The 57041-nt window shown below is 55.4% G+C and carries 57 protein-coding genes and 2 tRNA genes (1 of these 59 running past the window's edge); 39 read left to right on the top strand and 20 right to left on the bottom strand.

Features of this window, described 5'->3' with window-relative positions; genetic code table 11:
* The 12 genes from QZ177_RS06150 to QZ177_RS06095 form a co-directional block, all read left to right on the top strand.
* On the top strand, nt 1–211 hold the end of the coding sequence (locus QZ177_RS06150) for an MraY family glycosyltransferase (protein WP_009647185.1). Its footprint begins 839 nt before the window's first position; the window shows 211 of its 1050 coding nt (coding positions 840–1050); its start codon lies beyond the left edge, outside the window; its stop codon occupies nt 209–211.
* A 67-nt stretch (nt 212–278) separates the two neighbouring features.
* On the top strand, nt 279–1436 hold the full coding sequence (wecB, locus tag QZ177_RS06145) for a UDP-N-acetylglucosamine 2-epimerase (non-hydrolyzing) (protein WP_294176056.1): 1158 nt from the start codon (nt 279–281) through the stop codon (nt 1434–1436).
* A complete protein-coding gene (locus QZ177_RS06140) occupies nt 1436–1672 on the top strand; it encodes an AtpZ/AtpI family protein (RefSeq protein ID WP_294176055.1) in 237 nt (78 codons plus the stop codon). Before wecB ends, QZ177_RS06140 begins: the two co-directional genes overlap by 1 nt.
* Nucleotides 1673–2326: 654 nt before the next feature.
* A complete protein-coding gene (locus tag QZ177_RS06135; protein WP_294176054.1) occupies nt 2327–2704 on the top strand; it encodes an ATP synthase subunit I in 378 nt (125 codons plus the stop codon).
* 84 nt (nt 2705–2788) lie between these two features.
* A complete protein-coding gene (gene atpB, locus QZ177_RS06130) occupies nt 2789–3547 on the top strand; it encodes a F0F1 ATP synthase subunit A (RefSeq protein ID WP_009647180.1) in 759 nt (252 codons plus the stop codon).
* A gap of 58 nt (nt 3548–3605) precedes the next feature.
* Nucleotides 3606–3860 carry a F0F1 ATP synthase subunit C gene (atpE, locus tag QZ177_RS06125; RefSeq protein WP_009647169.1) on the top strand — a complete coding sequence of 85 codons (255 nt, stop codon included), beginning with the start codon at nt 3606–3608 and terminating at the stop codon, nt 3858–3860.
* A gap of 45 nt (nt 3861–3905) precedes the next feature.
* Nucleotides 3906–4409, top strand: a complete 504-nt coding sequence (gene atpF, locus QZ177_RS06120; protein WP_006191016.1) for a F0F1 ATP synthase subunit B — start codon at nt 3906–3908, stop codon at nt 4407–4409.
* Entirely contained in the window at nt 4403–4945 is a 543-nt protein-coding gene (atpH, locus tag QZ177_RS06115) for an ATP synthase F1 subunit delta (protein ID WP_294176050.1), read from the top strand. The genes atpF and atpH overlap by 7 nt, the downstream gene beginning before the upstream one ends.
* A 22-nt stretch (nt 4946–4967) precedes the next feature.
* A complete protein-coding gene (gene atpA, locus QZ177_RS06110; RefSeq protein ID WP_009647174.1) occupies nt 4968–6488 on the top strand; it encodes a F0F1 ATP synthase subunit alpha in 1521 nt (506 codons plus the stop codon).
* A 17-nt stretch (nt 6489–6505) separates the two neighbouring features.
* Nucleotides 6506–7357: an ATP synthase F1 subunit gamma gene (gene atpG, locus QZ177_RS06105; RefSeq protein WP_294176048.1), complete on the top strand. Its 852-nt coding sequence runs from the start codon at nt 6506–6508 to the stop codon at nt 7355–7357.
* Between the two features lie 12 nt (nt 7358–7369).
* Nucleotides 7370–8782, top strand: a complete 1413-nt coding sequence (gene atpD, locus QZ177_RS06100) for a F0F1 ATP synthase subunit beta (protein WP_009647171.1) — start codon at nt 7370–7372, stop codon at nt 8780–8782.
* Between the two features lie 3 nt (nt 8783–8785).
* Nucleotides 8786–9211 (top strand): F0F1 ATP synthase subunit epsilon, encoded by a 426-nt coding sequence (locus QZ177_RS06095; protein WP_265070246.1) that lies wholly within the window; start codon nt 8786–8788, stop codon nt 9209–9211.
* A 77-nt stretch (nt 9212–9288) separates the two neighbouring features.
* Here QZ177_RS06095 and QZ177_RS06090 read toward each other — a convergent pair.
* The 3 genes from QZ177_RS06090 to QZ177_RS06080 all read right to left on the bottom strand — a co-directional run bounded on the left by QZ177_RS06090 (nt 9289) and on the right by QZ177_RS06080 (nt 11064).
* A tRNA-Ser gene (locus QZ177_RS06090) sits at nt 9289–9377 on the bottom strand.
* A gap of 40 nt (nt 9378–9417) precedes the next feature.
* Nucleotides 9418–10332, bottom strand: a complete 915-nt coding sequence (locus QZ177_RS06085; protein ID WP_294176149.1) for a nuclease — start codon at nt 10330–10332, stop codon at nt 9418–9420.
* 171 nt (nt 10333–10503) lie between these two features.
* The gene (locus QZ177_RS06080) at nt 10504–11064 is read right to left on the bottom strand and encodes a TetR/AcrR family transcriptional regulator (protein WP_294176042.1); all 561 of its coding nucleotides are present in this window, start codon (nt 11062–11064) and stop codon (nt 10504–10506) included.
* 174 nt (nt 11065–11238) lie between these two features.
* Here QZ177_RS06080 and QZ177_RS06075 point away from each other — a divergent pair, with 174 nt between their 5' ends.
* Nucleotides 11239–13218 carry a cation-translocating P-type ATPase gene (locus QZ177_RS06075; RefSeq protein WP_294176040.1) on the top strand — a complete coding sequence of 660 codons (1980 nt, stop codon included), beginning with the start codon at nt 11239–11241 and terminating at the stop codon, nt 13216–13218.
* Between the two features lie 63 nt (nt 13219–13281).
* Here the strand turns inward: QZ177_RS06075 and QZ177_RS06070 are convergent, their stop codons facing one another.
* From QZ177_RS06070 to QZ177_RS06055, 4 genes are all read right to left on the bottom strand, one after another.
* Nucleotides 13282–13854 (bottom strand): chromate transporter, encoded by a 573-nt coding sequence (locus QZ177_RS06070; protein WP_265070242.1) that lies wholly within the window; start codon nt 13852–13854, stop codon nt 13282–13284.
* A 12-nt stretch (nt 13855–13866) separates the two neighbouring features.
* Nucleotides 13867–14451, bottom strand: coding sequence for a chromate transporter (locus QZ177_RS06065; RefSeq protein ID WP_294176039.1), 585 nt, complete (start codon nt 14449–14451; stop codon nt 13867–13869).
* Between the two features lie 130 nt (nt 14452–14581).
* A tRNA-Gly gene (locus QZ177_RS06060) sits at nt 14582–14655 on the bottom strand.
* Nucleotides 14656–14745: 90 nt separating this feature from the next.
* Entirely contained in the window at nt 14746–17346 is a 2601-nt protein-coding gene (locus tag QZ177_RS06055) for a cell division FtsA domain-containing protein (RefSeq protein ID WP_294176038.1), read from the bottom strand.
* A gap of 483 nt (nt 17347–17829) precedes the next feature.
* Between QZ177_RS06055 and QZ177_RS06050 the strand changes: the two genes are divergently transcribed.
* Complete coding sequence (locus QZ177_RS06050) at nt 17830–19095, top strand: DAK2 domain-containing protein (RefSeq protein WP_294176037.1); 1266 nt, start codon at nt 17830–17832, stop codon at nt 19093–19095.
* Nucleotides 19096–19155: 60 nt separating this feature from the next.
* Here the strand turns inward: QZ177_RS06050 and QZ177_RS06045 are convergent, their stop codons facing one another.
* Entirely contained in the window at nt 19156–19611 is a 456-nt protein-coding gene (locus QZ177_RS06045) for a DUF441 domain-containing protein (protein ID WP_009647197.1), read from the bottom strand.
* A gap of 110 nt (nt 19612–19721) precedes the next feature.
* Between QZ177_RS06045 and QZ177_RS06040 the strand changes: the two genes are divergently transcribed.
* Both QZ177_RS06040 and QZ177_RS06035 read left to right on the top strand, forming a co-directional pair.
* Nucleotides 19722–20036: a hypothetical protein gene (locus QZ177_RS06040; RefSeq protein WP_264919716.1), complete on the top strand. Its 315-nt coding sequence runs from the start codon at nt 19722–19724 to the stop codon at nt 20034–20036.
* Between the two features lie 196 nt (nt 20037–20232).
* Complete coding sequence (locus tag QZ177_RS06035; RefSeq protein WP_294176032.1) at nt 20233–21573, top strand: anaerobic C4-dicarboxylate transporter; 1341 nt, start codon at nt 20233–20235, stop codon at nt 21571–21573.
* A gap of 79 nt (nt 21574–21652) precedes the next feature.
* Here the strand turns inward: QZ177_RS06035 and QZ177_RS06030 are convergent, their stop codons facing one another.
* The 4 genes from QZ177_RS06030 to QZ177_RS06015 form a co-directional block, all read right to left on the bottom strand.
* A complete protein-coding gene (locus tag QZ177_RS06030) occupies nt 21653–23017 on the bottom strand; it encodes a sodium:alanine symporter family protein (protein ID WP_294176029.1) in 1365 nt (454 codons plus the stop codon).
* A 170-nt stretch (nt 23018–23187) separates the two neighbouring features.
* Nucleotides 23188–23571, bottom strand: coding sequence for an aspartate 1-decarboxylase (gene panD, locus QZ177_RS06025; RefSeq protein ID WP_294176027.1), 384 nt, complete (start codon nt 23569–23571; stop codon nt 23188–23190).
* A complete protein-coding gene (gene panC / locus QZ177_RS06020) occupies nt 23562–24422 on the bottom strand; it encodes a pantoate--beta-alanine ligase (RefSeq protein WP_294176025.1) in 861 nt (286 codons plus the stop codon). The genes panD and panC overlap by 10 nt, the downstream gene beginning before the upstream one ends.
* 21 nt (nt 24423–24443) lie before the next feature.
* Nucleotides 24444–25409 carry a bile acid:sodium symporter family protein gene (locus QZ177_RS06015; protein ID WP_294176146.1) on the bottom strand — a complete coding sequence of 322 codons (966 nt, stop codon included), beginning with the start codon at nt 25407–25409 and terminating at the stop codon, nt 24444–24446.
* 427 nt (nt 25410–25836) lie between these two features.
* Here QZ177_RS06015 and QZ177_RS06010 point away from each other — a divergent pair, with 427 nt between their 5' ends.
* The 10 genes from QZ177_RS06010 (at nt 25837) to QZ177_RS05965 (ending at nt 36150) form a co-directional block, all read left to right on the top strand.
* The gene (locus QZ177_RS06010; protein WP_294176023.1) at nt 25837–26757 is read left to right on the top strand and encodes a hypothetical protein; all 921 of its coding nucleotides are present in this window, start codon (nt 25837–25839) and stop codon (nt 26755–26757) included.
* Between the two features lie 11 nt (nt 26758–26768).
* A complete protein-coding gene (locus tag QZ177_RS06005) occupies nt 26769–28322 on the top strand; it encodes a Tat pathway protein (protein WP_294176021.1) in 1554 nt (517 codons plus the stop codon).
* 16 nt (nt 28323–28338) lie between these two features.
* A complete protein-coding gene (locus tag QZ177_RS06000) occupies nt 28339–29346 on the top strand; it encodes a PfkB family carbohydrate kinase (protein ID WP_294176020.1) in 1008 nt (335 codons plus the stop codon).
* Between the two features lie 18 nt (nt 29347–29364).
* On the top strand, nt 29365–29829 hold the full coding sequence (gene rfaE2 / locus QZ177_RS05995; protein ID WP_294176017.1) for a D-glycero-beta-D-manno-heptose 1-phosphate adenylyltransferase: 465 nt from the start codon (nt 29365–29367) through the stop codon (nt 29827–29829).
* Between the two features lie 33 nt (nt 29830–29862).
* Entirely contained in the window at nt 29863–30885 is a 1023-nt protein-coding gene (locus QZ177_RS05990; protein WP_294176016.1) for a glycosyltransferase family 9 protein, read from the top strand.
* A 64-nt stretch (nt 30886–30949) separates the two neighbouring features.
* Entirely contained in the window at nt 30950–32065 is a 1116-nt protein-coding gene (locus QZ177_RS05985) for a glycosyltransferase family 9 protein (protein ID WP_294176015.1), read from the top strand.
* A 31-nt stretch (nt 32066–32096) separates the two neighbouring features.
* A complete protein-coding gene (gene rfaE1 / locus QZ177_RS05980) occupies nt 32097–33095 on the top strand; it encodes a D-glycero-beta-D-manno-heptose-7-phosphate kinase (RefSeq protein ID WP_294176013.1) in 999 nt (332 codons plus the stop codon).
* 54 nt (nt 33096–33149) lie between these two features.
* Entirely contained in the window at nt 33150–34121 is a 972-nt protein-coding gene (rfaD, locus tag QZ177_RS05975) for an ADP-glyceromanno-heptose 6-epimerase (protein WP_294176012.1), read from the top strand.
* Nucleotides 34111–34629, top strand: coding sequence for an HAD family hydrolase (locus QZ177_RS05970; protein WP_294176010.1), 519 nt, complete (start codon nt 34111–34113; stop codon nt 34627–34629). Before rfaD ends, QZ177_RS05970 begins: the two co-directional genes overlap by 11 nt.
* Before the next feature lie 345 nt (nt 34630–34974).
* Nucleotides 34975–36150, top strand: coding sequence for a glycosyltransferase (locus tag QZ177_RS05965; protein ID WP_294176008.1), 1176 nt, complete (start codon nt 34975–34977; stop codon nt 36148–36150).
* Nucleotides 36151–36228: 78 nt separating this feature from the next.
* Here QZ177_RS05965 and QZ177_RS05960 read toward each other — a convergent pair whose 3' ends face one another.
* From QZ177_RS05960 to QZ177_RS05950, 3 genes are read right to left on the bottom strand one after another with little or no spacing between them, the layout of a single operon-like run.
* Nucleotides 36229–37302, bottom strand: a complete 1074-nt coding sequence (locus QZ177_RS05960) for a glycosyltransferase (protein WP_294176006.1) — start codon at nt 37300–37302, stop codon at nt 36229–36231.
* Nucleotides 37262–38317 (bottom strand): glycosyltransferase family 9 protein, encoded by a 1056-nt coding sequence (locus QZ177_RS05955; RefSeq protein WP_294176005.1) that lies wholly within the window; start codon nt 38315–38317, stop codon nt 37262–37264. Before QZ177_RS05955 ends, QZ177_RS05960 begins: the two co-directional genes overlap by 41 nt.
* A 22-nt stretch (nt 38318–38339) precedes the next feature.
* Nucleotides 38340–39302: a hypothetical protein gene (locus QZ177_RS05950; protein WP_294176004.1), complete on the bottom strand. Its 963-nt coding sequence runs from the start codon at nt 39300–39302 to the stop codon at nt 38340–38342.
* A gap of 1092 nt (nt 39303–40394) precedes the next feature.
* On the opposite strand from QZ177_RS05950, the gene QZ177_RS05945 reads away from it, so the two are divergent.
* The 9 genes from QZ177_RS05945 (at nt 40395) to QZ177_RS05905 (ending at nt 47909) form a co-directional block, all read left to right on the top strand.
* On the top strand, nt 40395–41525 hold the full coding sequence (locus QZ177_RS05945) for an LTA synthase family protein (RefSeq protein WP_294176002.1): 1131 nt from the start codon (nt 40395–40397) through the stop codon (nt 41523–41525).
* A 12-nt stretch (nt 41526–41537) separates the two neighbouring features.
* A complete protein-coding gene (locus tag QZ177_RS05940) occupies nt 41538–42443 on the top strand; it encodes a beta-1,4-N-acetylgalactosaminyltransferase (RefSeq protein ID WP_294176000.1) in 906 nt (301 codons plus the stop codon).
* An 88-nt stretch (nt 42444–42531) separates the two neighbouring features.
* Entirely contained in the window at nt 42532–43434 is a 903-nt protein-coding gene (locus tag QZ177_RS05935) for a VirK/YbjX family protein (RefSeq protein WP_294175998.1), read from the top strand.
* A gap of 479 nt (nt 43435–43913) precedes the next feature.
* A complete protein-coding gene (locus QZ177_RS05930; RefSeq protein ID WP_294175996.1) occupies nt 43914–45140 on the top strand; it encodes an AAA family ATPase in 1227 nt (408 codons plus the stop codon).
* A 12-nt stretch (nt 45141–45152) separates the two neighbouring features.
* Entirely contained in the window at nt 45153–45809 is a 657-nt protein-coding gene (locus QZ177_RS05925) for a hypothetical protein (RefSeq protein WP_294175994.1), read from the top strand.
* A gap of 87 nt (nt 45810–45896) precedes the next feature.
* Complete coding sequence (locus tag QZ177_RS05920) at nt 45897–46211, top strand: nucleotidyltransferase domain-containing protein (protein ID WP_294175992.1); 315 nt, start codon at nt 45897–45899, stop codon at nt 46209–46211.
* Complete coding sequence (locus QZ177_RS05915) at nt 46168–46557, top strand: HI0074 family nucleotidyltransferase substrate-binding subunit (protein ID WP_294175991.1); 390 nt, start codon at nt 46168–46170, stop codon at nt 46555–46557. The genes QZ177_RS05920 and QZ177_RS05915 overlap by 44 nt, the downstream gene beginning before the upstream one ends.
* 98 nt (nt 46558–46655) lie before the next feature.
* Nucleotides 46656–47162, top strand: coding sequence for a flavin reductase family protein (locus QZ177_RS05910; protein ID WP_294175990.1), 507 nt, complete (start codon nt 46656–46658; stop codon nt 47160–47162).
* Between the two features lie 18 nt (nt 47163–47180).
* Nucleotides 47181–47909 (top strand): Crp/Fnr family transcriptional regulator, encoded by a 729-nt coding sequence (locus tag QZ177_RS05905; RefSeq protein ID WP_294175988.1) that lies wholly within the window; start codon nt 47181–47183, stop codon nt 47907–47909.
* Nucleotides 47910–47976: 67 nt separating this feature from the next.
* Here the strand turns inward: QZ177_RS05905 and QZ177_RS05900 are convergent, their stop codons facing one another.
* The 5 genes from QZ177_RS05900 to QZ177_RS05880 form a co-directional block, all read right to left on the bottom strand.
* Nucleotides 47977–49677 (bottom strand): ribonuclease J, encoded by a 1701-nt coding sequence (locus QZ177_RS05900; RefSeq protein WP_265070218.1) that lies wholly within the window; start codon nt 49675–49677, stop codon nt 47977–47979.
* Nucleotides 49678–49882: 205 nt separating this feature from the next.
* On the bottom strand, nt 49883–50152 hold the full coding sequence (locus QZ177_RS05895) for a helix-turn-helix transcriptional regulator (protein ID WP_006193394.1): 270 nt from the start codon (nt 50150–50152) through the stop codon (nt 49883–49885).
* 28 nt (nt 50153–50180) lie between these two features.
* Nucleotides 50181–50537, bottom strand: a complete 357-nt coding sequence (locus tag QZ177_RS05890; RefSeq protein WP_009644905.1) for a type II toxin-antitoxin system RelE/ParE family toxin — start codon at nt 50535–50537, stop codon at nt 50181–50183.
* A gap of 154 nt (nt 50538–50691) precedes the next feature.
* Nucleotides 50692–52689, bottom strand: a complete 1998-nt coding sequence (locus QZ177_RS05885) for a molybdopterin-dependent oxidoreductase (protein WP_294175978.1) — start codon at nt 52687–52689, stop codon at nt 50692–50694.
* Between the two features lie 123 nt (nt 52690–52812).
* Nucleotides 52813–54588, bottom strand: a complete 1776-nt coding sequence (locus tag QZ177_RS05880; RefSeq protein ID WP_294175976.1) for a DNA mismatch repair protein MutS — start codon at nt 54586–54588, stop codon at nt 52813–52815.
* Between the two features lie 170 nt (nt 54589–54758).
* Here QZ177_RS05880 and QZ177_RS05875 point away from each other — a divergent pair, with 170 nt between their 5' ends.
* From QZ177_RS05875 to QZ177_RS05860, 4 genes are all read left to right on the top strand, one after another.
* Nucleotides 54759–55034 (top strand): type II toxin-antitoxin system RelB/DinJ family antitoxin, encoded by a 276-nt coding sequence (locus QZ177_RS05875; RefSeq protein ID WP_009644895.1) that lies wholly within the window; start codon nt 54759–54761, stop codon nt 55032–55034.
* Nucleotides 55027–55266, top strand: a complete 240-nt coding sequence (locus QZ177_RS05870; protein WP_294175972.1) for a Txe/YoeB family addiction module toxin — start codon at nt 55027–55029, stop codon at nt 55264–55266. Before QZ177_RS05875 ends, QZ177_RS05870 begins: the two co-directional genes overlap by 8 nt.
* A 393-nt stretch (nt 55267–55659) precedes the next feature.
* Entirely contained in the window at nt 55660–56313 is a 654-nt protein-coding gene (gene ccmA / locus QZ177_RS05865) for a heme ABC exporter ATP-binding protein CcmA (RefSeq protein ID WP_366461752.1), read from the top strand.
* Nucleotides 56270–56950 (top strand): heme exporter protein CcmB, encoded by a 681-nt coding sequence (locus QZ177_RS05860; protein ID WP_294175968.1) that lies wholly within the window; start codon nt 56270–56272, stop codon nt 56948–56950. The genes ccmA and QZ177_RS05860 overlap by 44 nt, the downstream gene beginning before the upstream one ends.
* The last annotated feature ends 91 nt before the right edge of the window (nt 56951–57041 follow it).

Raw genomic sequence — 57041 nt, 5'->3', positions numbered from 1 at the left:
TCATCGCCTGCTCGACCTCGGCTTTACGCAGCGTCAGGCGGTGCTCTTAATGTACATTATAAGCGCCCTCTTGGGTCTCAGCGCCGTCGCTTTGACGGAGGTTTCGGGCGGCATCGCGCTCCTCATCTTCGCCGGCGTCGTCGTCTCCGTGCTCTTCGGCGCGAAGAAGCTCGGCATCTTCCGCATGAACGATTCCGCCCAGACGCATTGATGCGGGGCGGAGTTTTTGCCATACTTTCCACGCGTTCGTTCCAGTGAGGGAAAAGGAGAACAAACCTATGAAGAAGATCAAGGTCATGACGGTTTTCGGCACGCGCCCCGAGGCGATCAAGATGGCGCCGATCGTGCTCGAACTCAAGAAACATGAGGCAGAGATAACGCCGCTCGTCGCCGTGACGGCGCAGCATCGCGAGATGCTCGACCAGGTGCTTTCGCTCTTTTCCATCACGCCCGACTACGATCTCGACATCATGGCGCAGGGACAGACGCTCTTCGACATCACGTCGAAGGCTCTCCTTGGACTCGATGGCGTTCTCACGAAGGAGAAGCCCGACATCGTACTCGTGCATGGCGACACGACGACGACGTTTGCAGGAGCGTTGGCTTCTTACTATCATCAGACGGCAGTCGGACATGTGGAGGCAGGGCTTCGTACACAGGACAAGTATTCGCCGTTTCCCGAGGAGATGAACCGCAAGCTCACGGGAGCGATCGCCGACCTCCATTTTGCGCCGACGATGACGGCAAAGGCGAATCTTCTGCGCGAGGGCGTGAATGAAAACCGCATCTTCGTCACGGGCAATACGGTCATCGACGCCCTGCAGCAGACGGTGCGTGAGGATTTTTCCTTCGACGATGCGCTGCTCGACGGCCTCGGCGGCGGAGGGCGTCGCGTCGTGCTCGTGACGACGCATCGGCGTGAGAATCTCGGCGAGCCGATGCGCCACGTCTATAAGGCGCTCAAGGAGCTTGTCGAGGAATTTTCCGACATTGAAGCGGTATTCCCTATGCACAAGAATCCTAAGGTGCGCGAAGTCGCACGGGAAGAGCTCGGCGGCCTCGATCGCGTCCACCTCATCGATCCATTGGACTACGAGCCGTTCGCAAACCTTATGGCGCGGTCGCACCTCATTCTTACGGATTCAGGGGGGGTGCAGGAGGAGGCGCCGGCGCTCGGCAAGCCAGTGCTCGTGCTGCGCAATACGACGGAGCGGCCCGAAGCCGTGGAAGCGGGGACGGTGCGTCTCGTCGGTACGGATAAGGAGCACGTCTATCGAGAAGCGAAAGAACTTCTGACTGACGACGTTGCTTACCAGCGCATGAGCGGCGCCTGCAATCCTTACGGAGACGGTGAGGCCGCGCACCGTATCATTCAGGCGATTCTCTACCATGCGGGGCTTTCCCATGAAAAGCCCGACATCTTCTCTGCTTGCTGATGGAACGGCAAACATCGCCGAAGGAAAAAGGTGCGCTCCGTCAAGCGCTCGATGCCTACCTCTTTTTGAGTGGCATCGGTATCTTCTTCTGCGCCGTTCTCGGCGTTTGCATGTACGTGGGGAGCCTGGTGGATGAGGCCTTCTCTTTGGGACACAAGGGAATCTTTGCGGGAATCCTCGTGGGGTTTCCGCTCGCCCTCTTTTCCGTCTATCGGCGCGTGCGCCGTATGCGCTGACGATGTCGCGGGCAGTTTTCGCGCGGTGCATGAAGGAATACAGAAATAAGAAAATTTTTCAAGAAAACTTAAAAGATGCTTAAGTGTATCTCTCTTTTCTGCGATACATAGGTATAACGTCGTGCTTTCGTATAGCGGAAAATGCTTGCCATTTCGTCGCTGCAAAGAGAGAAGCCAAGGCGAGTCTCTGCCGCGAATATTGACAAGATGAATTTATGAACTTTTCTATAATTTATATTGATTATTTATTTATAAAAAGATAGATATTGTTTATATAATTGTTGTCTATTTTTAGTTATTTTATCATTCTTTAATTTTATGGCGATTTCCGCTTGTTTTCGGCAGGGGAATGGCTTCTTTTGTCGAAACAGTAAAATAGCTGCAAAGGTTTCTTCAGGAATCACTGATAAATTCAGCCGCCCATCTTAACACATCTGTGCTGTCCTCTCATCGTCGACAAATCCTCGACGTAGCACCGCTACGCCTGCGGTTTGTCTCCTCGATAGATACAGCACATCTGTGCAAATCTGGGCGACCTCATTTTATCCGCGCTTCCTTAAAAAAGTGATGCGGCGGTTTGGGAATGCTGAGATGTTCAGCGATTTCTTACAATGATATTCGCACCACGGCGCTTTTTTGCCGAAGGAGGAATATGTGAGGGAAGTCTTATCGGTATATGCGAAGCGGCTCGCTGCATGGCTTCTTGGCTTTGCACTCATGGCGCTCGTTTCGTTCGCCGCCGGCGGACGCGCGGGTCTCATTGGCGCATGGCTCATCGGCTATTTGGCGGCGGCAGTCTGTCTGTGGAATCTCGTATGGCGCACATGGCGGAGCACGACGCTGACCGCCGAACGCGCCAAGCGCGAGATGCGGCAGGGATTCGTTCTGCGGCTCGTCACGATTTTTATCGTGTTCTGGGCTGCTGTGCAGATCTCGACCGAGGTGTTCTTCACTGTGGTTTCGGGCTTTGCCCTATGCTACGTCGTGACGATGCTCCACATCATGCTGCTCGCGCTCGAAAAAGACCGATAAGGGAAAGGCGGACTGAATCCGCGCTTTCCGGGGAGATGCTTTTCGGCCCTCTCCGAGATTTATCCGAAAGGGAGGTAGTTAAACATGCATGAAATCGGTGTTCGCGAAGTTATTCAGTTCGCCGGCATGACCTTCAATGAGGAAACCTTGATCATGACATGGATCACCATGGCGGTCGTCCTTCTCATCGCGATTCTCGCGACGCGCAATTTGCAGCTCATTCCCTCGGGCTGGCAGAATGTGCTGGAGATGGTCGTCGTGTGGCTGCATGAGCAGATGGATGCGACGCTCGGACCGAAAGGTCGCTGGCTCGCGCCAATGATCATCACCTTGTTCATGTTTCTCTTGGTTTCCAACTGGATCGGCCTCGTGCCGAAGATGGCGTCGCCGACGAATGACTTGAACACCACGTTGGGGCTTGCGCTCTTTGTCGTCGCCTTGGTGCATGGCCTGGGCCTCTATATGGGAGGCATGAAGTACATCAAGCACTTCTTTCAGCCAACGCCCGTCTTCGTCATCCTTAATATCATTGAGGAATTAGCGAAGCCCATTACTCTGGCCTTTCGTCTATTCGGCAACATCCTTGCAGGCGAGATACTCATCATCATCCTGCTGAAGCTCTTGCCGATTTGGATGCCTGTGCCGTCCGTCCTCTGGCTTGCTTTCAGTATCTTCATCGGTATGGTGCAGGCCGTCATTTTTACAATGCTTTCGATAGCGTACCTGTCAAATTCTTTCCATGCAAGTGAGGGAGAAGATCATGGACACGGCGTCAACGCCATGAGCGAGGGCGGTGCTCTGCTTGATGCGGCGGAAGCCATCCGCGCAGGCGGGGAGCATTGAAAGTGACGGGGATGGTTCCTTTCTGTTTTTGTATTGTACTTTAAGGAGGAAATTTTTCATGGAAAACGCGATTATGGTAGCAGCCGCTTTGATTGGCGCAGGTATTACGATGGGTCTTGCCGCGATCGGCGCCGGCATCGGCGACGGTCTTGTCACGGCTCGTTTCATCGAAGGCATCACGCGTCAGCCAGAGGCGAAGAATACCCTCTTCACGAACACGCTGATTTCCGTCGGTCTGATCGAGGCTATGGCGATCATCGCGACGGTTGTTGCCCTGATCATGCTCTATGCGAACCCGCTTCTGACGAAATAAGGAGAGCATAAATTCTCTCTATCACAGAAAAGGGGGTACAGCAAATTGATCGATATAAATTGGACCCTTGCGGCTCAGATCCTGAACTTCCTGATTCTTGTCGTGCTGCTTCGCGCCTTTGCCTATAAGCCGATCGTCAACATGCTCCAGGAGCGTCAGAAGAAGATCGAAATGAGCCTCGCCAAAGCGGACGAGGACGTGGAAAAGGCCGAAGCCCTCAAGAAGGAATACGAGGATCAGCTCGCGAGCGCCCGCGTCAAGGCGCAAAGCATCATCGACTCCGCTTCGCGTCAGGCGGCGGAAGAGCGCGATGAGAGCGTCGTGAAGACGAAGCGCGATATTGAGCAGATGAAGAAGTCTGCGGCGGAGGAGATCGAGCGCGAGCGCCGCGCGGCAGCGGAGACGCTTCGCGCCGAGGTCGTTGCCCTTTCGATGGCGGCGGCGAGCAAGGTCATCGCGAAGAACCTCGACGAGAAGGCGAACGAGAGCCTCATCGCCGAGTTCGCCGATCGACTCGGCAACGAAAAGCTTGGTGATCTCTCATGCTGAATCTGCAACTGGCGAAAAAGTATTCGCGCGCCATTTTCGAGATTGCCGCGGATGAGAAGAAACTCAAAGAGTACGGCGAAGAACTCACGGGCGTGACGCGCGCCGTATTCGATGAGCCGATGCTCCGAGGCTTCGCAACGAATCCGCAGGTGCCGCCTGAAGCAAAGAAATCGCTGTTCAAGAAGATTTTCTCGGGCGAACTCTCCTCGGATATTGAGAACTTCATCATGCTCTTGATCGACAAGCATCGCATGGACCTTCTGGAGGTCATAGATGCCCAGTATCAAGATTTTTCCAACGAGGCGCAGGGCATCGTCGTCGCGGACATCACGACAGCGCATCCGTTGACGGGAGAGCTGGAAAAGCTTCTTGCCGAAAAGCTCGAAAAGGCGACGGGGCGCAGCGTGAAGCTCAGGAAGCACATCGACGCCGCCATCATCGGCGGTGCGATCGCCCAGATCGGCGACAAGCGCATCGACGGCAGCGTACAGGGCAGACTTGCAGCACTGCGCGCCGAGATACTGGCGAACAAGTGAGAAATTGGGGTGACAGCATAAGATGAAAATGAATCCGGAAGAAATAACGGCCATCATCAAAGACCAGATCAAGAACTACAACGTCGATCTGAACGTCGATGATGTCGGCACTGTTATCGAGATCGGTGACGGCATCGCCCATATCCACGGCCTCACGAAAGCCATGGCAGGCGAGCTGCTCGATTTCGGCAATGATGTATACGGTCTTGCCCTGAACCTCGATCAGGACGACGTCGGCGCCGTTATCTTGGGTGGCGACACGGAAATCAAAGAAGGTGCGACGGTCAAGCGCACGAAGAAGATCATGCAGGTGCCGGTTGGCGAGAACATGGTCGGTCGCGTCGTCGACGCTCTTGGGCGTCCGATCGACGGCAAGGGCCCCATTCAGGCGGCAGAGCATCGCGCCGTCGAGTTCCCCGCGCCGGGCATCGCGGACAGAAAGTCCGTCCATGAGCCGCTGCAGACAGGTCTCAAGGCGATCGACGGCCTCGTGCCGATCGGCCGTGGCCAGCGCGAGCTCATCATCGGCGACCGCGGCACGGGCAAGACGGCGATCGCCGTCGATACGATCCTCAACCAGAAGGGGCAGAACTGCATCTGCGTCTATGTCGCCATCGGCCAGAAAGCGTCGACGGTTGCACGCGTCGTCAAGACGCTCGAAGACGCCGGCGCGATGGAATATTCCATCGTCGTCGCTGCGACGGCAGCGGACAGCGCTCCCTTGCAGTACCTTGCGCCGTACGCGGGCGTCGCCATGGCGGAGTACTTCATGTACAAGGGCGGTCATGCCCTTTGCGTTTACGACGATCTGACGAAGCATGCCGCCGCTTACCGCGCGATGTCGCTTCTCCTGCGCCGTCCGCCGGGGCGTGAAGCCTATCCGGGCGACGTGTTCTACCTGCACTCGCGCCTTCTAGAGCGCGCGGCGAAGCTCTCCGATGAGCTTGGCGCAGGCTCCATCACGGCTCTGCCTGTCATTGAGACGCTGGCGGGCGATCTCTCGGCGTACATCCCGACAAATGTCATCTCCATTACCGACGGTCAGATCATGCTCGAAACCGACGCGTTCTACTCGGGCATCCGCCCGGCGATCAACGTCGGCCTCTCCGTCTCGCGCGTCGGCGGCTCGGCGCAGATCAAGGCGATGAAGCAGGTCGCGGGCACCTTGCGCCTCGACCTTGCACAGTACCGTGAGCTCGCTGCTTTCGCGCAGTTCGGCTCCGACCTCGACAAGGCGACGAAGGAGCAGCTCGATCGCGGCGCACGCATGGTCGAGACTTTGAAGCAGCCGCAGTACACGCCGCTCGCCGTCGAGGATCAGGTGCTCGTGCTCTTCACAGCCGTGCGCGGCTTCCTCGCGGACATCCCCGTCGAGAAAGTCGTCAAGTTCCAGGAGGACTTCATCAAGTTCATGCACGCAAGCCATGCCGATGTCGGCAAGAAAGTCGCTGAGCAGAAGAAGCTCGACGATGCTTTGGAAGCCGAGATCAAGAAGTGCATCGAGGAGTTCAAGGAGACGATTTCTTACAGGGTCAAAGAATAATAGCGAGGTGATTCATTTTGGCTAGCTTGCAGGATATACGCCGAAGGATCAAGAGCGTAAAAAGCATCCAGCAGATCACGAACGCTATGAATATGATCGCGACCTCAAGGCTGCGCCGTGCCAAGGATGCGGCGACGAACAACCGCCCCTACGCAGAGAAGATGGCCCAGGTGGTCAAGGACATCGCGGCGAATGCCGGCGATTTCAGCCATCCGCTGTTGGAGACGCATCCGGACGGCAAGACGCTCTATCTCGTCTGCGCCGCTGACAAAGGGCTTGCGGGTGCTTATTCGAGCAACGTATTCAAGCTCGTCGCGAGTCTCGTTGAAGACAAGTCGAAGACGACGCTTGTGACCGTGGGCCGCAAGGCGCGCGATCATTTCAAGCACAGAGGCTTCGATGTCGCGGAATCCTACATCGGCATCAGCGAGCGTCCGACTTACGAAGAAGCGCGCACGATCGCCCAAGATCTTACGAATCGCTTCACCGAAGGCGGCATCAAGGAGATCCACATGGTCTACACGCGCTTCATCTCGTCGATCAGCTGTGTGCCGGAAACGATGCAGCTCCTGCCCTTCGCAGGGCTCGGCGAGGCGAAGGAAGGCCCTCATGCGGAGTACATCTACGAGCCGTCGGCAGAGGAAGTCCTGGGCTTCCTGTTGCCGCAGTACCTCGTGACGACGGTGTACGCGGCGCTCTTGCAGTCCGCCGCGAGCGAACTCAGCTCCCGCATGAACGCGATGAGCAACGCGACGGACAACGCCGAGGAACTCATCCGTAAGCTCGACCTGCACTACAACAAAGTGCGTCAGGCTGGCATAACCCGCGAGATCACCGAGATCGTGGGCGGTGCGGAAGCCTTGAAGTAAGGAGGTTTAGCATTGGCTAAAGGTAAAGTGGTACAGGTCATCGGACCTGTCGTAGATATCGAATTTCCAGCGGGAGAGCTGCCGGCCATCCTCAATGCCATTACGATCCAGGGTAAGGTGGAAGACCTCGACATCGACCTCGTCGTCGAAGTCATGCAGCATCTCGGCGACAGCGTCACACGCTGCATCGCCATGAGCTCGACGGACGGTCTCATGCGCGGCATGGAAGCCGAAGACACGGGCGCGCCGATCAAGGTGCCCGTCGGCGATGCGTGCCTCGGGCGCGTCTTCAACGTGCTCGGCCGCACGGTCGACCACAATCCCGCTCCCGTCGGCAACAAGGAGTCGTGGCCGATCCATCGTCCGGCGCCGAAATTCGATGAGCAGGAGACGTCGACGCAGATCCTTGAGACGGGTATCAAAGTCGTCGACCTCATCGCCCCGTACTCGCGCGGCGGGAAGATCGGTCTCTTCGGCGGCGCGGGCGTCGGCAAGACGGTTCTCATCATGGAGCTTATCCATAACATCGCGACCGAGCACGGCGGCTACTCCGTATTCGCCGGCGTCGGCGAGCGTACGCGTGAAGGCAATGACCTCTGGTCAGAAATGACGGAGTCGGGCGTCATCGACAAGACGGCACTCGTCTACGGTCAGATGAACGAGCCGCCGGGAGCGCGTATGCGCGTCGCTTTGACGGGGCTTACCATGGCGGAATACTTCCGCGATGTGCAGGGGCAGGACGTGCTGCTCTTCATCGACAACATTTTCCGTTTCATTCAGGCGGGTTCCGAGGTTTCGGCTCTTCTCGGCCGCATGCCTTCCGCCGTCGGCTATCAGCCAACATTGACGACAGACGTCGGCGCTCTGCAGGAGCGCATCACCTCGACGAAGAAAGGCTCGATCACGTCCGTGCAAGCGGTCTATGTGCCTGCCGACGACTTGACGGACCCGGCGCCTGCAGCGACGTTCACGCATCTCGATGCGACGACCGTTCTTTCGCGCCAGATCGCCGAGCTCGGCATCTATCCCGCCGTCGATCCTTTGGATTCCACATCGCGCATCCTCGACCCGAACGTCATCGGCGAGGATCACTACGAAGTCGCGCGCGGCGTGCAGGCGGTGCTTCAGAAGTACAAGGAACTGCAGGACATTATCGCGATCCTCGGCATGGAAGAGCTTTCCGACGAGGACAAGCTCACCGTTGCGCGTGCGCGTAAGATCCAGCGCTTCCTGTCGCAGCCGTTTGCCGTCGCCGAAGTCTTCACGGGCTCGCCCGGCAAGTATGTGCCGCTGAAGGAAACGATCCGCGGCTTCAAGGAAATCCTCGAAGGCAAGTACGACGATCTGCCCGAGAACGCGTTCTACATGGTCGGCAACATCGACGAGGTCATCGAAAAAGCGGACAAGATCAAAAAGGAGGGATGATTCGTGGCTTCCATCAAGCTCGAAATTGTCTCCCCCGACCGAGTTGTCTACAGCGACGACATCGCCATGCTCATCGTGCGCTCGACGGGCGGCGAACTCGGCATCCTGCCGCATCACGCGCCGCTTGTCACGGGACTGCTGCCCCATGCCATGCATGTGAAGTTCCCCGACCGCGAAGAACTCATCGCTGTCTCCGGGGGCTTCATGGAAGTGCAGCCCGAAAAGATCACGGTGCTCGCCTCGGCCGCCGAAGAGCCGATCGATATCGATATCAACCGCGCCCAGCGCGCTTACCGGCGCGCCAAGGAACGCATCGAGGCGTTCCGCAGCGCCTCGGCATCGAAGGAGATCGACCTCCAGCGTGCCGAAGCAGCTCTGCGCCGCGCCATCGCGCGTCTCGATGCGACAAAGACATCCTACGACAAGTAAAATCATAAAAAGAAGACGGGGCATGAATCCGAAGATTCATGCCCCGTCTTTTTATCTATGCGTCGTTTATTTCATCATGGCGGAGAGGGTGGGATTCGAACCCACGGTGCATCGCTGCATCACCGGTTTTCAAGACCGGCTCCATAAACCGCTCGGACACCTCTCCGTGACTTGCTGTACCATTTTAGCAAAAGGGGCGCAGGCTGTCAATGTATCGAATGTTCTTTTTGCAAGGATTTGATCTTGTCCAGTGATAGGTTTGTAATTCGGGCAATCATATCGAGGGGAAGATTTTCTTTGAGCATAGAAAGTGCTGTCTCCAAGCGATTTTTTTCTATGCCGCGCTCCATACCGCGCTCCATACCGCGCTCCATACCGCGTTCCATGCCCCGCTCATAGATGCCTGTACTCAGGTTGCACATCGTCTTCAACTCCTCTTCTATATCTGTAGTCGTATCAAGATCGAATTCATTTTTTAGTAGGTTCTTCTTTTCTGATGGAGACGTCTTTGTATCCTTGAATAGGATTTTTAGAAAACGGATGAGCCAATCCTCGTTTAGCTGCTGCTCGTCTCCAAGATGGATCGTGATGATGCTTATCAAGTCATAGTCGACGCGATTTTCCTTATGGCAGTGAAGAATGTGATGTTCATTCAGTTCGTAGCGATTGATGGCGCTTTTGCCGTTGGGGGAATCCATGCAGAGCCAGATGCTGTAAACTTTCTTGATATCATCGTAGGAAGACCCAGTAAATTCGGTTTCCTTTTGTGAGGAAATCAAGCGACTGGCATAGTAAATGGCACGACGTAAAAGTGCGTAGCCGAGTTTCGACCTACGCTGTGTTCTCTGCGCCTCGACGTTGACGATCAATGTGATCAATTCTCCTGATTTTGGGACGCGTGCGCGAAATAAGATGTCGAAGCGAATCCAACCTTCGGTGATGGCGACGTTTTCCGTGGCATCGCCAAAGATTTCTTTAGGAGTTTTTCTCACCGTATTCGTCTTATCTCGGTCGATAGGAATCTCACTGATTTGCGGCGTGCCTTCGATGTATTTTTCGGCGATGTCGGAAATGGAGACTTTTTCAAATTCTGGTACGGTTCGTTTGAGAAGGCGCGCCATGATGGCTCTTTGTGAAAGCAGACGTTTGGCATGTTGGTCGTAGATTGGATTTTGGTAAGGAAGCGTATGATCTTTTCCTGAAATCTGTTCCTCTTTTTGCACGAACTCACCTTCTTTCTGTCATTATAGCATTAAAAATCTCTTCTAGCCAGTATACTTGCGTCCTTCATGCTAGAGAATCGGCTCGATCACGGCGCGAAAGCAGCGGTCGAGATCTTCGGGCGTCATCTTCCGGCCGTCCTTGATCCACCATAGTGTCATTTCGACGAAGCTGGCCGTGATGTGGTTGACAAGGAAATCCTGCGGCACGGCGGGATTTTCCCTTCCATGCGCGACGATGTGCAGGCGCACGAGCTCCTTCAAGCTGTCCTTGAAGTAGCGCAGGAAGATGTCGCTGCTCGCGGATGACAGCAGTCCGAGGATATTGCTGTCGTTCTCTTCGAGATGTTGCAGGAGATGCAGGAAGACGGAGTGTGGCGCTTGGCCGTCCGAGTACAGTCCGTGCGTGTGCGTGCGGTCCATCGCACTGCCGACGATGTGGCCGAAAAGCTCTTCGCACAGAGCCTTGAGGAGATCGTCCTTCGTCTCGAAGTGCGCGTAGAAAGTCGTGCGCCCGATGTCGGCGCTGTCGATGATCTCCTGCACCGTGATCTTGTTGTAGCGCTTTTTTGCCGCAAGTTCGCTGAACGCGGCAAAGATCGCCGCCCTCGTTTTTTTCTGCCGTCTGTCCATGGAAATCCCCCTCGCCGTACAAATTTATCGAGATGTTCCGTAAGAAACGCGGCGCCTCAATCATCCGTTGTTTTCTTGCGGACATCTGCTTAGAATAATAAAGAACACTATGTTCTCTATTGCATTTATTGTACGCAAGAGGATGTCATCTTGTCAAGGAAATGGAGGATCTTTATGGCAGAGGCGAATGCATTGCAGGAAAAGAAACCTTTGCAGCCAAGCGGCTATGGCTGCGACAGACTGCAAAGTGCGGCGGCGCTTCTCAAGCGACTCAACGATTTTCTCGCGAGCCTTTCCATGACGCTCGTGGCGGCGGTGTTCCTGCTGCTCGACCTCGTGCCGCATGTGATGGAGGAGTTCGGCGCGGAAGCGACACCTATGCAGATTTTGCCGTTCGACCCCTCATGGGTTACGGTCGTCATCTGCGGCATTCCGCTGCTCTACCTGTCCGTTTGGCGCATCATTTACAATCGCGGCATCAGCAAGATTTCGTCGGCGCTTCTGATCTCGATGGCGATGCTTGCAGCGATTGCCATCGGCGATCTCTTCGCGGCGGGCGAGGTCGCCTTCATCATGGCGCTCGGCGCACTTCTCGAAGAGGCGATTACGGAGCGTGCGAAGAAAGGCTTGAAGAATCTCCTCGCGCTTTCGCCGACGCAGGGCCGGAGAATCCGAAACGGCAGGGAGGAAATGATCGCGCTCGAAGAGATCGTGCGCGGCGATGTGCTGCGTATCCTGCCCGGCGAACGGATTCCCGTGGACGGCACGATTCTCGCAGGCGAGACTTCCGTCGATCAGTCCGTCATGACGGGCGAATCCCTGCCCGTCGACAAGGGCATGGGCGAAGAGGTCTTCTGCGGCACGCTCAACTGCTTCGGCTCGGTCGATGTCGAAGTGAAGGAAGTCGGCGAGTCGAGCTCCCTGCAAAGGCTCATCCGCATGGTGCAGGAGGCCGAGGAGAAGCAGGCGCCGATGCAGCGCATCGCCGACCGCTGGGCGAGCTGGCTCGTGCCCATCGTGCTCGTGCTCGCCGTCGGCGCCTATGCTGCGACGGCGAACATCATCATCGCCGTCACATTGATGGTCGTCTTCTGCCCGTGCGCCCTCGTCTTGGCGACGCCCACGGCGATCATGGCGGCGATCGGACAGGCAACGAAGCGCGGCGTCATCATCAAATCGGGCGAGACCTTGGAAAAGATGGGCAAGGTCGATACGATCGCCTTCGACAAGACGGGCACATTGACCTGCGGCAAACTTTCCGTCAGCGATGTCCTGCCCTTTGCTGAAACTGTCAAAGAAGAGGAACTGCTCCAAATCGTCGCCTCCGCTGAGGCGAGGAGCGAGCATCCGCTGGGCAAGGCGATCGTCGCCCATGCGAAGGCGCAGGACGTCGCGCTTGCGCCTTCGGAGGATTTCCGCATGACGGCGGGCAGGGGCGTCTCTGCAAAGATCGCAGGGAGAAAACTCTTATGCGGCAGCGAAAGCTACCTCGCGGAAAACGGTGTCATGTTGGAAGCGCCGATGCGTGAAGCTTTGGAGCGTCTGCGCGCCGAAGGCAAGGCGCTCGTGCTCGCGGCGGAAGGGGAGCGGTGCATCGGTGCGCTCGCCCTCTCCGATACGCTGCGCCCCGAGGCGAATGCGATGGTCGAGCGCCTGCACACTATGGATGTGCGCACCGTGCTCCTGACGGGTGACAACAAGGAAACCGCGGCCTACTTTGCGAGCCAAGTCGGCATCGACGAGATCCATGCGGATCTTCTGCCCGAAGATAAGGTCGCACACGTCAGGAAACTGCAGGAAAAGGGGCGCAAGGTTCTGATGATTGGCGACGGCGTGAACGACGCACCCGCCTTGAAGACCGCCGACGTCAGCGCGGCGATGGGCGCGATGGGAAGCGATATCGCCGTCGAAGCCGCCGACATAGCGCTGATGCGTGACGATGTCGCGCAGGTGCCCTACCTCAAGCGCCTCGCCAATGCCACGGCGACGACGATCAAGCTCAGCATCGCGCTCTCAATGTGCATCAATTTCGCCGCCATCGTCCTGTCGCTCATGCAGGAGCTCAATCCTACGACGGGCGCGCTCGTGCACAATGCCGGCTCGTGCTTCGTCGTCCTGATCGCGGCGCTGCTCTACGATAGGAAATTTGACTAGATTGGAAGAGCCCATAAGAAAAAGCACTCGCTCGGTACGGCGAGTGCCTTTTCTTATGGTTGACTACATGCCGCCGTTCTTCAATATGCCGAAGAGTACGCCGAGCACACCGGAGGCGGCGAGGATCGTGATGACGCCATATTTGTAGTGCATGGCGATCAGAGCGAAAGCGATGATGACGATGCTGCTCCATTCGGTTGCATCAAAGCTTGTGGGAAGGCTCTCCGTGTTCCAGACGGCGAGCAGGATGAAGTCGATCGCCGCGCCGCAAATGAGAGCGATGACGGCGGGGCGCAGGCCGTTCAGTATGCCGCGGATCGAGCCGATGTCGCCATACTTGAAGAAGAGCTTGGCGAGCGCGATGCCGAGGATCAGCGACGGGAAGGCGAAGCCTGCCGTCGCTGCCACGGCGCCCCCAGTGCCCGCGACTGTCATGCCTGCGAAGGTTGCAGCGTTGATGCCGATGGGGCCGGGCGTCATCTGTGAGATCGTGAAGATGTCGATGAACTGTGCGAGTGTCAGCCAGCCGCGCTCATCGACGACGGCGGCTTGAATGAGCGGCATGGAAGCGTAGCCGCCGCCGACGCAGAAGATGCTGACCTTGGCAAACTCGAAGAAGAGCTGAAGATAGATCATGATTGCGCCCCCTCAGCCGAATTTCCTGTCCTGCATGAGGACGAGGCCGATGATGCCGTCGATGATGATGAGCAGCATGATGTTGACATCGAAGAACACGTTGGCGACGAAGGTAGCGAGGATGATCGCCATGGGCAGCAGGAGGCGCGTTTTCGCCTGTTTGATGAAGAGGTCGATGGCGACCTTTAGGATGAGAGCTGTCGCGCCGCACTGCATACCTTTCAATGCGAGCTGCACTGTCGGATTGCTGGCAAAAGCGTCGTAGCAGCGAGCGATGACAGAAAGCGTGATGAGGGGCGGCAGCACCGTCGCGAGGAGCGCCGTCAAGGAGCCTGCGAGTCCCGCCATGCGGTAGCCGAGGATGATGCAGGCATTGACGGCGACGATGCCCGGCATGGACTGCGCGATGGCGACCATGTCGAGAGCCTCTTTGTCGTCAATCCAACCGTATTCGTCGACGTACTTTGCCTTCAACAGCGGGATGATGACGAAGCCGCCGCCGATGGTGACGGCGCTGATGACGAAGGTGGAAGAAAAGAGCTTCCAGTAAAAATGCTTGGCATCGCGAGGCGATGCAGGAACTTCTGTCTGCTTCATTGGGTTGCTCCTTTTTGAGGATCGGTCGGGTTCTGGCAAATGCGGTGCGAAATGATCACAAAGCCTGCATTTTAGTGTGCGAGTTCTATACAAAAAGAGCTGCCGTTTCCGACAGCTCTAGGTACTCGCATGGAGCGGGCAATGGGAATCGAACCCACCTCCCGAGCTTGGGAAGCTCGTATTCTACCGATGAACTATGCCCGCGAATGCTACGCAAAGTATTGTACCATAGATCGATTGGTGTGGCAAGGGGGAGTTTCAGAGGGCTTCGCCGCGTGCGGACTGCGCCCTGCTTTACGACTGCGCGGCTGTGCCGGGGATGCCGCTGAAGCCCGTGGGAGTCGTGGGCGCAGGCAGGGGCTTGATAACGATGTCGAGGCGGTCGCCGTTCTTGATGGGGTCGGTGAAGACGACGGGACGGCGGTTGACGAAGATGGAGACGCTGACGCGGCTCGTGGCTGGCGGCGGCTCAAAGCCGACAGCGAGCAGAGCTTCGTTGACGGTCGTCGCCTTTTTTTCGGAAATTCTGTAGTAGACGACGCTGCCGTCTTCGAGGTAGGTGCCGGGCGACGCCTTGTGACCGTTGACCTCAAGTTCCAGGGAGGCGGAGGGGATTTCGTATTCCTGATCGTTGTAGGTGATGGTAACGGCGGACTGCAGGCGCGAGATGTCGAGCACATCGCTGAGCTTTGGCTCTGCCGTCATCTGATATTCGATGCGATCGCCTTCGTGAATCGGCTCGGAGATCGTCGCGGGTGCGTCATTCAGCAGAATTTCGGGCGATACGACGTACTGCGCATTGTTGTCGTTGAGCGTGTAGCGGATCTTGCGGCCCGTCGGCGGGTAGCCGGCGGCTTTCAGAGCCTCGCCCAAGGTGCGCGGTTCCTTGCTCTCGATGATGTCGTTGTCGGCGAGCAGTCGATCGGGAGCGGCGGCTTCGCCGTTGACGTAGGCGGCCTGGTGGATGTGCGTCTCCTTGCCGTTGATTTCGAGCGGAAAGTCCGGCTCGATCTGCAGGACGTCGGCGAGGCGCACTTCGGGCGTCTCGCCGTCCTTGCCGTGGGCGACGGTGATGCGGCAGCCCGCCTTGACGAGGGCGTCGAGCGTCGTGTCCTCGCCGTCGAGCTTCAGGATCGCCATGGAGGGAAGCGAGCCGGGGAAGAATTTCTTCTCGCCGTTGACCGTGACCATGAGTCCGAGGCCGGGACGGCCGTTGTATTTCTTGAGTTGGATGCCGGCATTCAAAAGTGCGTCGGATACGGTGAGGTCGCGGAAGTTGAAGAGGTTGATCTCCTGCTCATTGACGTAGACGGAGAGGAAGTGCAGCAGGTTGATCGAGGCAATCTTCAAGATGCCTAAGGGCGTGACGGCATCGGGCGTCTGCAGCTCTTCGGGGATGGCCTCGACGCCGATGACGCTCTCAGGATGGCGCACGGCGACGCGGTTTTCGGGCACGGAGAGAGCTTTTGATACGAGCGCGGCGAGTCCCGGAGTCTGTGAGCCGCCGCCGACAAGCATGACGGCCTGCGGCGAGTCGCCGTTGAGTTCGAGCACTTGACGTGCGATGGAGTCGGCGAGGTTCTGGATGTTCGGCATGATCGGTCCGATGACGTCGGAGGGACCGAGGTCGTATTCCGTGCCGAGGATATCGGTGAATTTTGATTCTCGTCCGGCGGAGGCGTTGCGCTTGACTTCTTCCGCCACGTTGAAGTCGAGGAGGTAGCGCTGGCTGATGGCCTCGGTGATCTCGTCGCCCGCCAGGGGCACCATGCCGTAGGCGATGATGGAGCCGTTCTTCGTGATGGCGACGTCGGACGTGCCTGCGCCGATGTCGACGAGCACGAGGTTCAGGTGGCGCATCGTCGGCGGAATGAGGACATTGATGGCGGCGATCGGCTCCAAGGTAAGCGCGTGCATCTCAAGGCCGACGTCCCTGAGGGCCGACTGCATGGAGTCGATGACCTGGCGCGGCAGGAAGGTGGCGATGACGGTCGCTCTGGCGATCTTGCCGCGCTGACCGACGAGGCTCTTCAAGGGGATGTCGTCGAGCGTGTACTGGATCGTGCTGTAGCCGACACAGTAGTAGCGACCAGGGTCTTCGATGTCCTTGGAACTGGCGAGTTTCGCCTGCGCTGCCTGCACGCCTGAGAAGTCGAGGGCGCGCTGCTGCTCGTCGGTGATGACGCCGTTGATCTCGACGGAGGCTTCAGCGGTCATGGTGTAGAGGGCGCGGCCAGCAGCGGCAACGGAGGCGGACTTCAAAGGTCCTGTCGTCTTTTCCAGCTCGCGCTTGACCTCGCGGATGAGGTCGGCGACTTGCGGTACGTCGTGAATCTGGCCGTCGAGCATGGCGCGCGTCTTGTGCTCGCGGCGCACAGTCGCGAGGATGCGCATCTGCTCGTTGTCGAGTTTTTCAGCGACGATGCCGATGATGCTGCGCGTGCCGATGTCGAGCGCGAAGATCGGCTCGCCGTGCGGCTTCTTCTTCGTTCCTGCAGTCGTGGTTTCGGCAGTATTCTTTTTGGCGGTGCGCTTCGTCGTCTTCTTGTCGGCAGCTTTCGTGCCTTTGGCGCGCGTGCTCCTCGTCGCCGTCTTGGCAGCGGGCTTCCTGCCGCGCTTTTTGGCGGCGGGTTTTGCCGTATCGCTGGGGGCTTCATCTGCAGCGTCGTTCGCTTCGTCCTTTGCGGCGACCGCTGCCGTATCGTTTGCACTGGCAGCGGTTTCTTCTCGTGTCTTTGCCGCATCCGGTGCGGAGAGTGCAGAGGTCTGCGTCCCCGCAGTTTCCGTTTCGCTTGGAGGGATGCTCTCGCCTGAGGCGGCTTCGGAAACAATGGCTTCCGTGGCGAGGCCTTTCAGTTCTTTTGTTTTCGCCGAGGTCTTTCTTGTTCTAGGCATCGAATGACTCCTTTGCTCTTCTCGCTTCCGCACGGCGCAGGCATTTGCCAGTGCTTCTCCTGCGCCTTTCGCGCTAAACTGCACGCACAACGTCCGCTTCGTGGACGTTGTGCGCCGCCCTTACATGAAAGAGCCAATCCGTCTGCGCCCCCTGGGCTTGACTTCTTGGACTTTCATGGCAAACTTTCTGGACATATGTTCAGCCGCCGCGCGAAGCAGCACGAGTCATGTTCTTGCCCGTTTCCTGCGACAGCGCATCAAAGAGGCACGCTGTACATATGTCCACACGCCTTACATGAAAGAGCCAATCCGTCTGCGCCCGCTGGGCTTGACTTCTTGGACTTTCATGGTAAATTAATTGCGGAAATGGATTTATTGAAGTTTTATAGAAGGTTAATTCTCTTATTTCGCGAATACTATAAAAGAATCCTGTTTCTTGCAGGAAATTTTCTACAAATTATTTGAATGGAGAGAAGGGATCCTATGACGGGCAATCGAGAAGTCATTACGGGAAGCGATTTCAAACGCATGTTAAGCGGCGCTTACGGGGAGTTTCTTCTGGAATATGAGGGCATTGACGCGCTTTCAAGAAAGAGGCAGGGGGAGCGCTCAGCGCTTCCGGGTACGCATGTGCTGCGCACGATGGGCGCGGCGGTCATGCCGCTCGTCGACGTGAAAGATGAGAGCATCGGTGGCCTTGCGAGGCGTGTAGCGAGTGCGGCGGTGCTCGGCGCGCGAGGTACGTCGGGCGTCGTGCTCGCACAGCTCCTGCGCGGCATCGCGAAGGGGCTGTCGGGAAAGAATGACACGACTTCGTCAGAATTCGGCAAGGCGTTCCAGTACGGCATTCTCTACGCGCAGCGCGTACTGCCTCCGACAGTGGAAACGGTGCTTGTCGCCGCCGCCAAGGCAGTGGCGAAGGGCGCGTACCATGCGGTGCGCGCAAATCTTCCGATCGCAGAGATCCTGCAGACGGCGATTGACGAGGGACGGAAGGCTCTGGCGGAGGAAAAGCGCGAAGAGCCGGGTGCGCTCGTCATGCAGACGTTTTTGCAGGGTTGTATGAAGGGACTCGATGGGCACTTCGTCTCGCCGGCTGTGAGCCTGTCGCTCGGTATGGGAGAAGATCGGCTTTCGATTCCTGACCCGCGCCGCGACCTCGTGCGCCCGTACTGCGTGACGTTTCGTATCGTCGGAAGCAAGGCGCGTGCGCGTGACGTCGAGCATCGCCTGCAGGAGGATTGCCGCTTCGTCGCCGTCGTGCACGATGAGCGCTCCCTGCTCGTCCATGTACACACCGATCATCCGGGCGCCGTCGTCGAGCAGGCGATCGGCTGGGGTAAGCTGCAGTCGTTCCGTGTGACAGACATGGCGGAGGCGCATGCCTTGACGGCGGACTATGAGTCGCTGCTGCCCGTCGCGCTCCTCGCCGTCGCGTCGGATGCAGCGCGCGGCCTGCGCTTGACGGAACTCGGCGCGAACGTCATCGTGCCGGGCAGGCGCGAGGAATGCCCGTCGGTAGCGGAACTCCTGCACGCGGCGCACAGCGACCTCGCGCGAACGTATGTGATCGTTGCGAGTGATTCCTCAATGGAGCTTGTGCTACGCCAGGCGAAACGCATCCTCGGCGAGCGCGTCGAGCTTGTGCTCGCAAAGGATGAGGCAGAACAGGACAAGGCGGTCGTCCTCTACGACAAGAAGCGCACCGCCAAGGAAAATGCCAAGGCGATGCGCAAATTGCTGGAATGAAAGCCGTATGATTTAGGTAGTGAGAATGTGCCGGGATGCAGCTTGGCTGAGGTGAGCGAGCTATTTGATAGAGGCGAAAAGCTTCATTAGTGCGTAGGTCATGCCGCCCGCGATCAGAGGCCCGACGGCGACACCCTTGAAGAAGCACACGCCGATGATCGTGCCGATGATGAGTGCGGCGACGATGTGCGGATCATTTTTCAGCAGCTCGACGCCGCCGCCGCCCGCCATGGCAGCGAGAACACCACAGACGATGGCGGCTATGCCCAGGGGACTCTTGAAGGCATCGATCATGTTGGCGATGGTCACGTCGCCTGTCGCAATCGGCACGAGGATGGCAGCCAAAAGGAGTACGATGCCCCAGTTCAGCCCATTGACGGAAAGGATGTCGAGCATTGCCGTCAGTCCGAGAAGCTTCAGAACGAGCACGATGATGACGGCATAGGCGACCGTCGTATTGTGACCGATGATGCCGAGGGCGAGGATCAGGAGCAGCATGAGGTATTCGGAATACATGAAGAGCACCTTCTTTGTGTTGATGGAGAGAACATTGCCGCTGAGCCGGCGGATTTTCTATCGTATATATAGTATAGCGGAAAAACGAAGATAAGGAAAGGTGATAAAGCGTGTCAACGACTTACAGCGTAGCGATTCAGTACAAGAAGGATCTCGGCTACATCGAATATGATGCGGAAAAGAAGGCAGCGACCGTCGTCTTGGATGATGAGGACGGCCGTTGCGCCGTGGAAAAATATCTGGCCGAGAAGCATGAGATTGGCGTGCCGCACGAGAATCTGCGCGATTTCAGCAAGGAAATGATCGACCCGACGGCCGATGTCGAGAGCTTCAAGACAGCTCTGACGCGTCTTTGGGAAGCTACGGACGTCCACGTCGATTGGAGCCGTCCCGTCGACTATGTGAAGGAACATCGCAAGTATTGAGGAAAAATCTTCCTCTTCAGGGCGCTTTCGCGCCCTTTTTTGTTGCCTGTATACGATTATTGTATTATAATCGTGTTATATGATCGGCAAGGTTTCTGAAATTCCATACGGAGGGAAGGAGTTTGGTTTCCCCGATCAAGGCTGTTTGGGAAGGCCTCTTTTTGCGCCGCCCTGTGGGATTTTAGGAGGAATCTTTATGGAAATGGTTCTCGGCTTTCTTGTGATGCTCGGCTGTCTGCTCTTCGGCGTGCACCACGGCGGCATCGGGCTTGCCGTCATCAGCGGCATCGGACTTGCCGTCTACACCTTCGTCTTCGGCTACCAGCCGGGCGTGCCGCCGATCTCCGTCATGCTGACGATTCTCGCAGTTGTCACATGCGCGGGCTTTTTGCAGACGTCGGGCGGCCTCACGGTCATGCTCAAGTACGCGGAGAGGCTTCTGCGCAACAACCCGAAGCAGGTCACGATCTTCGCGCCTGTCACGACGTGGCTCCTGACGGTGCTCTGCGGCACGGGGCACGTCGTCTACACGATGTTTCCCATCATCTACGACGTGGCGATCAAGCAGGGCATTCGCCCCGAGCGCCCCATGGCGGTTTCTTCCGTCGCGGCGCAGATGGGAATATGCGGCTCGCCCGTGTCTGTTGCGGTCGTTTCCATCATCGCCTTTATGGCGCAGGCGGGGCACCATGTCTCCGTGCTGCAGGTGCTCGGCGTGACGATTCCGGCGACTTTGACGGGCGTCGTCTGCGCGGCGCTCTGGAGCTACCGTCGCGGCAAGGATCTGGAAAAGGACGAGACGTTCCAAGAGTTCATCAAGGATCCGAAGAATAAAGAGTATGTCTACGGCGACTCGGAGAGTCTGCAGGGGCAGGAATTGCCGCGATCGTATTACCATGCGATGTTCATCTTCTTCTTTGGCATCTTCGTCATCGCGATCCTTGGCAACGATCCCAATCTTCTGCCGCACTTTCCCGATAAGCTCGGACAGATGAAGGCGATCGACATGACCGAGGTCATCCAGATGATCATGCTCCTGATCGCTGCCGCCATCCTCCTTTTCTGCAAGGTGAAGGCGAAGGAGGTCGGCAACAGTCAGGTCTTCCGCTCGGGTATGGTTGCTCTGCTCTCCGTCTACGGCGTCGCATGGATGGCGAACACGTACTTCAGCGCACACATGGCGATTCTCAAGGACTTCCTCGGCACGACTGTGCAGGCTTACCCGTGGGCCTATGCGATCATAGCCTTCTTTACGTCGAAGCTTGTCAACTCGCAGGCGGCGGCCATTGCCATCGTCGTGCCGATGGCGCTCAACGTCGGCGTCGACCCCGTGCTCATCATGTCGTTCATCTCTGCGTGCTACGGTTACTTCTTTCTGCCCACGTATCCTTCTGACCTCGCGTGCATCGGCTTTGATCGTTCGGGTACGACGCGCATCGGCAAGTATCTGCTGAACCACAGTTTCATGATCCCCGGTCTCATAGGCGTCATCTCCGGCTGCTGCGTAGGCTACGTCGTCGCGCATCTGATCTTCTGATTTTGCAAAAACCAAGAAGCGCCCTCATGATACCATTCTTTTTGGTATCACGAGGGCACTTCTTGCTTCGGTTCGAATTTTACGAGTGCTTGATTCTCGAATGGCGCTTGACGTATTCCATGTAGAGCTTCGTTTCGCGCACGATGACGCCCGAGAGCAGGAGGAGCGCGATGAGGTTCGGAATCGCCATGAGGCCGTTCACGATGTCGGCGAGGATCCAGATCGCTTCGAGCTTCAAGAATGCGCCCGAGGCGACGAGTGCGATGAAAATCAGGCGATACGGCAGCACGCCCTTGCGCTCGAAGAGGTAGATAATTGCGCGTTCGCCGTAGTAGTTCCAGCCGAGGATCGTCGTGAATGCGAAGAGCACGAGGGCGATCGTCAGAAGGTGGCTGCCGATTGCGCCGTAGTTTGCCGAGAAGGCGGCGCTCGTCATGGCGGCGCCCGCCGTATCCCCCGACCAGGCGCCCGTCAAGACGAGCGCTAGCCCCGTCATCGTGCAGATGATGATCGTGTCGATGAAGGTGCCCGTCATGGAGATCAGGCCTTGCTCTGCCGGACGCTTCGTCTTCGATGCGGCCGACGCAATGGGCGCGGAGCCGAGTCCCGATTCGTTCGAGAAGACGCCGCGTGCGATGCCGTTCTGCATTGCCATCATGATGGTCGAGCCAGCGAAGCCGCCGACGGCCGCCTCGCCCGTGAAAGCGCTCTGCAGGATGAGGGCGATGGCGTGCGGCAAGGCGTCGATGTTCATGACGATGAGGACGAGAGAAAGCGCGATGTAGGAAAGCGCCATGAAGGGAACGATGGCGGCGGCGACGCGCGCGATGCTCTTGAGTCCGCCGAGCGTGATGGCGGCGATGAGCGCCGTGATGGCGAAGTCCGTCGCCCAACGCGGCACGCCGAACGAGATTTCTACGCTGTCGACGATGGCGTTGACCTGCGGGAAGGTGCCGATGCCGAAAAAGGCGACAAGCACGCAGGCACAGGCGAAGAAGATTGCCATGGGACGCCACGCGCGCCCGAGCCCCTTTTCGATGTAGAACATCGGGCCGCCCGCGATGTCGCCGTGGCTGTCCGTCGTGCGGTACTTGATGGCGAGCAGTCCTTCGGCATACTTCGTCGCCATGCCGAAGAAGGCCGCCATCCACATCCAGAAGATCGCGCCCGGGCCGCCCGCCTTGACCGCCGTCGCGACGCCGACGATGTTGCCCGTGCCGACGGTAGCGGCGAGCGCGACGCACAGAGCTTTGAAGCTCGACACGTCGCCCTCGCCGCGATTTCTTGCGCGGAAGATGAGCGAGAGCGCGAGCGGCAGGTGCACGACCTGCAGGAGACGCAGGCGTACGGTTAGAAAGATGCCCGTCCCCACGAGCAGGGTGATGAGAGGCGGTCCCCAAAGCACCGAATCGATGGAATTGAGAAGAGGTATTAGATTTTCCATAAAATTCCCTCCATTGACAAAGGACAATAGTATATAAAATAACGAACTTTATGGTATCATAACTTACCTTGATTTGTAAAGGATTTGAAAGAGAAAAACTCCCTGCGATGGAAGATTTGTCCTCGCAGGGAGTTTTCTGCTCAGAAGGTGCGGCACGCAGCCGTCATTCGCTATGCGATCGTGCCGTGCTCCTCTGCGCCGCGCACTTCTCGCTGCTGATTTCTTTCGTCGAGCATGACGACGATGGGAGTGTGGGCGCGCGCTTCTTCTTCGGTCATCATGGCGTATGACATGATGATGACGATATCGCCGGGCTGCACGCAGCGTGCGGCAGCTCCGTTCAGGCATACGACGCCGGAGTTGCGTGCGCCCTTGATCACATACGTTTCTAGGCGTGCGCCGTTGTTGTTGTTGACGACTTGCACACGTTCGTGCGGCAGGATGTGCGCTGCCTCCATGAGCGCTTCATCGATGGTGATGCTGCCCATGTAGGCGAGATTCGCTTCCGTGACGGTTGCACAATGGATTTTCGATTTCATCAAGTTCAGCAACATGTTTCTTCCCCCAAGATGATATTGTCGATGAGGCGCGTCTTGCCGATGTATACAGCGACGGCGAGGAGCGCGCGCGCCTCGATTGTCTCGATTTCTTCAAGCTCCGGAAAGGAGTAAAGCTCTACATAGTCGATCTTTGCCAAGGGTTCTTTTGCAAGCTCAACGGCGGTAATCTCCTTGAGTACTTTCGTACGCTTTTCGCCTGTTTCGTAGGCATCGCGTGCTTCTCGCAGACTGCGCGAGAGGACGAGGGCGGCGGTGCGTTCATCGGGCGATAGGTAGGTGTTGCGCGAGCTGAGCGCAAGGCCTGATGCTTCGCGCACGATGGGCGCCATAACGATCTCGGCCGCGACGCCGAGGTCCATGGCCATGCGGCGCAGGACGGCGACCTGCTGCGCGTCCTTTTGTCCGAAGAAAGCCCAGTCTGCGTGCGAGAGCAAGAGGAGCTTCAAGACGACGGTCGCCACGCCGCGAAAGTGCCCGGGACGCTTCGCACCGCAGAGTTTTTCCGTGAGCGTGCCCGTGACCTCGACATAGGTCGCATAGCCTGAGGGGTACATCGCCTCGGGGGCGGGGTGAAAGACGGCGTCGACGCCCGCAGCTTCGAGCTTCTCTGCATCGGCTTTAAAGGTGCGCGGGTAGGCGGCGAAGTCCTCGTTTGGGCCGAACTGCGCGGGGTTGACAAAGATGGAAACGATGACGCGGTCGGCGCTCTTTCGCGCCGCTTCGACGAGTGAGAGGTGGCCTGCGTGGAGCGCTCCCATCGTTGGTACGAGGGCGATTGTTTCCTTTGCGTTCTTGACGCTTTGCGCATAGGCTTGGAGTTCTTTCGGTGTGGTCAGGATTTTCATCAGATTGCCTCCTGTGGCTTATCAGAGGGAAACATCGGCGGAAATCTCGCTTTCGTCGGCATCATGGCGCGTGAACCAGTTCGCTGCAAGCGAGCCGGAGATGTTGTGCCAGACGCTGAAGAGCGCCGCGGGAATCGCGGCGGCGGGATTGAAGTAGAGGAGCGCGAGCGATGCCGCCATGCCAGAGTTCTGCATGCCGACTTCGATGCCGATGGCGCGTCGTTTCGCTGCAGAAAGTCCAAGCAGCCCGGCGAGTGCGTAGCCGAGTACGAGCCCGAATCCGTTGTGCAGGACGACGGCGAGGGCGACGAGTGCCCCGACTTCGGTGAGGCGCGGTGCGCTCATGGAGACGACAACGCCGACCAAGAGGGCGACGAGCAGGGCGGAGATGAGCGGCAGAACCGTCAGCGCGTACGCGACACGACGGCGGAAGAAATGGTTGAGTGCCGCGCCCAGGAGGACGGGCAGGAGCACCATTTCGGCGATGGAAAGCATCATTGCGGGAGCATTGACAGCGATCTCTTCACCCGCTAAAAGGAGAGTCAGAAACGGTGTGATGAAGGGGGCGAGAAGCGTCGTCGCCATAGTCATGGTGACCGACAGGGCTACGTCGCCTTTGGCAAGGTAGGTGATGACGTTTGACGCTGTGCCTCCTGGGCAGGTGCCGACGAGAATTACGCCGACGGCAAGATCGGGCGACAGGGAAAACGCTTGGGTAAGGAGATAGGCGACGAGCGGCATGATGGTAAACTGTGCGAGTACGCCGATGCCCACATCCCACGGGTGACACACCAGATGGCGAAAGTCTTTGAGCTCGATCGTCATGCCCATGCCGAACATGACGATCCCAAGGAGAAGCGGCACCTGCGGCGCAATCCAAGAGAGCGACGCAGGAAAGACCGCACCCGCCGCGCCGACGAGAACGACGAGCCAGACCATGTTCTTGACGATGAAGCGGCCGATGTTTTGCAAATGGATTCCTCCCATCAAAAAAGCCTTCCTGCCAAAAGACAGAAAGGCCGAAATGCATGCAGAACCGTCACGGCTATGTACCGTGTGCGCTGTAATCTTGTGCGAAACCTTGCTGTCTCAGTCCCGAGGGATCTAAGCAGATGTTTACCGCTGCGGTATTCATTTGTGGCAGGGCGTGAAGCAGGGCGGGCGTCGCTCGCGCCTGCACGGTAAATACAGCGAAGTACGATTCCCTGAGGATATCATCTTCGCGACTCTTAAGATAGCATATCAGGTGGGAAAATGCAAGGGAATGTGTCGATCGTCTTTCGACGGAGGGATACGCGCTTATCCGAGTTTAGTGGACTTTTAAGGGAGGATTTCCCCGCTGTTTGCAGAATAAGGCATAAGAGAAATTCTATTTCGTAGGGAAAACTATGTTTGTCATAAAGGAGGAACTTCCATGTTCTTGAAAAAAATCATGAGCACGACTCTTTGCGCCGCGCTTTTTGTGACACAAGTCGGCATGGCGAGCGCCGCAGAGGAGACGGTGCAGGGAAAGCTTGCTGCCGTTGAGACGGAGACGTGGGGCGCGGAGCAGACGGGCGCGTTCCTCGACCGCATCAATCATTTGGAGAAGGACTATCTCGGCAAACACAACAAAGGATCCATGCTCGACCGCGTCAATATCGTCTACGATGACATCTACGACAACACGACAGGGCCCGGCCTCTTGACGCAGCTCAATGCCGTCGAATGGGGACTCATGCACGAGGTCAGCCCCAAGGCGGTGGATAAGCGCGTGACGGAGATGGAGATGGCGGTCGCAGGAAAGACGAGCGCAGGCACTTACAAGAAGCGCATCCAGGATCTCGGAACGGCGGCTTTCGGAGGCTACAGCGTGCCGCTTGAGCAGGTGACCGTGCCGAAGAACACTGTGATCAAGATCGCCTTGACGCAGGAGGTCAATGCGAAGAACCTCAAGGCGGGAGATACCATCCGCTACAAGGTCGCGGAGGATGTCGTGCAGGGTGGTATGCTCGTATTCGCCAAGGGGCAGCCAGGCGTGGGCACAGTGAAAAAGGTCACGCAGGCGCGCAACTTCGGCCGCGATGCGGAGATCGATGTAGACTTCCATACGACGAAGGCGATGGACGGCACTGAGGTAAAGACGTTCGTCGGCGAGGAATCGAAGCAGGAGATGAAGAGCTATGCCATGGCTGCCGGCGCGAGTGTTGCGGGTATGCTGCTCTTAGGGCCGATTGGCATCATCGGTGGCGCGTTCGTCAAGGGGAAGAATATCGAATTGCCGGAAGGGACGGAGCTCTTCATCCAGACGCAGGATGAGACCGTCCTCTATGCGATACCGACGACGGAAAAGTGAGAGGAAATTTCATGAAGATGATGGTTCGGCGCGATTTTCCTCGAAAGAGCGCCTTTTTGGCCGCAGTTTTTGCGACGTCCTGTCTGCCTTCGGTGGCGTTTGCGGAGTACCATTCGTCGACAGATACGGCGGCGGATGTCCTCGACTACATCGAAAACGAGCGGCGTGCGGCAAGGGAGAATCGCTTGTCGGAAGCGCAGGAACAGCTCGTCCGAGATACGGCAGCGATGCAGGCACATCTGCGCCAGCCCATGGAAGCCCACCTGAAGCCTTTGCCCACGGCTTTCGAGGGCGACGAGCTGTTTTATGATCAGGTGACGGGCGAATTCTTCGCGCGAGGCAGCGTGAAGGTCACGGAGATCGACAATCGCCGCGTGCTTTCCGATGAGATCAAGGGAAACGCTCTCACGCAGGACGTGGTCGTCGAGAACGAGGCGCACATACTGCAGGTGACGCCGGACATGGCGCAAGTGGATGTTCGTGGCTGGAAGCTCTCCTACAACTACGGCACGGGCATCGGCAAGATCGAGGATGCTTCGGGAAAGGTTAACCATCAGTACGTCTCAGGCAAGCGCATCGAGGTCTATCCCGACAAGGTCATCATCCACGAGGGTCGCGCGACGAAATGTCATGCGAAGACGCCAGACTACAGCGTGAGTGCCGAGCGCATTGAGATTTATCCGAACGATAAGATCGTCTTCTACAACAGCGATCTTTGGCTCAAGAAGACGCGTGTCGGTCATCGCGACAAGTATACGGCAGACCTCCGTCCCGGGCACGAGGAGGCGCCGCCCTTCCCTTCGGTGAGGTACACGAAGTCGGACGGGCTCATTATCGAGCAGGATTTCGCGTTTCCTGTGGCGAATCGTCTAGACTTCATCCCGACGCTTTTGGTATCGACGAAGGAAGGCGTGCATGGCAGGGCGGAACTTCGCTATGGTGGGCGCTATGGGACGCTGAGCCTGCAGTATGGCTATTGGCAGGACAACGATGACAGGTGGATTCGCCGTGAGCCAAGCCTGCATTACGAGTTTGGCTACCATTTCAAGGATGCGCCGATCGGCTGGGGCATCGAAGCAGACCACGGACGCTGGTACAACGACGGGATCAAGAGTACGCACACCTATGGAAAGATCGGTGTCTACCACGATCCGATTCCCTTGGGGAACGGGGCGGCGCTTTCGTTTGCGGCGGATTATTCCGTGACGAAGGAATCGTACGATCGATCGAAGATCTCGGGGTTCAGTTGGTCGGCTACGCTCGTGAAGAAGTTCAACGACCGGTTGGCGGCCTATGGAAAGTACAGTTACGCACAGATCTATGCAGGGAATTCTCTCTTCTACTACGATGTGGCGGATTACCATCGTGCGCTCTATGCAGGATTCAGCTATCAGCTGACGGAGCGCGACCGTTTCGTCTGTGGTACGGCGTATGACATCGACCGACACACGTTGGGTGACGTCGACTATTATTGGTATCATGATATGCATTGTGTGCAGCTCGTCACGCGCTACCGTGCGAAGCGCGACAGTTGGAGCATCCGGTTGAACTTCACGCCGTGGTGAGCAGAGGAGTGTGGGAATGGCAGCATCGGCAAAAGATCTGGTAGCGGCGGCAGAATGCCTGAGGGGCACACGCGTCTTGATTCTCGGCGATATGGTCGCCGACATCTACATCGACGGGCGCATTTCGCGCATATCAAGGGAGGCGCCCGTGCTCGTCTTGGAGGAGATGGGCGAGCGTGTCGTCGCTGGCGGTGCGGCGAATGTCGCGCACAACGCTGCGACTTTGGGCGGCGCGGTATGCACCTTCGGCATCTTGGGCGAAGATGCGGGCGGTGCGGGAATTTCTTCGGTGCTCTCTCATGCGGGTGTCGATACGGCGGGACTTCTGACTACTTCTGAACGACCGACGATTTCTAAGACGCGCGTCATCGCGGGCGGCAGGGCAACGGTCAGCCAGCAGATCGTGCGCATCGACAAGGAGAGCCGTGAGCCGCTTTCCTCTGCACTGGCAGAGGAGTTGGAAGAGCGGCTCTTGCAGGCGTTGGCGCACGTCGATGCCGTCGTCTTGAGCGACTACGGCTCGGGTACGATCACGCAGGGAATTCGCGAGCGGCTTCTCGTTGCCTGCCGCGGGCGCGGCGTCCCGACGATCGTTGATTCGCGCTACAGCGTGCGATCTTTCTCGGGCGTCGACTATGTGAAACAGAACGACGCAGAGCTTGCCGCCGCCTTCGAGCGTCAATTCGATACGAAAGATGCGCTCGAAGAGGCGGCACGCGAGCTCATCGCCGAACTCGGTGCGAAAGGGGCGCTCATCACGCGCGGCGAAAAGGGCATGATGCTCTTTCTTGCCGATGGTGCAAGGCATGAGATTCCTGTGTCGGACAAGAGCGAAGTTTACGATGTCTCAGGCGCGGGTGATACGTGCGTCGCGGCGTTTATCCTCGCGCTCGCGGGCGGCGCCTTGCCGCTCGCGGCGGCGCAGCTGTCGAACATCGCCTCAGGTATCGCCGTGCGGAAGTTCGGCACGGCGACGGTCAGTGCAGCGGAACTTATGAGGAAGGTGCGGGAGCTTTCCGTCTGAAATCTTGGGGGGATTCACATGCTGATACCGAAGGAAAGGATCGAGGACTTCTGCGCAACGCTGCGCGAAGCGGGGCAGCGCGTCGTCTTCACGAACGGCTGCTTCGACATCCTGCATGCAGGTCATGTGCGTTATTTGGAGGCGGCGCGTGCCTTGGGCGACTGCCTCGTGCTCGGACTTAATACCGACGCCTCCGTGCGCCGATTGAAGGGCGAGACGCGCCCTGTCAACACGGAGCTTGATCGTGCGGCAGTCGTGGGTGCGCTCGTCGCCGTCGACTACGTCGTGCTCTTCGACGAGCCGACGGCGGAAATGCTCATAGAGAAGGTGCGTCCTGCTGTTTACGCCAAGGGCGGCGACTACACGCGCGAGACTTTGCCTGAGGCGAAGATTGTTGAAAAATACGGCGGTGAGGTGCATTTCATCGACCTCGTGCCCGGACGCTCGACGACGAAGATCATCGAGAAGATTCATCAGAGATAGAAACAGGCTTGCAGGAGAAAGGCGGGAAGCTGCATGAAAAACATCCTCGTCGTCAAACTCAGCGCCATCGGCGACGTCATCCATGCGCTTCCCGTCTCCTATGCTGTCAAGGAGACGTTTCCGGACGCACATCTGACGTGGGTCGTCGAGCCGACGGCTTACGGCATTCTGGAGGGCAATCCCTTCATTGACAACATCATCCTCTTTGAAAAGAAGCGTTTTCGCACCGTGCGCGGCTTCCTCGAAGAGTTCCGGCCCTTCCGCCATGAGCTTCGCGCGAGAAAGTACGATGCGGCGCTCGACCTGCAGGGACTTTTCAAGTCGGCGGCAATTGTCGCACAATCGGGTGCGAAACTGCGTCTTGGCACGGCGAACATGCGCGAAGGCTCTGCCTATGTGAGCCACCCTATCAAGGGGGCACACGCCTCGGGGCACATCGTCGAGCGCTACCTCGACGTCGCGCGCGCCCTTGGCTGCCGCGTTGATGAGGTGCGTTTTCCCGTTGCCGTCTCCTCTGCGGAAGCCGCTTCGGCGGACGCTCTGCTTGCCGCCGAGGGCGTGCATGAAGACAACCGCTTCGCCGTTCTCGCCATCGGCGCGAACTGGCCGAATAAACGCTGGCCCGTCAAGTATTTCGCCGTTCTCGCCGATTGGCTCTACAGCGAGAAACTCATCCCCGTACTCGTCGGCGGCGGTCGCCTCGACGAAAGCCTCGTGCGTGACATCGAGGCGCTCACCGAAGTGCCGCCCGTCAACCTCGTCGGGCACACGAGCCTCAAGAAACTCGCGCACATCTTCAAGCGTGCCGACCTCGTCCTCGGCGGTGATACTGGCCCTGTCCACCTCGCCGCAGGACTCGGCACGAAGACGGTCATGCTCATGGGCCCGACCGACGCTAACCGCAATGGCCCTTACGGACAGCAGGAAAACGCCATGGAGATCCCGCGCTCCTGCAAGGCGTGCTGGAAGAGGAGATGTCCCAAGGGACTCGACTGCCTCGCGATCCTCTCTGTCGAGGAAGTAAAGGGGAAGATTCAGGAGGTTCTGGCACGGTGAAAACAGTAATGGCAGACGAAAAGGAGTTTTTTGTCTGCCGCCAGTCATCATAAGGAAGCATTCTATGCAGCAGAAAAACTACGACAACATCCTCGTCATCAACCTCATGCACATCGGCGACCTCATGCTCGTGACGCCCGTTCTCCGAACGCTTCGGACGAACTTCCCGAAGGCGCGCATCACGCTTCTCGCAGACAAGAAGCTCGCCGATCTCGTCGTCTGCAACAAGCATATCGACGGCTGTCTTTTGCTCGACAAGAAGGGAGCGGATAATCATCCGCTCGCTTTTTTGCGCTTTATCCGCCGCGTTCGCCGCGAGCATTTCGACCTCGTCATCAACCTGCACCGCAACGAGCGCGCTTCGGCGCTCGCGGCCTTCTCGGGCGCAGGGCGCATCGTCGGCTACGCAAAGCCCATCTTTTCCGCCTTCTTTGACAAGGTTATGGAAAACAAGAAAGCGGTCAAGCACCAGATCCATTCCCACTTCGATGTGCTGCAAGAAGCCGTCGGCATCGAGCGTATCGACGATGGCGGCTTAGAGATGTGGCTGCCCGAAGGCGCGACAGAAAGCGCTGCGAAGCTCTGGCAGGACGCCTTTTCTGTGGGAGCGAAGGTTATCGCCTTGAACATCGGTGCGAGTTGGAAGACGAAGCGCTGGATTGACGATTATTTTGCGCAAACCGCCGATTACTTTCTGGAAAAGGGTTATGGAGTCGCCTTCTTCGGAGGCCCGATGGATGAAGAACTCGTCCGCGCCTGCCGTGCCAAGATGCGCCATGGCGATCATGCGATGCTGCAGACCTTCACGGGGCGCGTCACGCTCGCAGAACTTGCAGCGCTCCTCAAGAAGTGTGCGCTCTTCATTACGACGGATTCCGGCCCCATGCACGTCGGCGTCGCGATGAACGTGCCCATCGTCACGATGTTCGGCGCAAGCCCCGTGCCAGGGTTTTACCCCTACGACGCCAAGGACATTCTCTTGAAGACGCCCGAAGCCTGCCATCCGTGCGGCAAGCACGAATGTCCGAGAGCGGGGGCAGAAAATATGGCGTGCATGAAGAACATCCCCGTCAAGGAAGTGCTGCGCTATGCGGAGGAACTTCTGCACGAGTATGAAAATAAAGTCGGCCATATCCCCGCGCACGATGGACAATATCGCTGCAAGGTTGTAGAATTATAAGAGAAATCATCTCGTTGGAAGGGAGCTTTCTATGGACATCGAAAAAATGCTTACCCTCGTCGAGGAGCGCCTTTCTCGCTGCAAGATTCTCGTCACAGGCGACGTTATGCTCGACAAATATTACTACGGCGAAGTCACACGCATCTCGCCCGAAGCGCCCGTGCCGATCAACCACATCACGCGCCAGAAGGAGACGCTCGGCGGCGCGGCAAACGTTGCGCACAACCTCGCGCTCCTCGGCTGCGACACGCTTCTCGCGGGCTTTGTCGGCGAGGACTACCATTGCCGCTCCTTGAAGGAAAAGCTTGTAGAAAACGGCATCGACCATGCGGGACTCGTACCGACAAACCGCCCGACGACGACGAAGATGCGCATCATCGGCGGCCATCAGCAAATGATGCGGCTCGATTTCGAGAGCACGGAGCCGCTCGAAAAGATCTACATCGACAAATTCCTCGCCTTCGTGCGCTGCAAGCTCGCTGAGAGTATCGACGCCATCGTCGTTTCCGACTATGCGAAGGGAACGTGCAGCGAGGTCACGACGACGGCGATCATCGAAGCGGCGCACGCGCACGGCGTGCCTGTCATCATCGACCCCAAGGGCGCGAACTGGACGAAGTACCGCGGCGCCGACTACATCACACCGAACGTCAAGGAAATCAACGAGATCCTTATCGACCCCATCAAGAATACGGATGCCGAGGTGCTCAAGGCCGCCCATTACATCATGCGCAAGTATCGAATCAAGAATGTACTCGCGACGCGTTCAGAAAACGGCGTGACGCTCGTGCGCGAGGGTGAAGAGGTTCATATTCCGACGCGGGCGCAGGAAGTCTTCGATGTATCGGGCGCGGGCGATACGGTCATCGCCGTCCTTGCCGCAGGCCTTGCGGGCGGACTTAAGGGCAGGGACGCTGCCTTCCTTGCCAACCTCGCGGCAAGCGTCGTCGTAAGAAAGCTTGGCACCTACGCCGTGAGTCGTGAGGAACTGAAGGAAGAGCTGAGGGAACTGCCGCGCGAAGAAGCATGAGTTTGGCAGGCGCATTCTGTACGCGCCTTACATGAAAAGAGAGAGGGGATCTTCATGATCATCGTCACAGGCGGTGCCGGGTTCATCGGCAGCAATATCGTCAAGGAACTCAATCGCAAGGGAAGGAACGACATCCTCATCGTCGATGACCTCAAAGATGGGGAGAACTACAAGAACCTGCGCGGACTTCACTTCATCGACTACCGTCACAAGGACGACTTTTTAGAGAGCATCGAAGATGACGAATTCGGCGGCAGTGACATCGATGCCGTATTTCACGAAGGCGCCTGCTCCGATACGATGGAGTACGACGTCAACTACATGATGAAGGTCAACTACGAATACTCGAAGACGCTGCTGCACTTCTGCCTGCTGCACCGCGTGCCGTTCCTCTACGCCTCGTCTGCCTCGACGTACGGCGCAGGCCGTCACGGCTTCACTGAGAATGACGCGGCGGAAGACGCTCTGAATCCCTACGCCTACAGCAAGCTCGCTTTCGACCGTTATGTGCGACAGGTCATGCGCGAGAGCCGCAGTCAAATCGTCGGTCTGCGCTACTTCAACGTCTTCGGCCCGCAGGAGCAGCACAAGGGTAAGATGGCATCAATCTTCTACCAACTCTACCGCCAGCTCAAGGAAACGGGCGAAGCGCGACTGTTTCGCGGCACGGACGGCTTCGACGATGGCGAGCAGCGACGTGACTTTATTTACGTTAAGGATGTCGTCAAGGTCAACTTCTGGTTCTGGGAAAACAAGGGGCCGTCTGGTATCTACAACTGCGGCACGGGCAAGGCACATACCTACAACGAAGCCGCCGATGCCGTCATCGCTGCCTTGGGCAAGGGATATATCGGCTACCGCGATTTCCCCGAAGTGCTCAAAGGCAAGTATCAGAGCTTCACTGAAGCCGATCCGAAGAAGCTCCTAAAGGCTGGCTACGACGGAGGCTTCCACGCCTTCCGCACTGCTGTCAAGGAATACGTCGACTTCCTTGAGGACGGAGGCTACTTCTGCTATGCCGAGTAAGGGTGCCCCCGCTGTATTCTTCGACCGCGACGGTACGCTGAATGTCGATATTCATTACTTGCATCGTCCTGAGGATTTCATCTGGACGCCCGATGCTCGCGCCGCCATCCGCCGCCTCAACGAGTGCGGCATCCTCACTGTCGTCGTCACGAACCAATCGGGCGTGGCGCGCGGCTACTACCCGGAAGAGGACGTCCGCCGCCTACATGACTGGATGAATGAAGAACTGAAAAAAGAGGGCGCACACTTGGACGCCCTCTTCTATTGCCCGCACCATATTGACGGCAAGATTCCCGAGTACACGAAAGCCTGCAACTGCCGAAAGCCCGCCACGGGCATGATCGATGCGGCCTGTGCAAAGTACGACATAGACCGGACGCGTGCCGTCCTCATTGGCGATAGCGAAAGCGACATGGAATGTGCGAAAAGGGCAGGTGTGCGGGGCGTGCGGTATGAGGACGGGAGCTTGCTTGAAGTGGTGGAGCGGGTGCTGGGGTGGTTGGAGTAAAACCAGAACCCTTGTCGCTGATCAACCAACGCTATATATTGATGTTTAGGCAAGGCCCCGCTTTTGTCATCATCGAGGGTCGGAGATGCATCTCATAGAAATTAAAGACGAGGTTACCAAAGACGCTTTTTGGCAACTGTAGGATACGTCATTCCAAGGAAAGACTGGAAAACATTTTCGAGTTGCTGAAATTGGTCAAGGTAGGAGTCGAAATTAAAGTACTTGTGGAAAAAGATGACGTGATATGATGCTCGAACGAGTGGGCATTGGAGTTTTAGAGAATCATTTGGGCAGCCGGTGGAAGAGGTTTGTGATGTTGGAGAAAGAAATGAGGCGGGCAATCTCATGAGGCTCTTGTTGGCGAATTTTTCTAAGATGGTGGGTGACACTGGCGGCGTAGCGAAGGTGCATTGCAGCTTTGCAAATGAAATGAAGCGACGCGGTCATGATGTGGCAATGGTATTTTTCGATGACAAGGTGGGTAAGCCATTCTTTCCAGTCGACGATGGCGTTGAATTATACAACTTGCAGCATTACGAAGACACGGATGTCGTTTTTCCGACGTGTTTGAAAGTTAAGCGAGAGATTGTTCGCGCGTTTAGTACGCGAAGAGGGCGTGCTGTGAACAATGAGTTTGTTAAAAAGTATCTGCTTGTTCCGACGAAATGTGTTTTGGAAAGATGTATGCCCGATATTATTGTTACTTGGCAAACAGCTGCCAGTAAGGTGTTTCTTTGTGATTTGGAAACTAAGATTCCTGTAATTACCATGTCGCATGGCGACCCAGAGGATATCTTCCATACATACCCGCAGGAAGAAATCCCAGCTTTGGGCAAGAGTGCAGCATGTCAAGTCTTGCTGCCGTCCTTCGTGGAAGCAATAAAGAAACGTTTTCCCAATATGAAGACGGTGGCCATCGGCAATGTGGTTCCGCAGTATGAAGAAGAAGCAGATTTAGGATGTGAAAAAGAACAATACAAGATCGTTTTCATCGGACGTCTGGTGAAGAATCATAAGAGGCCGCATTTGCTGATTGAAGCTTTTGCCAAGCTTGCCGATGATTTCCCCGATTGGATTGTGGAAATCTGGGGCGGTGGTGCGAAGAAGTCGTATCAAAAAAATCTGGAAGCGTTGATTCAGCGTGCGGGGTTGGAGCAGCGAGTTTTTTTGAAGGGTACGACGCATGATGTTGCTTCTGTTTTGCAAAAGGGGGATTTATTCGTTTTTCCCAGTGCATACGAGGGTTTCGGTTTGACCTTGGCCGAAGGAATGAGCATGGGACTGCCGGTGGTTGGCTATAAGAACTGTGTCGCTGTGAATGAACTGATTCAAGATGGCATCACTGGATTTCTTGCTGAAGATGGTGTAGATGGTATGGTACACAGTATGAAAATACTTATGGAAAATCAAGATTTGCGGGTGAGGATGGGGGTGGCAGCAAGGGAATCAATGCGCCAGTATGAAGCCTCCGTAATTTGGGATGAATGGGAAAGCTTACTGGATGAATGTAGGAAATATTAAGGTGCTGGGAAAATTTCCTTTGCGTAATCATAGTGGATCAATCTGGTAATGCTTATTTTCGTTAATATGACTTCAACTTTAAAAATTATCCATCTCAGGACAGATTCTGCTTTGGACGAAAGAACGGATCGAGGTGTGGGGAATGGCATCTTTATATCCTTTTTGAGCGATTTCTTGGCGTAATTTTTCATGACTTAAGTAATATTTTATTTTTTCTATGAGATCATATTCGTTGAGAAAAGAGATCATAGAATCTGCTCGCAATATGCCGTCATCGATGCCTTTTTTGTAGATATGATCTGTCAATTGGAAAGAGCCTGTTGCTAGAATCTCGAATGTTCGTGGATTTAAGCAAACATGTTCTATTTCACCTAAGTTTAAGCAGATTTTACTGTGCCGATAGATTTTGGCAACTACTATATTGTTAATATAATGATTGATTAAGTAGGGGAATAAGTAGGGATGCTTGTGAGAGTATTGAAATTTTTTCCAAAAATATTTTTTATCATACCACAATCCAGCAACAAAGAGTTTTAAATTCTCTTGGTGACAATATTCTCCCACTTTATCAAGTAATAATACTCGTTGGGGGTTAGGATTGCCGATAAAGCAAATATCTATATCTTTTTTTGTTTTGATAAAGGAGAAAGCATCTTCATCATATCCTAAGGGGCAATAAGAGGTGGGACGTGAATATTTCTCTTGGATATAAAGGACATCTGCTTTTTCGAAACAAAAGATATGAGAAAAATGTGGAATGAGTCTTTCTAAACCTGGAAATCTTTCTATTCCATCCCAAAGCCATAAAAATCTTGGAATTTTTAGACTGGTTAGGTAATCTAATAGCAAGTTATCGATATAAAGTCCGCTGAGAGCGAGTAATAAATCTGGATTGAAATCTTCATAGCAAATTCTCAAACGTTTGCATTGCGCTTCTTCATACTGGTGTTTCAGTGAAGTATAACCTAATTTATAAAGCTTCCTTTGTAAATACTTGCAATCCGAATAAAACTCATTGCAAGTAAAGAGAAGTACGTTGTATCCGAGTTTTTGTAAGGCTTTTTGTACTCCTTGGGGATGTGGAAGTAGGGGGGGGCTAGGAGTAGGATTCTCATGGCGTAACCTCTTTTTGGGACGAAAAAAGAATCTCATCTATTGCATTATGAATCATGTCAACGGTGATGCCGTTTAAACAGCCCATCTTTAAACAGGTTTTCGATTTTTCCGAGTTGCAGGTTGAACTGCATGTCATGTGCATGCTGATGGGATGACAAAAAGGGCCCGCCCATCGTGAAGGTACATCTGTCGTAAAGAGCGCGATGGTCGGCGTTTTCCTTGCACATGCTATATGCATGGGACCGCTATCTGTAGCAATGACTAATTGAGCACGATCCAACAAGGCTATGAGTTCACGTAAGGAGAGACAGCCGCTTAAATCATATATGTTGTTCGTTCCTTCTTGTTGCTTTAATGATTGTAGATATGACAACGGATGATCGTGGGATAAGACAATCTCATAAGGATAGTTTTTTTGAAGATGTTCAATTGCTGCCGTGACTAAGGATGGAGGAATTGATTGAGCGGTTCTGCCTACTGGGGCAAATACAATATATGGTTTCTCCTCGTTCAAGGATCGCCCTAACTGATGAAGCTTCGTTTTTACGGAATGCCACTCTTCTTCTGTTGGAGTAGATACATCGTAATGTGCGTCTATGGACAATTGCATGCCTAAAGCTTGCTCTAACTGATTGGCAATGGATTGGGGGCGATACTGTGTACCATAAGAGTCTAAATGAGGTAAGACGAGATGAAAATATTTCCGCTTGAGGTATTTTTCTTTGCATACGCCTGCACAAAAGGAGACTCTCAGAAACTTCAGCATACGAGCGTATAGCGATTGCCATGTGGTGAAGACGATGATATCTTGTTGGTGCAGTAGTCGAGCCGTTTTTAGGATTCCTGTGACAGATTTATCAATGGGACAAACACGAGAGACGTAGGGTAGACGATCCACCATTTTTAAATTTCCTGGATGTGACATGATGGTGATTTCACATTCGGGAAATTGGTTTTTCAGTTCACGTAAGGCAGGCGTCAGCATAATCAGGTCACCCATGCCAGGAGTACTTTCAACCAATAATCGTACATTGTTCAGATTGATTTCCATGAAGGGGAACCCTCCTCTGTTGTCAAATATCTTGCTCGGGATAGAAATATCTCTTGCATTCGACAAGGAAAGAATCAACGGCATCATCGTTTTCCTTGTGCATCTTATGGATTCGCTCAAACATCTTTTCGCGTGTAGCTAAGGCGTATTCAATCGCCTCTGGTGTATTGCCCCAAGCAATGCCGTAGCCTTCTTCTTCTTTTCCAATGCAATCGGTGCGTGTTTTTCCTTCTTCAAGCATGACGATCGGGATGCAGCCGCACATGGCGGCGATGAGACTGTAGGAAGTGTACATATCGTAACAATAGCAATATTTTTTCTGATTGAGGATTTCTGCAATCTCATGTTTGGAAAGTTTGTCGATGACGGGTCCGTCAAACTGCTTGGGCAAGTCTGCGCGGTCATGTCCTTTGTGCACGATGTAGCAGCAGCCGGAACGCTCTCCAAAATTTGTCTGTTTCCACATGTCTTCGTCTAGAGCTTGTAGATATAATTTGCGTCCAAAAGGGTTTAATGTCTCGTCATTAAACAGTTCATGATAAGTAAAAATGAGAGCATCCTTTGCGTAAGCGTTAGCGTCACCCTTGTAGGGATTGAAAAATAAAAGCCAGTAAATGGTTTTCTTGGCACATAAAGGGTTTCCATAGACGATTTCAGGATAGATTACAATGGTTTCGTCATCAATTGTTGGAAGATACTTTTGCTGGCAGCCTTTTACTGGAAAGTACGCGTAGCCGTTGTAGCGAGGTTTTTTGGTGAACTTCGCCTTGGGAAATAATTGTGCTTTGAGTCGTCGAGGAATATCATGCCGTAAGAAGCAAATATGATCGAATAAAAACGTGGCATAGGATATAGGATATTTTCTGTCAAATGCGGTATAAAAAATTTTTGCATCATGGCCGTGATCCATCAATAGTTTGCATAGGATATGAAGAACAATAGCTCCTCCACTGGTTTGACGTGGACTGACAATGAGAAATTTCATATGGATGGACATCCTTTCGATTGTTGGCTTAATGCTGAATTTCGTTAACTTGCTCTGTTAAGTATAACTAAGAATCATGAATATTTCAATGGGCATGGGGGTGGTGGTATGACTTCGAAACGTGTTTATCAGAACGAGGGCAGTTTTTTGAGTGTTGTTTGCAGCAGACCTCGGAAGTCCCTTTTTTGACAGGGGTTCTTGTGATATACTTTGAGATGACAGTTTTCGACTGCATTCACCATACGAGGAGGCCTGGCATTGCGGCTTGAACGGTTTTTTGCGAATCTGCAGAAGGATTTGAAGGTTTTTCTATTCCTTCTCCTTATTATATGTTTTTATCGTGTATATTTCATGGTATATATGTCGGAATCGATAGCGCCGACCACTTCGATGGGGGAGGTGTTTCTGGCGCTTTGGCTGGGGTTTCGTCTCAGTCTGAAATCAGCGGGGGCGATCGCGCTTCTTGGTTTTGTTTTCTGCTCTTTGCCGGAACTAGTTCTGCCGAAGCTGCGGCTTGCTCGTTTGCGGCTTTGGCTCGGAACGGCGGGGAGTGCGCTTCTTGCCGTGCTCTTTCAGGCGCGGTTTCCGTATTATGAGGTTTTTCATGCGACGTTTGGCAGGGAGATCGTGCAAGGGCTGCACGATGATACGCAGACAATCTTCTCGATGTTAGTTGAATCGTATGCGCTGCCGATGCGCCTTTTGGCAGCCGTTGTTTTGACTGTGGCTTCCTATTTTCTGCTTCGTCGTCTGCTGCGTACGGAAACGATACCTTTGCCGAAATGGTTGAATCGGCGGGCGGTAGGCGTGGGGCTGTTTTTATTCATTCCGATATTTTTTATCTTTATTCGCTTCGGGGGAAGTTTTAATTATGAGCATTCGATCAATTGGGAGAATGCTTCAGTCACAAAAGACCCTTTTCTTAATGAGTGTATTTTGGATGATCTTCAGGCGATGTATCGCGTACGAGATTTTTATCTTAATATGCAAAAGAATGGCGGTCTTGGTCTCATTGATGTATCGCGTGCTGAGGAATATAGTAGTTTCTTAAGAGGAGACAGGGCTAAGGGAGTGGGGCTTGAGGCGAGTCTCATGCGCACGACGAGGGGGGCGCGACTGCCGAAGCCAAAGCATATTTTCATCATCCTTGGCGAAACGTATGCGCAATGGCCGATGCTCCCCGAGTATGCGGATCTTCATGGCGCCGATGGCATTAAGAGTCTGATTGCTGAGGATCGAGCTTTTTATACGCAGTCCTTTATGCCGAACGGTACGTTTACATTGGTGGCGATCACGGGACTTGTCACGGGTCTCAGCGATGTCGGCATGGATTTGAATTATCAGCCGAAGAGCTATCAGGAGGTGTACCTCACTTCGATGGCGCCGCAGTTTCATCGCTTAGGCTATCGTGTGGAGTTTTGGTATGGGGGCTATCCTGAATGGGATTCCATCAAGAAACTGTCACTCGCCCAAGGGTTCGATGCATTTTACGGTGCGCCGGATTATAATGCGCCGCAGCAAAATATTTGGGGGACGACAGACGGTCATCTCTTCGAGGCGCTTTACGATCATTTGGCGGAGGAAGAACCGACGGTTCATCTCATCATGACGATTTCCAATCATCCGCCTTACGATGTCAATCTTGCTGCAGAGGGCATTGATACGGCGGATTTGGAAAGTGCGCTGCAGGGACGCACAGAGCATCCGAAGCAGCTGGCATTGGAAGTGGGGCACTACCGCTATATGGATAAGGTGGTGACAGATTTCGTGCGCAGGACGATGACGGCGTACCCGGACAGCATTTTCGTGATTACGGGTGATCATTCGATTCGCATGGATCCGACAGCGCAGCCGACACTTTTTGAGCACGAAAGCGTGCCATTCGTTTTGTATGGCAACGGCGTGACGAAGGATATCTTGCCCAAGGATGCTGTAGGTGGGCATACGGCGATTGTACCGACGCTGATCGAGCTGATCGCACCTGAGGGCTTTTCGTACACGTCGATTGCACGCAGCATGACGGAAGGAACGAAGTATGCGTTCAACTCGGATTGTTGGATTAGTCGTGAAGCTATAGGCAATATCGATGACGACCGCATGGAGATTTTGCCGGGAATTGCATCGCCGCAGGAAGATCTTGCAGCAGAGCGAGAGGCAGCGCTCTATGAGGTTGCTGCGATGAGGACGCTTTCGCGAATCTTAATTGGGGATAAGGGAAAGTGAGGATGCAGGATATTGGCGATTTACGATTGTTTTACGTTTTATAACGAATATGAACTTCTTGAATGGCGTTTGAAGATGCTTTACGATGTTGTCGATTTGTTTGTCATTGTCGAGGGAAATCGTACGTTTCAAAATAAGCCTAAAGAGTTTAATTTCCCTAAATATGAGATGCTCTTTGCACCTTACGAGAAAAAAATTCGCTATGTGGCGATTGAGGAAGAAATGCCATATGAAAGCGACTGGTCAATTGAGATTTTTCAGCGAAATTATATCAAGAATGCTCTTGTTGACTGCAAGGCCGACGATATTATCCTTTTGTCCGATGTCGATGAATTTGCTACGCCGGAGCTTTTGCAACAAGTGAAAGATGGCTTGGGTGAAGTTCATATTTTTTCTACGTTCGAACGTGTGGCAGAGCGTGAGGGGCTGCGCGGTTTGTCGCGCAATACGCGTTGTTTTTTGCGGTCATTGCCTTATATGAGAAAACGATCGTCCATACGGGAGTTCTTGCGGTATAGCCCTGTGGTATGTGAGCAGACGATGTATAATTTTTTTATCAATTATCAAAGAGATTCGAACTGGTGCGGTTTGATTCTTGCGGAATATGGGCAGATCACGGATATGCAAACGCTGCGTTCACGGCGTAATCAGTTTCCGCTGGTATACGGCGGCTGGCACTTTTCATCTTTGGGTGGTCTGAAGATGATTCGCAATAAGATCAACTCGACATCCGACGGAATGTGCAATCCCATTTATAGTTTGCCAGAAGAAGAGCAGAATCAAGTGATCGAAGAAGCGCTGGAGAAAGGCTATATTTGGTGGCGAGATGAGTATTTGAAAAAACGTACCTTGGAGGATATGGATATTCCGTGGATTGAATGGTTTGCGAAGAAGTATCCGTATATGTATCATGGCTGAGAACCATGATTGAGTTTGATTTTAAAGAAACAATGATAAATGCAGCATCGTATAATGAAATGGGTTTGGATGCTAAGGAGAACAAGCTGTGCAGAGTTTTTGGAGCTTAGGGAAGAAAATATATAACATGTCGAATCCGCGCGAAGCGCGTCGCTGCGTGGTGTTTTGTGCGCGTGCGATGGCGAATCGCTCGCGGATGCGGCAGATTGACGCTTTTTTTCAGCAGGATGCGATCTTGCAGCAGGTGGCAGATGTGTGTCCGTTCGTCTATGAGCAGCCGACGCGGGCGTTTTTCTATAACAAGTCCACGTTTGAGGAACGCGCTGCGCTTGTTGAGACGCATATAAGGTTCTTGCGGAATGTGTTGGCAGAGGATATCCTACTAGATCTTTATCGGCATAAATCCGTGCCGCTCTGGCATGGTGCGGCATGCATGGAGAAAGAACTCGCTGCGTTTCTTCTTTTCGAACCGGGACAGCGCAAGGAGGGGCTTCTTTCCGTCATGCTGCGACTTGGTGAGAGTGCGCTTTATCAGATCATCTTCTGGCTGAATGAAGCGCCGGATGGCGAGATGGCGATGTGGATCGGTGCGATGCAGGGGCCGAATATGGAAAATGCGAAGGATGTCGTCAAGCAGGTGACGAAGGCGTGTCATGCCTACCGCACGAAGAATCTCATCCTCTATATGACGCAGGCAGTTGCAAGAGCTTTGGGGCTTAAGCATATTTATGCCGTATCGAACGAGGGCTATTACGCGAACAACCATATCCGTCGCGACCGCAAGCTCAAGACGGATTTCGGCGCTTTCTGGGAAGAAGCGGGCGGCCATGTGCTGGTGGATGCACGCTTCTATGAACTTCCGCTCGTTGAGACACGAAAGACGATGGAGGAAGTGCCGACGAGAAAGCGCGCCGTTTACCGTCGCCGCTTTGTTTTTTTAGATGATGTGGATGTGCAGATTGCGGAGAATATGGGGAAGCTCTTGAAATAAGGGAAGACGATGTTCTCGGACGAGGATGCAAGATGACGATGCATGGATGTAAGCGAGTGGCGGAATTTGTTGCATATGATTGAACAATGTAACAAAGATGTAAATGTGTGTTATGTTGTTGTGCTGATGTTATAAAATTTAGGTAACAAACTATAAAATGTTATAAACTATATAAAACTATTGAACAAGAATGGTGTTTCTGTTATCGTTTTACCATGAAGCCCCAAGAGGTCAAGCCGAAGGCGCAGACCGATTGGCTAGGCTTCTGTAAGGGCGGCGCACAATGTCCACAAAGTGGACGTTTGTGCGTGTAGTTTACCATGAAGCCCCAAGAGGTCAAGCCGAAGGCGCAGACTGGGAGGTTTTTCGATGAATCTGCCGAAATCTATCCGCGAGGGGAGCGGCAGAGCTGTTATCATTGCAGTATATTGTGTGTTGTGTTTTTTGGTACGCGAGTGCGCGGAGAAGGAGGGGGCTCGATGGGGAAAATCTTAGGTATGGGGATCCAAAACTATGGGTCATTGAAAAATATTAAAATGGGGAAGCTTCTCAGTGATACGAGCAACGAGGAATTCGGCAATATGGTCGCAATTATCGGGCAGAGCGGAAACGGGAAGAGCACATTGGCGGATGCGTTCGGCTTCCTATCGGATTGCTTGTCCACGGATGTGGAAACTGCTTGCGATGCAAATAATCGTGGGGGATATGATCAATTGCTTTCGCAAGGCAGCCAAGAAGCTATCCATTTTGAAATATATTATCGAGAAACATCGAATACACGTCCTATAACCTATGAGCTTACGATTGATAAGGATGATGCGGGCAGACCTTATGTGAAAGAGGAGCGATTGAGGCAACGCCGCATGGGGCATAAAAGCGGTAGACCACTTTCTTTTTTGTATCTGAAAGAAGGCCGTGGCTATGCTTTCGAAGGTGATGATGGTGGTATGGACGATGATTGCGGCATTGATCGCGGCGAGAAGAAAGATGTGCGCCTTGCCGATTTGCGCAAATTGGGGGTTGTAACACTCGGGGCGATGAAGCAATATTCGCGTATTGAAAAGTTTCTGAATTTCTTGCAGAGTTGGTATTTATGCTATTTTACTCCCGATGCTGCGCGTCAGGTACAGACGGTCGTGCCAAGTCCGTATCTGAATCGCACGGGAAGCAATCTAAACAATGTTGCGCAGTATATGTACCGTGAAAACCCCAAGGCATTCAAGAAGGTCTTGGAAGAAATAAAGGGCAAGATACCGAATATCGAGAGAATCGAGCCGCTCAAACTGCCGAATGGTCAAATGGTTTTGGAGTTTTGGCAGAAAGGGTTCGAGAAACCGTTTTTTTCACAAAGAATGTCCGATGGTACGTTGAAGCTCTTTGCTTATTATCTCTTGCTCAATGAGAGGAATCCAAGGCAGCTTGTATTTGTGGAAGAGCCGGAAAATGGTCTGTATCATAAATATTTGGGAAAACTTGCTGAAGAAATGGATAAGAATGTGGGCACGGGATATGCGAAGCAGGTATTTGTGACAACGCACAGTCCTTTTTTCGTCAATGCACTGCAGCCGAAGCAGGTATGGGTGTTGGAAAAAGACTCGCAGGGATTTTCTACAATCAAGCGCGCATCGGATTATCGCTTCGTTAATGCTTTGGTCGAAGAGGGCGTTTGCTTGGGCGATTTATGGTACGATACATATTTTGGTTGAGGAGTCGATCTTGTGCATATTCAATTCATGATTGAGGACTCATCGAGTGCCGCTTTGATCGAGGTGCTGATGGGGAAGCTGAAGGATAGCGTCTCTTTGCTGACGTATGATGTTAAGCATTTTCATGGGATTGGCGGTTTCACTAGGAAAAATACGGTGAAGGAGATAAAGACAGGAAAATTGCTCAATGATCTGGCCACCTATTTGCGAGGTTTTTCTAAAAGTTTGCAGGGCATCCAAGCAGCCATTTTTGTGATTGTGGATAACGATGACCGTGATACGATTGAATTTCGTCTCGCGTTGGAAGAGGTTGCCGTTAAAAACCATATCGCAGTCGACCGAGTGTTCTGCATCGCGGTGGAAGAGGTGGAGGCGTGGTTGTTGGGGGATAAAGCAGCCATCTACAAGGCGTATCCTCTGGCGAAAAAGCAGGTGTTGGACAGCTATGAACAAGACAGCATTTGCGGGACATGGGAAGTTCTGGCGGAAGCGATTCATAAGGGTGGTCTCAGAAGCTTAAAAAAGTCGTGCGCTTCTTATCGGGAAATTGGTTCGCGCAAGAAAGAATGGGCGGAGAAGATCGGCATGTATATGGACTGCGCTACAAATGAATCTCCGAGTTTTCGATATTTTTGGCAGGAATTGCAAAAACGACTTCCTGCTTGCTGAATGGCAGCAGTCTGCAGGCATGGCGGGAGAGGGTGGAAACTGCGAGGGGATGGCGTATGGAATAGGCGCAGACTGGGAGGTTTTTCGATGAATCTGCCGAATACTATTCGCGAAGGGATCGTGCGGCTTGCACGCAAGTACGGCTTGTCGCGTGTTGTGCTCTTCGGCTCGCGGGCGCGCGGGGACAACTGGGAGCGCAGCGATGTCGATCTCGCGGTTGCAGGAGGCGACGTTGTGCGGTTCTCGCTCGATGTGGACGAAGAGCTGCCGACACTCTTGATGTTCGATGTCGTCAACTTGGATGGTCCTGTGCAGCCGGAGCTTTTGGAAGAGATTCAGAGGGATGGTGTTTTGCTCTATGAAAAAGGCAGAGAATTTCTTCAAGGCACTACAGAATCTTAAGGAGATCAAAGGGAAGAAGCCTCCCTATGATACAATTGCGACGGCGGGCATGGTGTCGCTTTTCGAGATATGCTTCGAGCAGGCATGGAAAGCGATGAAGGAACAGCTGGAATTGAGCGGCTATGGTGAGCATAAGAGCGGCTCGCCGAAGAGCGTCATCAAGTTGGCGTATCAGGCGCGGATGGTCAAGGATGAAGAACTTTGGCTTGCGGCCTTACAGGCGCGTAACAATGTGGCGCACTTTTGCAGTGAGCCAATCGCGCTTTCCATTATTCGTGACAGTCAGGAGAAGTTCATCGCGATGTTCGAGCAGCTGGCGGAGGAGCTGCGGGAGAGGTGGCTGTGATAGAAGTTTGATGTTTATAAAATGCTCATTTTAGCAAAGATCAGGTGTAGGAGAAAAGGCGAATAGAGCCTGAGGAACCAATGAAGGAGGAACATAATATGGCATTCAAGGAGATTCAGCCGCAGGATTTGCAGGATAATGTATTTACGCTGATCGGCAAGGATTGGCTCGTCGTCTGCGGCGAGAAGAATGGCAAGGCGAACGCGATGACGGCCTCTTGGGGCGGCATGGGTGTGCTCTGGGGCAAGCCGGTCGTGTTCATCTTCATCCGTCCGCAGCGCTATACGAAGGAGTTCGTTGATGGGGCAGAAGGCTTCACGCTTTCCGTGCTCGACGAGTCGAAGCGCAAGGTCTTGAACTACCTTGGAACGGTGTCGGGGCGCGATGAGGCGAAGATCGAGAAGGCGGGACTTACGCCGCTTTCGGAAGGGGGCTTCACCTACTTTTCGGAGGCGCGGCTGGCGCTCTTTTGCCGCAAGCTCTATGCGCAGGAGCTGCAGCCCGAGTGCTTCATCGAGCGCGAATGCGATGTGAAGTGGTATCCCGAGAAGGATTACCATACGATGTATGCGGCGGAGATCGAGAAGGTTCTCGTTCGCGGCTAAGAGTTCTGGGAGGCAGACATGCGTCAGGAAATCAAGGAGCAGCTCAAGGGAACGAGCCTTGCGCGCGGCATGACGGATGAGGATGTTGAGGCGCTTCTCGCATCGAGCCAAGTGCGTCTCGTGCACTACAAGAAGGGCGAGATCATCTTTCACGAGGGTGATGTGCCCGAGCGCCTTTTTCTGCTCGTCTCAGGCGCTGTGCGCATACTGAAGGACACGTATTCGGGGCGGCAGATCTTCTTAGGGGAGATACGAAAACCCGGAGTGATGTTCGGCGAGGTATATCTCTTCATCGAGCGCCATGCCTACGATATGTTCACGCAGGCGCTCGCAGCGACGGAGCTTTTGGAGATTTCGAGCCGCATGTTGACGCAGGGCGCTGCGGAGGACGATTTCGGCGAGGCAGACGATCCGGAAAGAGCGCAGCGCGTGCGCCTGCAGGGACTCCTGCAGCGCAATCTGCTGCGTGATTTCGCACGCAAGGCGTACCAGATGAACAATATGCTTAAGGTGCTCGCGAGCGGCTCTTTGCGCGGCAAAATCGCACGCTATCTGATGTTGCAGCCGCAGAAGGCGGACGGTAAGATCTGCTTATCGGAGAGCCGCGAGTCTACGGCGATCTATCTCGCAGTGTCGCGCCCAGCTCTTTCGCGCGAGCTGAGCGCCATGCAGAAGGAGGGCATCCTCGCAGTGGAGTCGCGCACGATTCATATCTTGGATCGAGAGAAGTTGGAGGAGTATCTGTAAGTAATAAAAAAGGCGTACAGACCGTGGATTTTGGTCTGTACGCTTTTTTGTCTTGTGTGTACGATGGTTACGCTTCCATGATGATCGGCAGGATCATGGGGCGGCGGCGCGTGGCGTCGAAGATGAAGCGTCCGAGAACGTCGCGGATGGTCGTCTTGATGGAGGACCATTCGGTTATGTGCTCATCCTCGCACTTCTTGAGGGCGCTGAACACGCGCTTTCTGGCGGTATCCATGAGTTCTTCGGATTCGCGCACGTAGACGAAGCCGCGCGACACGAAGTCAGGGCCAGAGACTATGCGTCCGGAAGAGCGGTTGATTGTCACGACGACGATGATGACGCCTTCGCGCGAGAGCTGTTGGCGGTCGCGCAGGACGATGTTGCCGACATCGCCGACGCCGAGGCCGTCGATGAGCACGATGCCTGCTTGCACCTTGCCGTTGAGTTTCGCCGAGTTGCGCGTGAATTCAAGAATGCCACCGTTTTCGTTGAGAAAGATGTTCTCCTTGGGCATGCCGAGGCTCTCTGCAAGCTTGGCATGGCGCACAAGCATGCGGTACTCGCCGTGTACGGGCATGAAGTAGCGCGGGCGGATCAAATTGTGCATGAGCTTCAAGGCGTCCTGGCCGGCATGGCCGGAGACATGGATGCCCTCGCTCCTGCCGTAGACGACGTCAGCGCCGAGCTTCAGGAGAAGATCGATGGTCTTGCCGACGTAACGTTCGTTGCCGGGGATCGGCGTCGCCGAGATGATGATGGTGTCCATCGGCGTGATGTTGACCTTGCGATGTGAGCTCATCGCCATGCGCGTCAGGGCGGACATCGGCTCGCCTTGGCTGCCCGTCGTCGCGATGACGATCTGGTTGTCGTTGTAGCGGCCGATCTCGTCGATGTCGACGATCGTTCCCTCGGGCGCGGTCAGATAGCCAAGTTCCATAGCGATGTTCGTGACGTTGACCATGCTGCGGCCGAGGATCGCCACCTTGCGGCGGTAGCGCACGGCGGAGTCGATGATCTGCTGGATGCGCGAGACGTTCGAGGAGAAGGTCGCGACGATGATGCGCCCGCGTGCGCGCCGAAATACGCGGTCGAAGGCGACGCCGACGGTCGCTTCGCTCGGTACAGGCTCTGTGCGCTCGGCGTTCGTGCTGTCGGCAAGCATGAGCAGCACGCTCTTGTTGCCGATTTCCGAGAGCGTCTTGAAGTCCGTGAGCTTTCCGTCGACGGGCGTGTAGTCCATCTTGAAGTCGCCCGTGTGGAAGATCGTGCCGAGCGGCGTGCGGATCGCGAGCGCCACGGCATCGGGGATGCTGTGGTTCACGCGCACGAACTTGATGGCGAAACAGCCGAGCCGCAGCTGATCGCCCGCCATGATGGGATGGAGGTTCTGCGTTGAAACGCCGCGCTCCTCCAAGCGTCCCTTGAGAATGCCGAGCGTCAGCGGCGTGCCGTAGACGGGCACGTCGATCTGCGTGAGGACGTACGGCAGAGCGCCGATGTGATCCTCGTGACCGTGCGTCAGCACGATGCCTTTGATACAGTCGCGGTTTTCCAACAGATACGTGATGTCCGGAATGACGAGGTCGATGCCGAGCATATCCTCCGTCGGGAACATCAGTCCCGCGTCGATGACGAGGATATCATTGCCGAAGCGCAATACCGTCATGTTCTTGCCGATTTCCCCGAGTCCGCCCAAGGGGATGACCTGTAACTTTTTTGCGTTGGCCGAATGATTGGCAGAATGTGTGTTTGAAGAATTTGAAGCCAAAAAATATACACCTCCGAAAAATTTGTTTTAGGAAGCGCTAAATATATACGTGCTTCCTTTCGTGTCCTGTGTGATAGCTGAACATACGTCCAGCAAGTTTTAGCCGATCAATACACATCTCATAGTATTATATAACACATGAACTCTTTTTGCAAAAGAAAACGGTAAAAAGCCGCCCGTGAAGGCGGCGAACGGACAGGCCTCTTTATGGATTTTCTACTAAGGCGAGGCGAAGTCCCACGCAGTTGGAAATTTTGGCAAAAGTATCGAGCCTCGGCATGGCACCGCATCTTTCAAAACGAGCAATGGAAGATTGTGCAATGCCTGATCTTTGTGCCAAATCTCTCTGCGTCCAACCCTTTTTCTCGCGAGTTTCGATAATCTGCGCAACCAGACTTGCGGCAAGAGACAGTTCACTTTTTTCAGTTTCCGTCAAGGATTGAATTTCCTTTTTTTTGCTTTGCCAACTACGCATGATAAGGACTCCTTTTAGCTGTAGATTTTTAGCGTGATGAAAAATCTTTTTCCCATTGTTGTTTTTTTCGTAATGCTGTACGGATTTCCTGCACAGGCGTCTTCTGTGACTTTTTTGAGAAGGTGTGCAGCAAGACGATCGTGCCGTTCTGCCAGACGAAAAAAATGATTCGATCATCGCCTGGACGCAGTTCCCAAAGATCATCCCGCAGATAACGGCAGATTTTCTTTGGTGCGCGGGTTCCGAGTTGTTCCAATAATTCCAGCTGATAATAAAGGCGTTTCAGTTGCTGCTTTGCCTCTTTGTTTGTCATGGCGTGTTCGTCCAATGAGGCGATATAGTCATCGACCTCTTCTGTCATAAGGATTTCATAAACCGGATTCATTCGCATGACTCCTTCGGATTGGATAATAAAATGATAACATAAAAGTAATCAAAAAACAAGCACAACTGTCGTGTGGCAATAAAAAGCCGCCCATGAAGGCGGCGGGAATGTCATCGCAGTTCGTGAAGTTTCTGCAGGGCAGGGAGTCGTGGACTTACGACTCCCGCTCGATGCGGACGTTTACGTCGTAGAAGGTGCTGCCGCCGCCCTTGTCGGTCAGGCGCTGGCTGGTCAGCATGTTGAGGCCGCGCCTTCCCTTGCAGTAGGCACGCCACCAGACGCCTTCGCTGACGAGCGTGCCGGGGCGGACGCGGCGGCTCAGGGCGAGTGTGAAGCCGGCCGCGCCGCGCTCGTTGCTGCATACGACGGGATCGCCGTCCGCAAGCTCGAGCTTTTCTGCATCGTCGGGATGCATCAGCAGTTCCATGACCTTGCCGCGCGAGAGTTCTTCGCGCTCGTTGAAGGAGGAGTCGAGGATGCGTGGATCGGGAGCGCTGATGAATTGGAACGGTTCGTCGTCGCCGTGGGCGGGGAAGTAGTCGGGCAGGGGCGGCTCTTCCTTCGGATTCAGCAGTTCGATCTTGCCCGAGGGCGTTTTGAAGTCGAGCTTGTAATTCTCGGGCAGAGGAAGGTCGACGGGCAGTCCTGTGGCGAGTGCTGCCTTGTCTACGGGAAGCGGCCAGGCGTCGGTCGAGGCGATCAGCTCGTCGATGAGTTCATCCTCGCTTTTTTTGAAGAACGGGTCGTCAAGCCCTAAGGCATCGGCCAGCAGGCAGGCGACTGCCCAGTTCGGCTTCGACTCGCCGACGGGCGGAATAACGGCTTCGCCGCGCTGGATTGTGTAGTGTCCATAGGCTGCATAGATGTCGCTGTGCTCGAGCGAGGTCGTCGCCGGCAGCACGATGTCGGCGTAGAGCGCCGTGTCGGTCAGGAAGCGCTCGTGCACGACGGTGAAGAGGTCATCGCGCAGAAGTCCCTCGGTCACTTTCTTCTGGTCAGGCGCGGTGCAGGCAGGATTCGAGGAGTAGACGAAAAGGCTCTTGATGGGCGGCTCGGAGGCGGAGGTCAAGGCGTTGCCGATTTCGCACATGTTGACGAGGCGCACGTTTTTCCGCAGGTCGGGGCGCTGCACGATGTCCTTGCTGAAGGCTCGGCTGCCCGGCACGGAGGAGAGGAGGCCGCCGCCCGGCTTCTTCCATGCGCCGACGGCGGCGGGCAGAGCGAGCAGGAGGCGCGTCGTCATCGCGCCGTTCGTATAGCGCGAGAAGCCGCTGCCAAGACGGATGAAGGGCGCGCGCGCCTTGCCGTAGGCGAGGGCGAGTTCTCGTATGGCCTCGGGAGAAAGTCCCGTGACGGCAGCGGCGCTTTCCGGTGTATGATGCGGCAGGACATCTTTTTTCAGTTCTTGCCAGCCTTGGACATGTGCGGCGAGGAAAGTCTCGTCCGTGAGGCCCTCTTTTTCCAGCACATGGAGCAGTGCGAGCGCGAGTGCGCCGTCCGTGCCGGGGCGCACGAAGAAGGCGCGGTCGGCCTGACGCGCCGTTGCCGTCTCGTATGTATCGACGCACCAGATTCTGGCGCCGCGCTTTTTTGCCACCTGCACATCGTGCGCGAAGTGGATGTCCGTCGCGAGCATGGAGAGACTCCAGAGGATGATGAGATCGCTTTGCTGTGCTTCCTGCGGGCGGATGGCGAGGGTCGCTCCCATGACGGAGTTCCAGCCATAACGCTTTGCGGGGGAGCAGATCGTGCGGTCAAGTTCTGCCGCTCCGAGTGCGCGGAAGAGCGCGTGATAGGCGTCGTGCTGCAAGAGTCCCATCGTTCCTGCGTAGGAGTAGGGCTGTATGGCCTCCGCGCCGTACTGCGCGATGATTTCCTGCCAGCGTGCGGCGATTTCCTGCACCGCATCTCGCCAGGAAATCGGGCGGAACTCGCCCGCGCCCTTCTTTCCCGTGCGCTTGAGCGGCGTGAGGAGACGGCGCGGCGAATGGACGGTGCGCTCGTAATGCGCCATTTTCGGACAGAGCGTGCCGCGCGTGAAGCTGTGTGCGGGATCGCCTTTGACCTTTCGTGCCAGCCCACCCTCGACCTCGACGAGAAGGCCGCAGCAATCGGGACAGTCGTAGGGACAGACTGAGCGCAGGATTTCCATGATGATTCCTCCCAACAAGCAGAGTGAAGATAAGGCCGTGCACGAGCGTCCGCAAAGCGGGGCGTGTGCGTGCAGGCTATAAGCATAGCAGACAAAATCGCGGCTGGCAAGGCTTTCCCCGCATCACTCCATGATGCCCGCCATCTTCAGCAGATACTGAGCGTTGCGCGTCGTGCAGCGTCCTTCTTTGATCTTGTAGTCGAAGAGAAGCTTGTCGTCCTCGTAGCTTTCTTCAAAGTGCCAGTTCGTTACGGGAGCGGCGTCGTTCTCTATTTCGCAAAGCTCGAAGTCGTGCGTGGAGACGAGGGTGATGAAGTCCGCGCCTGTGAGGCGCGAAATGGCTTCTCTTGCACCGATGAGGCGGTCGGCGCTATTCGTGCCCTTGAAGATTTCGTCGATGACGATGAGCATGGGCAGGTTCTTTTCCTTGAACGCCATCATGCTCTTGATGCGCAGAATTTCGGCATAGAAGGTGGAAAGGCCGTGCGCCGCGTCGTCCGTCACGCGGATCGAGGTGAAGATGTGAAGCGGCGAGAGGCAAAGGCGTTCGCCCGGCACGGGGGCGCCCGCATAGGCGAGGACGCAGGCGCTTGCGACGGTTCTGAGGTACGTCGTCTTGCCCGACATGTTCGATCCCGTGATGATGCGCGTGCCTGCCGTCGCGTCGATGTCGTTCGGCACAGCCTTTTCCTCGGGAATCAGGAGATGGGTCAAGTTCTTGGCTTCGAGGCGCGGCGAAGCGTCTTCGAGGAGTTCGGGGAACGTGTACACTTCGCGCACGAGTCCCACGGTCGAGAGGGAGAGGAGCACTTCGGTCTCCGCCCAGACGGCGAGCCAGTCGCCGAGGTGCGCGGCGGCCTTTTCCTGCCAGTGTGCGATGCGGTGCGCGAAGTGCAGGTCGCTGAGGAAGAAGGCGTTGGCGAGCAGCAGGAAGATGAGGTTGTGACGCGTGTGCGCATGATCGGCGAGGGCGGCGAGGCGGCGCAGGGAGCGCGCGGCGCCGCCCGCCTTGAGCTGCGCCTGCAGTGCGATAAGGTGCGGGCTTTGGAATGTCGCATCTTCGAGGCGCGAAAAGAGACGCTCGTAGAGGCGCAATTCGCGGTGCATGGCGGCGAGCGGCTTCTGCGCGGCTGCCGTGCGCCTGCCGAGCGCGAAGGCGATGAGGAACTGCAGCAGCACGAGCATGGCGGGCATCGTCCAGCCGATGAGGGAAAGCGATGCGCCGACGACGGCGAGCGCGAGGGCGGCGGGAAGAACCCACGCGATGAAGGCCGTGCCCGCGTAGGGCTTCTCTGTATTTCTTTGCAGCGCTGCGAGGAGCGGCTTCGTATCGTGCCCGTCGGGCAGAAGGGCGGCTGCTGCCGTGAGGTCGAGGACGAGCCTGGGGCGGGCGATCAGTTCCTCGACGGCTTTCTGCCTCTTCCTCGCAAGCGTGAGATCGGCAGGGAAGGGGGAGAGCGCGTCGGCGAGGCGGTCGCGCCCCGCCTTCGTGCGTGCGGCGCAAAGGTACTGGTAGATGGAATCAGCGCCGAAGAGGCTCAGATCCTGCGCCTGCGGCAATTCGTCCCTCAGATATTCCGCGCCCGTCACAGGAAAGTTGTGCCACTCTCCCGAAAATCGTGCGAGGAAGTTTGAAAGCGCGGCGATGTGGCTCTCCAAGAGCAGGCGCTGCTCGAAGAGCCTGCCGTGACGGCGCAGGAGCGCGGTGAAGCAGCAGGCGAGCGCGACGGCGACGAGATATATCTCAAGTGCGCCCGTGTCCCAGGCGGCGGCGAGCGCGAGAAGGCACAGGAAGAACGTCGTGAGGCGCAGCCAGGAAAGCAGCTGTCCGCGCCGATCCAGCCGCCGCTTCTCGGCGAGATCCGTCTCTCGCGCCGCTTGGAAGAAATTTTTGTTCATAAAGCATCGTCCTCGTCTTTAACCGATATGTAATCCGTCTTTCCCTATATTATAAGCGTGAAACGCATCTGCGTCCAGTTCTCAGCCGCAGAATTCGCGAGGAATTTCGTTTGAGGATTCATTGGCAATGGTATATAATGAAAGAAATAAAGCTTATGGAGGTGCGTCGAATGGCACAGGATATTGTTGTATCCATGGACGATGATTTGAAATCGAATTTTGAAGAAGTGTGTGCGGATATCGGACTTTCTGCGCCTTCCGCTATCTTGATCTTTGCGCGGCGCGTCGCGCGGGAGCGCAGGATTCCGTTCGAACTGAGAGCCGCTCCTCTGACGGATTCGCTCTATTCGGAGAAGAGCCTGGCGCGTTTGCGTCGCGGCATTGCGCAGCTTGATGCTGGAAAAGGCGTGCAGCACGATTTGATCGAGGTTGCAGACGATGAATAAGGTCTGGTCGGACGATGCGTGGGAAGAGTACATTGCTTGGCAGATGCAGGACAAGAAAACCTTGAAACGGATCAACCTGCTGCTTAAGGATGTCGAACGTCACCCGTTCGAGGGAATCGGCAAGCCTGAGCCGCTCAGAGGAGAGTTGAGCGGCTTTTGGAGTCGGAGAATTGACGAGAAGAACCGTCTGCTTTATCGGGTGTCGCGAGATTCGTTGGAGATTTTACCATGAAACCCCAAGAGGTCAAGCCGAAGGCGCAGACCGATTGGCTAGGTTTCTGTAAGGCGTGAGGACATATGTACAGCGCGATTCCTTGATGACGCCGTCGTCAGAAGCGGCGGTGGAAGCAAGTCCTGCCGCTCTGCTTCACGGCTGAACATATGTCCTGAAAGTTTGTCCTGTAAAGGTCACTACGATTGACAATACCGCATTCTTGAAATGGTTTGCATAAGCTTCGGCGATGCATTTGTTTCAAGAGTGCGGTTTTTTGATACAAAATCATAGAGAATCATAAAAAAATCGCTAGCGTATGGAAAAAATTATGATATAATATATTCATATCATAAGATAAATTAAAGTGATAACATTTCTTGTTGTGACGAAGTGCGAAGGAGAGTGCTGCCGTTGGAAAATTCCTTGACGCTTTCCTTCGAGGATGCGGGCATATCCTTCGCGGGGCGCAGCGTGCTTCGGGGGCTTTCCTTCCAGCTTGCGGGCGGTACCGTCGCCAGCGTGCGCGGGGCGAACGGCAGCGGCAAGTCCACGCTCCTGCGCCTGGCGGCGGGGCTTCTGCGTCCGACAAAAGGGCGCGTCGCGCTGCGGACGGCGGCGGGAGAGGCCGAGGGAGCGGCGTGGCAGGCGAATCTCGCCTATCTCTCGCCCGAGCTTTCGCTCTACCCGCTGCTGACGGCGGCGGAGAACCTCGACTTCTTCCTCGGACTGCGCGGCATTGCGCTTTCCGATGCGGCGCGGCGGACGCTCCTCGCGCGCGTGGGACTCAAGGGGGCAGAGGCCTGGCGGATGCAGACGGCAAGCTTCTCGACGGGCATGCGCCAGCGTCTGAAGCTCGCCGTGCTGCTCGGCGCGGATGCGCCCTTCTGGCTGCTCGACGAGCCTGGCGCGAACCTCGATGAGGAAGGGCGCACGCTCCTCGCCTCGCTCGCACGCGAAGCGGCGGCAGAAGGCCGGCTCGTGCTCTGGGCGACGAACGAGCAAAAAGAGGAGGTGGCTGCCGATGCAAGGATCTGCATTGCAGGGGGCGCGGCTCATCTTTCGTAGGGAGGTCGCCTGTGCCATGCGCAGCCGCTCCTCCTGGGCGGCGATGTTCATGTTTTCGTTGACGGCGATCGCGGCGCTTTCCTTTGCGCTTCGTTGTGCGCCGCCTGAGCCGCAGGTAGCGGCGGGACTCTTGTGGGTCGTGCTGTTTTTCTCGGCGGAGGCGGGCGTCGGCCGGGCGTTCTACGAGGAGGCGGCGAGCGGCACGCTGCTCGCCCTGCGCATCTATGCCGGAGCGCAGGCGGTGTTCGTCGGCAAATTCTGCTACACGCTCTTCATGCTCACGGCGCTCGCCGTCTTTGACTTGGCGCTCTTCCAAGTCTTTCTCGGCTTTTCGCTGGCGGACTTCTTTGCCGCCCTGGTTTTTCTCCTCGTCGTATTTTTGGGCGTTTGGGGCTTGGCGGCGGCGGGCGTCATCGTCTCGGCGCTGACAGTCGGCGCGGGCGCGAAGAGCGGACTGTTTTCGGTGCTGCTGCTGCCTGTCGTTTTGCCCGTGTTTTTGCCCGCGCTCAATCTCACGGGCGAGCTTTTCAGCTCCCTCCTGCCGTCCTCTTCCCTGCTCGGCGCAATGGCGCTCTACGACATGATTCTGACGCTCGGCGCCTCGTGGCTCTTCGACTTCGTATGGCAGGAAATCTGAAACGGCGGCGAGAAAGGATGCTCGCCGATTCTTTCAAGGGAAGCGCTGATAAAATGAGGTCGCCCAGATTTGCACAGATGCGCTGTATCTA

It is taken from the genome of uncultured Selenomonas sp. (assembly GCA_905372355.1).
In the GTDB taxonomy this organism is placed as follows: domain Bacteria; phylum Bacillota; class Negativicutes; order Selenomonadales; family Selenomonadaceae; genus Selenomonas.
This window is presented reverse-complemented; position numbering and strand designations above follow the sequence as displayed.

Coding starts and splice junctions, on each gene's coding strand:
- QZ177_RS06080 (WP_294176042.1), bottom strand. CDS start 11,064: ATGGACAGACGGCAGAAAAAAACGAGGGCGGCGATCTTTGCCGCGTTC.
- atpE (WP_009647169.1), top strand. CDS start 3,606: ATGGAAAACGCGATTATGGTAGCAGCCGCTTTGATTGGCGCAGGTATT.
- rfaE1 (WP_294176013.1), top strand. CDS start 32,097: ATGGACATCGAAAAAATGCTTACCCTCGTCGAGGAGCGCCTTTCTCGC.
- QZ177_RS06085 (WP_294176149.1), bottom strand. CDS start 10,332: ATGGCGCGCCTTCTCAAACGAACCGTACCAGAATTTGAAAAAGTCTCC.
- QZ177_RS06065 (WP_294176039.1), bottom strand. CDS start 14,451: ATGAAGCAGACAGAAGTTCCTGCATCGCCTCGCGATGCCAAGCATTTT.
- QZ177_RS05885 (WP_294175978.1), bottom strand. CDS start 52,689: ATGGAAATCCTGCGCTCAGTCTGTCCCTACGACTGTCCCGATTGCTGC.
- QZ177_RS06070 (WP_265070242.1), bottom strand. CDS start 13,854: ATGATCTATCTTCAGCTCTTCTTCGAGTTTGCCAAGGTCAGCATCTTC.
- QZ177_RS06050 (WP_294176037.1), top strand. CDS start 17,830: ATGACGGGCAATCGAGAAGTCATTACGGGAAGCGATTTCAAACGCATG.
- QZ177_RS06000 (WP_294176020.1), top strand. CDS start 28,339: ATGGCAGCATCGGCAAAAGATCTGGTAGCGGCGGCAGAATGCCTGAGG.
- QZ177_RS06055 (WP_294176038.1), bottom strand. CDS start 17,346: ATGCCTAGAACAAGAAAGACCTCGGCGAAAACAAAAGAACTGAAAGGC.
- QZ177_RS06015 (WP_294176146.1), bottom strand. CDS start 25,409: ATGGGAGGAATCCATTTGCAAAACATCGGCCGCTTCATCGTCAAGAAC.
- QZ177_RS05880 (WP_294175976.1), bottom strand. CDS start 54,588: ATGAACAAAAATTTCTTCCAAGCGGCGCGAGAGACGGATCTCGCCGAG.
- QZ177_RS05860 (WP_294175968.1), top strand. CDS start 56,270: ATGCAAGGATCTGCATTGCAGGGGGCGCGGCTCATCTTTCGTAGGGAG.
- rfaE2 (WP_294176017.1), top strand. CDS start 29,365: ATGCTGATACCGAAGGAAAGGATCGAGGACTTCTGCGCAACGCTGCGC.
- QZ177_RS06035 (WP_294176032.1), top strand. CDS start 20,233: ATGGAAATGGTTCTCGGCTTTCTTGTGATGCTCGGCTGTCTGCTCTTC.
- QZ177_RS06005 (WP_294176021.1), top strand. CDS start 26,769: ATGAAGATGATGGTTCGGCGCGATTTTCCTCGAAAGAGCGCCTTTTTG.
- panD (WP_294176027.1), bottom strand. CDS start 23,571: ATGTTGCTGAACTTGATGAAATCGAAAATCCATTGTGCAACCGTCACG.
- QZ177_RS06045 (WP_009647197.1), bottom strand. CDS start 19,611: ATGTATTCCGAATACCTCATGCTGCTCCTGATCCTCGCCCTCGGCATC.
- QZ177_RS05910 (WP_294175990.1), top strand. CDS start 46,656: ATGGCATTCAAGGAGATTCAGCCGCAGGATTTGCAGGATAATGTATTT.
- QZ177_RS05915 (WP_294175991.1), top strand. CDS start 46,168: ATGAAAAAGGCAGAGAATTTCTTCAAGGCACTACAGAATCTTAAGGAG.
- QZ177_RS05905 (WP_294175988.1), top strand. CDS start 47,181: ATGCGTCAGGAAATCAAGGAGCAGCTCAAGGGAACGAGCCTTGCGCGC.
- QZ177_RS05970 (WP_294176010.1), top strand. CDS start 34,111: ATGCCGAGTAAGGGTGCCCCCGCTGTATTCTTCGACCGCGACGGTACG.
- wecB (WP_294176056.1), top strand. CDS start 279: ATGAAGAAGATCAAGGTCATGACGGTTTTCGGCACGCGCCCCGAGGCG.
- atpA (WP_009647174.1), top strand. CDS start 4,968: ATGAAAATGAATCCGGAAGAAATAACGGCCATCATCAAAGACCAGATC.
- QZ177_RS05985 (WP_294176015.1), top strand. CDS start 30,950: ATGCAGCAGAAAAACTACGACAACATCCTCGTCATCAACCTCATGCAC.
- atpH (WP_294176050.1), top strand. CDS start 4,403: ATGCTGAATCTGCAACTGGCGAAAAAGTATTCGCGCGCCATTTTCGAG.
- QZ177_RS05870 (WP_294175972.1), top strand. CDS start 55,027: ATGAATAAGGTCTGGTCGGACGATGCGTGGGAAGAGTACATTGCTTGG.
- QZ177_RS06140 (WP_294176055.1), top strand. CDS start 1,436: ATGGAACGGCAAACATCGCCGAAGGAAAAAGGTGCGCTCCGTCAAGCG.
- QZ177_RS05945 (WP_294176002.1), top strand. CDS start 40,395: ATGCGCACGACGAGGGGGGCGCGACTGCCGAAGCCAAAGCATATTTTC.
- QZ177_RS06010 (WP_294176023.1), top strand. CDS start 25,837: ATGTTCTTGAAAAAAATCATGAGCACGACTCTTTGCGCCGCGCTTTTT.
- panC (WP_294176025.1), bottom strand. CDS start 24,422: ATGAAAATCCTGACCACACCGAAAGAACTCCAAGCCTATGCGCAAAGC.
- QZ177_RS05890 (WP_009644905.1), bottom strand. CDS start 50,537: ATGAATCCGGTTTATGAAATCCTTATGACAGAAGAGGTCGATGACTAT.
- rfaD (WP_294176012.1), top strand. CDS start 33,150: ATGATCATCGTCACAGGCGGTGCCGGGTTCATCGGCAGCAATATCGTC.
- QZ177_RS05990 (WP_294176016.1), top strand. CDS start 29,863: ATGAAAAACATCCTCGTCGTCAAACTCAGCGCCATCGGCGACGTCATC.
- QZ177_RS05960 (WP_294176006.1), bottom strand. CDS start 37,302: ATGAGATTCTTTTTTCGTCCCAAAAAGAGGTTACGCCATGAGAATCCT.
- QZ177_RS05930 (WP_294175996.1), top strand. CDS start 43,914: ATGGGGAAAATCTTAGGTATGGGGATCCAAAACTATGGGTCATTGAAA.
- QZ177_RS05955 (WP_294176005.1), bottom strand. CDS start 38,317: ATGGAAATCAATCTGAACAATGTACGATTATTGGTTGAAAGTACTCCT.
- QZ177_RS05875 (WP_009644895.1), top strand. CDS start 54,759: ATGGCACAGGATATTGTTGTATCCATGGACGATGATTTGAAATCGAAT.
- atpB (WP_009647180.1), top strand. CDS start 2,789: ATGCATGAAATCGGTGTTCGCGAAGTTATTCAGTTCGCCGGCATGACC.
- QZ177_RS06075 (WP_294176040.1), top strand. CDS start 11,239: ATGGCAGAGGCGAATGCATTGCAGGAAAAGAAACCTTTGCAGCCAAGC.
- QZ177_RS05895 (WP_006193394.1), bottom strand. CDS start 50,152: ATGCGTAGTTGGCAAAGCAAAAAAAAGGAAATTCAATCCTTGACGGAA.
- QZ177_RS05920 (WP_294175992.1), top strand. CDS start 45,897: ATGAATCTGCCGAATACTATTCGCGAAGGGATCGTGCGGCTTGCACGC.
- QZ177_RS06030 (WP_294176029.1), bottom strand. CDS start 23,017: ATGGAAAATCTAATACCTCTTCTCAATTCCATCGATTCGGTGCTTTGG.
- QZ177_RS05965 (WP_294176008.1), top strand. CDS start 34,975: ATGAGGCTCTTGTTGGCGAATTTTTCTAAGATGGTGGGTGACACTGGC.
- QZ177_RS05950 (WP_294176004.1), bottom strand. CDS start 39,302: ATGAAATTTCTCATTGTCAGTCCACGTCAAACCAGTGGAGGAGCTATT.